The sequence below is a fragment of the Inquilinus sp. 2KB_23 genome (genome assembly GCF_052115705.1).
In the GTDB taxonomy this organism is placed as follows: domain Bacteria; phylum Pseudomonadota; class Alphaproteobacteria; order DSM-16000; family Inquilinaceae; genus Inquilinus; species Inquilinus ginsengisoli_A.
The window spans coordinates 1-56029 of sequence record NZ_JBFRHF010000024.1 but is presented as its reverse complement, the minus strand read 5'-3'; the positions used below and the strand labels follow the sequence as shown (position 1 = coordinate 56029).

Below are 56029 nucleotides of genomic sequence, written 5' to 3'. Positions count from 1 at the left end.
TGGCCAAGGGCCTGACCAACGCCGCGGTCCCGGCCGGCGCGGTCGGCGTGCGCAAGCACATCTACGACGCGTTCATGACCGGCCCGGAGCACATGATCGAGCTGTTCCACGGCTACACCTACTCGGCGCATCCGCTGGCCATGGCCGCGGGCCTGGCGACCCTCGACGTCTACCGCGAGGAGGGGCTGTTCCAGCGCGTGGCCGACCTGGCGCCGTACTGGGAGCAGGCGCTGCACAGCCTGAAGGGCGCGCGCCACGTCATCGACATCCGCAACCTCGGCCTGATCGGCGCGGTTGAGCTGGAGCCGATCGCGGGCAAGCCGACGGCGCGGGCCTACGACCTGTTCATCAAGTGCTTCGAGAAGGGGGTGGGCATCCGCACCACCGGCGACATCGTCGCCCTGTCGCCGCCCTTCATCATCGAGAAGGGCGAGATCGACCGCATCGTCGAGACCCTGCGGGAGTGCCTGCAGACGCTGGACTGAGGAGGGCAGGGGCGGCCGCACCCGATGAACACCCAGCCAGGCTTCCAGCTGCCGCCGCTCGCCGCGGTGCGGGTGTTCGAGGCCGCGGCCCGCCACCTCAGCTTCACCCGCGCGGCGGCGGAGCTGGGCATGACCCAGGCGGCGGTCAGCTACCAGATCCGCCTGCTGGAGGACCGGGTCGGCACGCCGCTGTTCCTCCGCCTCACCCGCAAGGTGGCGCTGACCGAGGCCGGGGCGCGGCTGGCGCCGGCGCTGACCGATGCGCTGTCGCGCATGGCCGGGGCCTTCGCCGCACTGCGCGACGATGCCGCCGGGGGCATGCTCTCGGTCACCACCGTGATGACCCTGGCCTCGAACTGGCTGGTGCCGCGGCTCGGCCGGTTCCAGTCGGCCCATCCCCGCACCATGGTGCGGGTCGACACCGGCCAGGGCAATGTCGACTTCACCCGCGGCGACTACGACCTCGGCATCCGCTACGGCCGCGGCGTGTGGCCGGGGCTGGCGGCGCACTGGCTGCTGCCGGTCGAATACACGCCGATGTGCAGCCCGGCGCTGCGCGACCGCGCCGGCGGCTTCGCCCAGCCGCGCGACCTGCTGGGCCAGCCGCTGCTGTGGGACGATGCCGATGCCTGGCAGCGCTGGTTCGCCGCGGCCGGCGTGGCGGTGCCGGCCTCGGTCGCCGATGACGGGCTCAGGCTCGACACCCAGCAGATGATGGGCCAGGTGGTCAAGGCGGGGCAGGGCGTGGCGCTGCTCAACCCGCTGTTCTTCGCCGAGGAGCTGGCCTCGGGCCAGCTGGTGCAGCCCTTCCCGACGCTGCTGCGCGAGGAGGGCGGCTTCTACATCGTCCATCTCGAGGCCCGCCGCGAGGTCCCGAAGATCGCGCTGTTCCGCGACTGGCTGCTGGCCGAGGCGGCGGCAGCGATGGCGATGCGGGCCGGCTAGCTGCGGTCGAACCCCATGTCCCGGCGCAGCTGGTCGGACAGGGCGTTCGGGTCGAGCACCCGGCCGGCGGCCGGGCGCAGCATCCGCTGCGCGGCGGCGCGGAGGAGGGAGAGCAGGCCGCGCCGAGGGCGAAGCCGGGGGATCGGGCGCACGGGCGCCCGCTGGACGATGCTGGTCATGTCGGTCTCCTGGCGGCCCCGAACGCATCAGCTCTGTTGATGGGTTCACCGGGCCGTGCGTTGCGATGGGCTCCGTACGAGAGGAATATCGGCGTTCGTCGGGCGTTCGACCAACGCGTTCTCGATAAGCAACGGATAAGCTGTCTTAATGGATGAAGCATCAGCCTCGCGCCTGCCGCCGCTGCCGGCCATCCGCGTGTTCGAAGCGGCGGCGCGGCATCTCAGCTTCACCAAGGCGGCGGCCGAGCTGGGCATGACCCAGGCGGCGGTGAGCTACCAGATCCGCATGCTGGAGGACCGGGTCGGCGCGCCGCTGTTCCTCCGCCTCACCCGGAAGGTGGCGCTGACCGAAACCGGGGAGAGGCTGGCGCCGGCGGTGACCGAGGCCCTGGCCCGGCTGGCCGGCGCCTTCGCCGCGGCGCGCGACGACACCGGCGGGCTGCTCTCGATCACCTCGATCCACACCTTCGCCACCAACTGGCTGGTGCCGCGGCTCGGCCGGTTTCAGCTGGCCCATCCCGACATCGCCGTGCGGCTCGACACCAAGACGAATCTGATCGACTTCACCCGTGGCGACCACGACATCGGTATCCGCCACGGCATGGGCGTCTGGCCCGGCCTGACCGCCCATCCGCTGATGCCGATCGAGTACACCGCCCTATGCAGCCCGGCGCTGCGCGACCGGGCCGGCGGCATCGAGGACCCGCGCGACCTGCTGCGCCTGCCGCTGTTCTGGGACAGCGGCGACGGCTACTGGCAGCGCTGGTTCGCCGTCGCTGGCGTGGTCGTGCCGTACGGCGTGTCCGACGGCGGCATGCGGCTCGAGAACCAGCAGATGCTGGGGCGCGCGGCGCAGGCCGGGCAGGGTGTGGCGCTGGTCAACCCGACCTTCTTCCTCGACGAGCTCGCCTCGGGGGAGCTGATCCGGCCCTTCCCGTTCAGCATCCGCGAGGAAGGCTCGTACTACCTCGTCTATCTCGAGAGCCGCCGCGACGTGCCGAAGATCGCCGCCTTCCGCGACTGGCTGCTGGCCGAGATCGCCACCGACGGAAGGCCGAGTCCGGCCGCAGCCGAGTGAGCGAGGCGGCGCGGTTCTGATTGACTCGCATGTTCCTGTTATGTTCTCATGGCGACATGACGATGCCGCCGAACATCATTGTAGGTTCGGTTCGCGGCACGCGAACCCAACAGCGCCCGCCAGACAAAGGGGTTGGGCTCGCCCGAAGCGAACCCGACCCACTCGGTTCGGACAGTTCAGGAAGGGCGCGTGACCCCGTCATAGGTCAGGACCGCGCCATACAGCTCCGGCCGGCGGTCGCGGAACAGGCCCCAGCTGGCGCGCTGCGCCCGGATGGCGTCGAGGTCGAAGCGCGCCACCAGAACCTCCTCGGCGTCGCGCCCGGCCTGGGCCACCAGCGCGCCGGTCTGGTCGGCGATGAAGGACGAGCCGTAGAAGGTCTGGGCGAAGCGCTCGCCCTGCTCGGTGCCGATGCGGTTCGACGCCACCAACGGGATCAGGTTGGCCCCGGCATGGCCCTGCATCACCCGGGTCCAGTGCGGCTGGCTGTCCAGCGCGCCGTCCTGCGGCTCGCTGCCGATCGCGGTCGGGTACAGCAGCACGTCGGCGCCCATCAGCGCCATGCAGCGCGCGGCCTCCGGATACCACTGGTCCCAGCAGATGCCGCAGCCGACCGCGCCGTAGCGGGTCTTCCACACCCGGAAGCCGGTGTCACCGGGGTTGAAGTAGAACTTCTCCTCGTATCCCGGCCCGTCCGGGATGTGCGACTTGCGATAGACGCCCAGCACGCTGCCATCGGCGTCGACCATGGCGATCGAGTTGTAATAGGCGTTGTGGGCGCGCTCGAACACGCTCACCGGCATCGCCACCTGCAGCTCCGCCGCCAGCGCGCGGAAGCGCTCGACCACCGGGTGGCCGTCGATCGGCTTGGCCAGGGCGAAGTGCGACTGCAGCTCGTCGCGGCAGAAGTACGGGGCGGCGAACAGCTCCTGCGGCAGCACGATCTGGGCGCCGCGGCCGGCGGCCTGGCGCACCAGGGCCTCGACCCGGTCCAGGGTCTCGGCCTCGTTCCAGGTGCAGAAGGTCTGGGTGGCGGCGACGGTGAGGGTGGTCATGGGCGGCTACCAGCGGTGGTGGACATGCGGCGCGATCAGGCGGTCGTAGAGGTCGCGGATCGCCTCCATCTGCGCCGGGCTGAACGCCGGCAGGTCGGCGGCGGCGGCGTTGCCGCGCGCCTGCTCCGGGTTGCGGGCGCCTGGGATGGCGGCGGAGACGGCGTCGTGCATCAGGATCCAGCGCAGCGCCGCCTGGGCCATCGGCACGCCCTGCGGCAGGATGCGGCGCAGCTCCTCCACCGCCTGCAGCCCGACCTCGAGCGGCACGCCGGAGAAGGTCTCGCCGACGTCGAAGGCCTCGCCGTGCCGGTTGAACTGGCGGTGGTCGTTTGCGGCGAAATGGGTGTCGCGGCTGATCTTGCCGGTCAGCAGGCCGCTGGCCAGCGGCACCCGGGCCAGGATGGCGATGTCAGCCGCCTTGGCCAGGCCGAAGAACAGCTCCGCCGGGCGCTGCCGCAGGATGTTGAAGATGATCTGGACCGACGCGACACCGGGATAGCCGATCGCCTTGATCCCCTCCTCGACCTTCTGCACCGACACGCCGTAATGGCGGATCTTGCCGGCGCGGACCAGCCCGTCCAGCCCTTCGAACAGGGCGGGGGTGTAGTAGACCTCGGGCGGCGGGCAGTGCAGCTGCACCAGGTCCAGCGTCTCCATCTCCAGGTTGGCGCGGGACCGGTCGATGAAGGCCTCGATCGCCTCGATGGTGTAGCCCTCGGTGACATGCGGGTTGAGGCGACGGCCGGCCTTGGTCAGCACCTTGACTCGGTCCTTGATCTCCGGCCGCTCGCGTCGCAGCCGGGCGATGATCTTCTCGCTGCGGCCGTCGCCATAGACGTCGGCGGTGTCGATCAGGGTGACGCCGGCATCGATCGCGGCGTTCAGCGCGGCCAGGGCGTCGGTCTCGCCGACGTCGCCCCAGGATCCGCCGATCTGCCAAGCGCCGAAGCCGATGGCGGAAACGGTCCAGCCGGTCTTGCCGAAACGGCGGGTCTGCATGGGGTTCTCCCTAGACGGATTGGGGCTGTCGGCGCCGTGGCCGGCTGTCCGCTGCGCTAGTGCGGCCGCGGGCGCGGCGACGTTCCTTCAGGCGCTGCAGGATGGCCAGGCGCTGGGTGTTGTCGGTGTCGCGCCACATCGCGATCTCCTCCGCCGTGCGCAGGCAGCCGGCGCACAGGCCGGTCTCGGCCTCGAGCGTGCAGACGCCGGTGCAGGGCGAGACGATGGGGGGCAGGTCGAAGGTCATGGCCCCTTCCAGGTAGCCTGGCCGACGCCCGGGTTCAAGGCGATGCGTGTGACATGCGATGGTGTCGCGTGCAGTGTCGTGGGCGGGCGAAGGCTGGTCGCAGGCACGATGGCCGGCACGGCCTCGCGGCGTAGCATCGGAAGCCTGGGAGAAGGATAACGCCATGACCGATTCTGCCGTGACTCCGCCGGATGATGCCGCAGCCGGAGACGCCCCGGAGGGTGGCCGGTCCGGGCGCCGCGGCCGGGGCGGGGCCGAGGCCCGGCGTGCCCTGCGCCGCGGCGGCGGCCTGCAGCAGCTGAAATACATCTCGCGCAAGATCCCGCTCTACGAGGTGCTGAAGACCGACGGGCTCGAGATCATCGAGCACAACGCCGACACGGTGCTGGAGGAGATCGGCCTCGAGTTCCGCGACGATGAGGAGACGCTGGAGCTGTGGAAGGCGGCCGGGGCCGACGTCAAGGGCACTCGCATCCGCTTCCCGCGCGGACTGTGCCGGCAACTGATCCAGGCCACCGCGCCGCGCGAATTCACTCAATACGCGCGCAACCCGGAGAGGACGGTCCAGATCGGCGGCAACAACACCGTCTTCGCCCCGGTCTACGGCCCGCCCTTCATCCGCACCCTCGACGAAGGCCGCCGCTACGCCCGGATCGAGGATTTCCGCAACTTCGTGAAGCTCGCCTACATGACGCCGGTGATGCACCACTCCGGCGGCACCGTGTGCGAGCCGGTTGACCTGCCGGTGAACAAGCGGCATCTCGACATGGTCTATTCCCACATCAAATACTCCGACAAACCCTTCATGGGGTCGGTGACGGCGCCGGAGCGGGCGGAGGACACGGTCGCCATGGCGCGGCTGGTGTTCGGTGAGGAGTTCGTCGACAAGAACTGCGTGCTGATCAGCCTGATCAACGCCAATTCGCCGATGGTGTGGGACGGCACCATGCTCGGTGCCCTCAAGACCTATGCCCGCGCCAACCAGGCGGTGATCGTCACCCCGTTCATCCTGGCCGGCGCCATGGCGCCGGTGACCAGTGCCGGCGTGCTGACCCAGACCCTGGCCGAAAGCCTGGCCGGCATGGCCACGGCGCAGCTGTGCCGACCCGGTGCGCCGGTGGTGTTCGGCTCCTTCGCCAGCTCGATCTCGATGCAGTCGGGCGCGCCGACCTTCGGCACGCCGGAGCCGGCTTTGGTGCTGTATGGCGCCGCCGCCCTGGCACGCCGCCTCGGCGTGCCGTTCCGCTCCGGCGGGTCGCTGTGCGGCTCGAAGGCGCCGGACGCGCAGGCCGCGTTCGAAAGCGCCCAGACCCTGCTGCCGACCATGCTGGGCGGCGTCAACTTCGTGCTGCACGCCGCCGGCTGGCTCGAGGGCGGGCTGGTCAGCTCCTACGAGAAGTTCATCCTCGACACCGACCAGCTCGGCATGATGCAGGTGATGGCCGAGGGCATCGACCTCAGCGAGAACGGCCAGGCGATGGACGCGATCCGCCAGGTCGGCCCGGGCAGCCACTATCTCGGCTGCGACCACACCCAGCGCAATTTCGAGAACGCCTTCTACCGTTCGACCATTGCCGACAACAATTCCTACGAGCAGTGGGAAGCCGAGGGCCGGCAGGACGCCTCCCAGCGCGCCAACACCATCTGGAAGCGCATGCTGGAGGAGTACGAGGCGCCGGCGATCGACCCCGCGATCGACGAGGCGCTGCAGGATTTCATGCGCCGCAAGAAGGACAGCATGCCCGACGCCTTCACCTGAGACCGGTCTCTCGGGCCCGCCGGGTCCGAGATGGCGGTTGCAAACCGGGCCGCCCGGGTGGATGATCCTCTTTTGTTCTCGCGTGTGGGCGTGGCCTCGACCCGGAACGGAATCGCTTTGCAATTCCAATTCGGGTCATCCGGCTCTAGGGTCCGCCCCTGATTGAGTCTTACGAGGTCTGGGTCATGGCTGGCAGCGTCAACAAGGTCATTCTGGTCGGCAATCTCGGCCGCGATCCGGAGATCCGGTCCTTCCAGAACGGCGGGCGGGTCGCGAATCTCTCGGTTGCGACGTCGGAGAACTGGAAGGACCGCACCACCGGTGAGCGCAAGGAGCGCACCGAGTGGCACCGCGTCGTGGTGTTCAACGACGCGCTGGTCGGGGTGGTCGAGCGGTTCCTGAAGAAGGGATCGAAGATCTATATCGAGGGGCAGCTGGAGACCCGCAAATACGCCGACCAGAGCGGCGCCGAGCGCTACACCACCGAGGTGGTGCTGCGTCCGTTCCGGGGCGAGCTGACCATGCTCGACGGCCGCGGCGAAGGCGGCGGTGGGGGCGGCGGCTTCGAGGATGAAGGCGGCGCGAGCGGTGGCGGCGGGGGCTTCGGCGGCGGCGCTTCCGGCGGCGGCCGATCCTCGGGCGGCGGCTTCGGCGGCCCGTCCGGCGGCGGTTCGTCGGGTGGCGGCGGTGGCCGTGCCCCGATGGCGGACGATCTCGACGACGAGATCCCGTTCTGATCCTGGTTTCAGCTGAAAATGCCAGCGGGCGGGCCGATCGGTCCGCCCGCTTCATTTCAGGGTTTGGGCTCCGGGCCGAGGAGGAAGAGTGGCGGACCTACCCCATCTTCTCCAGCGGCTCCCGCCGAGCATTGTCCGGCGGGGTGCGGCGGACGCCGGGCTGGGCGGCCCAGGCGGCGGCGTTGGCGATGACCTTCTGGACCTCGGCGTGGTGGTAGCTGGGGAAGGTCTCGTGGCCCGGCCGGAAGTAGAACACCCGACCGTAGCCGCGGCGGTAGGTCAGGCCGCTGCGGAACACCTCGCCGCCCTTGAACCAGCTGACGAAGATCAGCTCGTCCGGCTCCGGCACGTCGAAGAACTCCCCATACATCTCCTCCTGCGGGATCTCGATGCAGCGGTCGAGGCCGGCGGCGATCGGATGCGCCGGGGCGGTGACCCAGATCCGCTCGTTCTCGCCCTGGGTGCCGTGGACCCGCCAGTTGACGCTGCAGCTGGTGCCCATCAGCCGGCGGAAGATCTTCGAGTAGTGGGCGGAATGCAGCACGATCAGGCCGAGGCCGCCCATGACGTGGCGGCGCACCCGCTCGACCACCGCGTCCGACACATCCTCATGCGCCTTGTGGCCCCACCACAGCAGCACGTCGGCGCCGTTCAGCACCTCGTCGGTCAGCCCGTGCTCGGGCTGGTCCAAGGTCGCGGTCGACACCGGGAAGCCGCGCTGGCGCAGGGGGGCGGCGATCGCCTCATGGATGCCGTCGGGATAGACGGCGGAGACGTCGGGGTTCTGCAACTCGTGCCGGTATTCGTTCCAGACCAGCAGGCGGGGAAGGGCCATGTCAGATGTCTCCGGAGTTGGGCGGTCAGCGGCCGGCCTCTCAGGGCAGGATGTCGGACAGCTGCACCCACGTGCCGTCCTGAGCGCCCGACCGCATGCTGGCGAAGCTGGTGGCGAGGGACTGGATGTTGTCCTCGCCCGAGGTGAAGTAGCGCGGCGGCTTGCCGCGCACAGCCTGGGCGAAGGCGTTCAGCGTGCCGGCCCGGTCGATCAGCTCGACGGGGGTCATCGGCAGGTCCTCGGTGGTGCCGTCGGGCCGGCGCAGCACCACCTTGTCGGCGATCGCGCCGCCGACGCCGCGCGCCTGCCACAGCAGTTCGGCCTCCTCGCATTCGATCGCCCATTCGCCGGTCCAGGTGGTCGGCGTGCCGCGGGAGACCCAGGAGCCGTTGTAGGACACCATCATGCCGCTCTCGAGCGCCAGCAGCGCATGGGCGGCGGCATGGTCCTTGAACGGGCTGTCCGGCGTGTTCCAGCTGCGGCAGGCGACGCGCTGCACATTCTCGCCGAAGATCATCCGCATCAGGTCGAAATGGTGGATCGCCATGTCCAGCAGCAGCGGGCCGGGGATGTCGTGGTAGCGGTGCCCGGTCACCTTCCAGTTCTGGCGGAAGTCGATCAGCGCCGAGAGTGCCCTGCCATAGGTGCGCTTCCGCACCAGGTCGGCCACCGTCCGCACCGCCGCCTGGTAGCGGTAGTTCTGGCTGACCATCAGCACCCGGCCGGCCTGCTTCGCCAGCGCGATCAGCGCCTGGGCCTCTTCCAGCGTCGAGGTGAAGGGCTTCTCGACCAGCACGTGCTTGCCGGCCTTCAGCGCCATCTCGCTGACGCTCTTGTGGCCGGCGGTCGGCAGCACTGCCAGCACGCCCTCGGCCTCGACCGCGGCGATCGCCGTGTCGAGGCTGGGGAAGCACTTGGCCTCCGAGAGGCCGAGCGTCTCCTGCGCCCGCTTCAGCACCTCCGGACTGGCGTCGACGAAGCCGACGACGTCGACCGCCTTCACCTGCGGCAGGATGGTGTGGGCCCAGTTGGTGCCCCAGCCGCCGAGGCCGACCTGGATGACCTTGACCGACATTCCGTCTTCCTTTGCCCGTCTGCTATTGCGTGATGCTCACCAGCGGCCGCCGCGGCTCAGCCGGTTCAGGTCCTTCTCCAGCTGCGCCAGGTTGGTCGCAGCGTCGCCGTTCTTGGACAGGGTGGCGTGCACCGCATTCCAGAACAGGGTCGAGACCTCGCTGTAGCGTTCCCCGGTCACCGCCGAGGGGCGGGCGGCGGTGCCGTCGAGGATTTGGCGCGTGATCTTGAAGAAAGGCCGCTTCGCCAGGAGTTCCTGGTCTTCGTAGAGTGCCGGGATGGTCGGCTGATAGCCGCCCTCCATGGCGCGGCGCTTCTGTTCCTCTCGGCTGGTCAGATACATCGCGAATTCCGCCGCTTCCTTGGGGTGGGCGGAATATTTCGACACCGCGATCTGCCAGCCGCCCAGCGTCGCCGCGTGCCGGGCGCCGTCGCCATCGCCCTTGGGCAGCGGGGCATATCCCACCTTGCCTTTGACCGGGCTGTCGGTCGCCTCGGCGAGACTGGCGGCATAGGGCCAGTTGCGCATGAAGGCGGCGTTGCCGGACTGGAACACGCCGCGCGCATCCTCCTCCGTGTAGTTCAGCACGCCGTCGGGCGCGATGGTGCCGATCCAGGAGGCGGCGAGGTCCAGCGCCTTGGCCGCCTGCGGGTTGTTGACGGTGATCTTGCCGTCCGCATCGACGATGGTGCCGCCGCCGAAGCTGACGATCCATTCCAGCGCGTCGCAGGTCAGCCCCTCATAGGCCCGCCCCTGGAACACGAAGCCGAAGAAGCGGTCGTTGCCCGCCTTGCGCTCGCCCTCCTGGATGGTCTTGGCGGCCGCGGTCATCTCCTCCCATGTCGCGGGCACCTTGATCTGGTATTTGTCGAACAGGTCCTGGCGGTAATAGAGCAACCCGGCATCGGTGTACCACGGCAGGGCCAGGAGGTGGCCGTCGCGGGTCAGCCCCTGGACGATGCCTGGAAAGTACTGGTCGATGGTGGCCTGGTCGACATACTGCTTCAGGTCGACGAAATGGCTGCCCAGGATGCCGGGCCAGATGACGTCGACCTGGAACACGTCGATGTCGCCGGACTTCCCGGTCAGGAACTGCTGGTAGAGCGCCAGCTGTTCCGAGGTCGATTGCGGAGCCGCGACGATCTTGACGGTGTTGCCGGTCTTCGCCGACCAGGCCTTAGCTGCCTCGTCGCACAATCTGGACTGGATGCCGGTCGATCCGCAGGCGAAGGTGACGTCGACGCCCGCTGTGGCCGGCGTGGCCGCCAGCCCGAGGACGAACAGGGCGGCGAGCGAGGTCAGGTGTCTCCCGGACATGGTTCCCTCCTGTGGTCGTGTGCCCGGGTTCTGGTGCCCGATGCAACCGTTTTCAGGTTAGTGGCGCGGGGTGATTTGGCAACGACAATCGAACCCTGCGGCCGCCGGCTGGAGACCTTCCAGGAGTGGGCCGGACAACGGGATCGTCAGGGCGCCGATGATCGGAATGTTGGCAGACCCAAGGAGGCGCAGGGAAGGCCGCATCGCGAATCCAAGGATTCGTCAATGCTCCATGTGTGTCAGCTTTACAACCTTTGGTCGTGCCTACGGCGCCTTGGCCCAAACTTTCGTGTTGACGCGGTCATCAGAAAAATGGACATAAATAAATATTAGGTATATTTCGATGTAATCTGCAACCCCAGGTCAGTGTCTAGGAATTAACTCCACAAAGGTCAAAATCTTCTAACTGTGCATATCATTTTATGCAGGTTTCTTTGCTTGGGACGTCTAGTAAGAACACGATCGGGTTCTTGTGTTACATAATAAACACTTGTGGAATTGGCATGCTTGTGCTACATAAAGGGGTATTAATGTTAGTTTATCTGACCTTTTAAGGAGTGCGGCCCATGCATGAATATTCGAGCGAAGCGAAACGCTAGCCGTCCGGTTCAAAAATTGCTTGCCTCGCCCGTCGAGGCTGATTGGTTTCGACATGCCCATTGAAGCCCCCGACCGATGAATGCGAATGTCCTGACGCGAGCCTATCTGGTCCTTGGGGGTCTGGGGGCGATCTCGCTGATCGCTTATGGCGTCTACAAGAACTACGCGCCGGTGGAGTCGACCCAGGCGTCGACGCCGGCACCGGTCGTTCAGCCCGCTCCGGCCGACATCAAAGTGTTCGGGGTGATGACCGCGGCGCGCTTCATCGCCCGGGGGCAGGTGATCGCCCGCGAGGATGTGAGCTCCATCTCGATCGCAGGGGGGGTGCCGGCGGGTGCCAGGACGGCGATCGGCGACGTGGTCGGCAAGATCGCGACGGTGGACATTCCGGCCCAGCAGCTGCTGCTCGATTCCGTGGTTTCTGCCGATCCGGCCAGGGCCGGGCTTGCCGCGCTGGTCCCGCCGGGGCTTCGCGCGATCAGCATTCTGACCAATGACGAGATCGCGGTCAGCGAATTCGTCCGGCCGGGCGACAAGGTCGACATCCAGCTGGTGCTGCCCGACACCGCCCTGAACAAGCAGGGCGGGCTGCAGCGCCAGGGCGGCGGGGATCTGAGCGAAGCGCGCACCGTGCTGCAGGATGTGCTGGTCCTCACCGTCGGCACCACCCTCGGCGATCCGGCGATGGCCCCGGCCGACCAGAATGGCGGCGGCCGTCGGCCCGACCCGTCGCGGACAATCAGCCTGGCGATGACGCCCGACCAGATCGCCCAGTTCGCCCTGGCCCGCAGCCTCGGCTCCTTCTATCTGGCTCTGCGCCGGCCGGACGATCTGCAGCTGATCACCGACAACACCGCGAAGCTGTCGGACATCCGTGGCCCGGCCCCGCCGCCAGCCGCGGTCGAGCCGCCGCAGCGGAAGGCGATCGAGCTGATCGTCGGCGACCGCAGCCAGATGATCTACCCCCGGTCCGGAGAGCCGCGATGAGATTTGTGGTCCGCATGCTCTGCATCGCGGTGTTCGTCCTCGTCTCCGGCGCGGCGGGGGCGGAGGAACTGCGGCTCGGCGTCGGCGCCCAGCGGGTGATCGACCTTCCCGCGCCGATCACCCGCATCGTCGTCGGCCAGGGCGGCATCATCGATGCGACCGCGCTGAACCAGGACCAGTTGCAGATCACGGGCCTGCAGTCGGGCCAGACCACGCTCGCCATCTTCACCAGCCGGTCGGACCAGGGCATTTCCTACGACGTCACCGTCGGCGGCGCTCCGGCGGTCGCGCTGCCGACCATCCCCAACCGCGGCGACCCGGCGCGGCAGATCCGCGGACAGCCCGGGCTGCAGGGCGTGCGGGTGAATCGCGACGGCGACACCGTGGTGCTGTCCGGTTCGGTGCCGGACCTCGATGCCCATGCGCGGGCGACGAGCATCGCCAACGCCTATGGCGACGGCAAGGTGGTCGACCTGATGAAGGTCACCGGCAACCAGATGGTCGCGGTCGACATCCAGTTCGCGGCGGTGTCGGCGACCACATTGCGGGCCCTCGGCTTCAGCTTCTCGGCACTCGGCGGCACCGATTTCCAAGGCGCGCTGGTCGGGCCGAACACCCTGCAGAGCTACGAGTTCAGCAACACCGTTTCCAAAGTCACCTCGACGGTTCCGCTGGCGAACGCCTTCAATCTGTTCCTTGGCGATCGCCGCAATGGTATTCTCGGCATCCTCAGCGCGCTGTCCCAGGCCGGGCTAACCCAGTTGCTGGCCCAGCCGACGCTGCTGGTCCGCTCCGGCGAGCACGCCGAGTTCCTGGCGGGTGGCGAGGTGCCGATCCCGGTGCCGCAGGGCGGCAACGACAACGGCACCATCACCATCGAGTACCACCAGTACGGCGTCAAACTGGACATCGCGCCGGTGGTGCTGTCGGACAAGCGCATCGTACTCAAGGTCTCGCCCGAGGTCAGCGAGCTCGACTACGCCAATGCACTTCAGATCCAGGGGTTCAACGTGCCGGCCTTCCGCCGCCGCTCGACCTCGACCACGGTCGAACTCGGCAGCGGTCAGAGCTTCGTCCTCGCCGGCCTCATTTACAGCAACAGCGCGGTCAACGAGAGCAAGTTCCCCTGGCTGGGCGACATCCCGATCATCGGCGCGCTGTTCAAGTCAACCAACAACCAGCAGGAGCGGCAGGAACTGATCATCGTCGCCACGCCGCGGCTGGTCACCCCGCTGGCGCCGAACCAGGTCCCGCCGCTGCCGGGGGTGGATACGCGCAAGCTCAACCCGACCATCGGCGACATGATCCTGAATGTCGACCAGGTGCAGGACCATCTCGCACCCTATGGGCTCATGCGGTAGGCAGCAATGTTCCGGATCACCGTCGCCACCTCGGACACCAATCTCGCCGCCGGACTGATCGCCGCGCTGGAAGGCGTCGCAGCGGTGATCCGCTCGACCCCGGACACGGGACCGCTGCTCGAACTGTGCGGCAAGGTGAAGCTGGATCTGGTCCTGCTCGACGCCGACCCGGTCGATGGGTTCGGCACCGGGCTGGCCGAGGCGATGCGGGCGCTGACCGCCGCCGATCCGGATGCGCCGATCATCGTCCTCGGCGACGAGGGCGATGCCCGGTCGGTGCTGCGGGCGATCCGCGCCGGGGCGGCCGACGTGATCGACCGCAGGGCCCAGGGCGAAGCGCTCAGCGAGCAGCTCGGCCGGCATCTCACCGGCGCGCCGCGCGGCGACGCGATCGGCAGCGGCGCCCTCACTCTGGTGATGAGCGGCCAGCCCGGCGGCGAAGGCCTGTTCGCGGTCAACCTCGCGGTGCTGCGCGCGAAGGCGGCAGGGGGCGGGCTGCTGATCGATGGGGCGTTGCCGTCGAGCGAGGCCGGCGCCGCGCTCAACGTGCCGCTCAACTACACCATCCGTGATGCGGTCCAGGACCTGCCGCGGCTGGACCGCACGCTCCTGTCCTCGGCACTCGGCCGGCATGCGCCGTCGGGACTGCACATCCTGCCTTTGGCGGTGGCCGGCGAGGAGGTGCACGACATCGCCCCCGACGCGATCGCCTCGATGCTGCTGGTGCTGCGGGCGTTGTTCGGCGAGGTGATCCTGAATGTCGGCGGCATCCGCCATCCCGGCCTGCTGACCGAATTCGTCCGCGCCGCCGGCCGGATCTACCTGGTGGCGCCGCAGCGGTTCACCGCGGTCAAGGCCTGCCGCGACCTGCTGGTGCAGATCGGCCCGAGCGCCCAGGTGCTCGACCGCATCACCCTGGTGGTCGAGGACCACGCGCCGGGGATCACGCTGACCGAGGAGCAGATGCGAGAGGCGCTCGGGCTACGCCGCTCGGTGCGCCTGCCGGCTGCACGGGTCGAGCTGATCAACGCGCTCAACGCCGGGCGCCCGCTGGTGTTGGAGCAACCGCGCGCCGCCTACTCCCGAGCGCTGGAGAAGCTGGCGGCCGAGGGGGCCCCGACACTAGCCCCGGTGGCCCGGCCGACGCCACGCGGCAGCGGCCTGTTCGGCCGGCTGCGGACGTCGTGAGGGAGGCGCGACGATGGCAGGGCTGATCAACGGCGTCGGTGTGAGGGGCGGGGCGGACCCCGAACAGGCGGCGGCGGAGCTGCGCACCACCGACGGCTATCAGCGCACCAAATTCGCCATCTTCAACCTGGTGCTGGAGCAGCTCGAGGCGCTCGGCATCACCTCCGAGGCGGCCAGCCGGCCGATGATCCGCGACGGCATCGAGCAGGCGATCACCCGCTTCGCCGCCAAGGAGGGGCTGGCGCTGAACGCCGCCGAGCGCGCGCTGCTTGCCGCCGAGGTGCAGAACGAGGTCATCGGGCTCGGCCCGCTCGAGCCGCTGCTCAAGGACCCGACGATCGATGACGTGATCGTCAACGGGCCGTTCAGGATCTATGTCGAGCGTGCCGGCCAGATGTCGCCGGTGCCGGCCCGGTTCCGCGACACCGCGCATCTGATGAACATCATCCAGCGCATCGTCAGTCCGATCGGTCGCCGAGTCGACGAGGCGACGCCCTATGTCGACGCCCGGCTGCCGGACGGATCGCGCGTCAACATCGTCATCCCACCGATCGCGCTGGATGGGCCGATGGTGTCGATCCGGAAGTTCCGGATCCAGGGCCTGACGGCGCAGGACTATGTCCGGCTCGGTTCGATGAGCCCGGAGATGATGAGCTTCCTTGCCGCCGCGGTGCGCTCGCGCCTCAACATCCTGATCTGCGGCGGCACGGGCTCGGGCAAGACCACGCTGTTGAACATGCTGAGCGCCAATATCGATGAGAGGGAACGGCTGATCACCATCGAGGATGCGGCGGAACTGCAGCTGCGGCAGAGCCATGTGGTGCGGCTTGAGACGCGGCCGCCCAATCTCGACGGCAGCCGCGAGGTGACCGCCCGCGACCTGGTGCGCAACGCGCTGCGGATGCGGCCCGACCGCATCATCCTGGGCGAGGTGCGCGGCGCCGAGGCGGTCGAGATGCTGCAGGCGATGAGCACCGGCCATGACGGGTCGATGGCGACGATGCATGCCAATTCCAGCCGCGACGCCTTCGGACGGCTGGAAATGCTGCTCGGCTTCGGCGGGCTGACCGGCGATCCGAAGACGATCCGGCGCTACATCGCCAACAGCATTCACATCATGGTCCAGGTCAATCGCATGGCCAGCGGCAAGCGGCGGGTTACGACGGTGTCGGAGCTGACCGGCCTCGAAGGCGAACAATATAGTCTGAACCAGCTTTTTTCCTTTGAAGAGCAGCCGCCGATGAGCGGCCTGGGTGAATTCAGAACCCTGTCCGCACGCCCCCATTTCGCGCACCGGCTGGTTGGCATGTCGGAGTTGCGGACTGCGTCGAGGCCAGCGCCATGAACGGGTCGGGATTTCTTCTTCTCGGGGTTGCTTCGCTGTTCTTTCTGGCCGGCATCGGATTTCTGGCGAGCGGCGGGCAACGGCGTCGAAATCAGCAGATGCAGGATCGGCTGGAAGAATTGCAGGGGCTGAGCACCCCCTCGCCCGTCAGTCTTTCACGTAACCGCTTCGTGGCGAGCGAGCGGGGTGGCCCCCAGTTCCTTGAGCTTTGGCTGGCCAGGGCCGACATTGCGTTGCGCCCGCAGATAGTGCTTGCTGCCGGCTGCGCGCTTCTGGCTGTCGCCTCCATATTGACCCTGCTGGCTGGCCCGATCGTAGGCTGCGTGATCGCGGCGATCGTGCTGGGTGGCGGGATCTTCGGTTTGCGGTTGCTGGCGGCGCGGCGCCTCGCCGCCTTTATCAACGGGCTGCCGTTCTTTCTGGATGCGTTGCGCCAACTGCTGACCATCGGCAACTCCATGCAGCAGGCTTTGCTGACAACCGCAGAGAATTCCGGGCCGGAAATGCAGCGCTATTTGAATCCGCTCATTCGGCGCATCAACAATGGCGCGCCGATCCCGGAAAGTATTCGTTGGTTGGCCGATCGCCTGAAGGTGCCGGAACTCTATATGCTGGCCGCGGCTGTCGAGACCAATTTCCGGTTTGGCGGCCGGATGTCAACGGTCCTTGCCAACCTTGTTCAGATCCTGCGCGATGGCGCCAGGGTCGGGCGTGAACTCAGGTCGGCGACGGCCGAGATTCGGTTCAGCGCAATTGTGCTTGGGCTCATGCCCTTTGCCGCGGCCGTCATGATCGGCATCACCAAGCCCAGCTATATCATGTTCTTCATCGAGACCGCGCAAGGGCATCGGCTGGCGCTTATTGCACTCGGTCTGCAGGCGGCCGGCCTCCTGGTGATGAGCCGTATCATGCGGTTGGAGTTCTAGGTCATGCCGCTGCCGCCCTTCGAATTCGTGGTCTTCGTTTTTATCGCGGCGTCCAGCGTCATCTTCATTGGCCTGGGGTTGCGCGGCATTCGGCACGAGACACGGCTCAACCGGCGCCTGACCGGCCTGGGCGAACGTGCGCGCGACAACGGTACAGGAGGCGTGAGTACAGGAGGTGTATCGCTCGGCTGGCTTCGCCCGTTCGAACGCATCTTTGTCGCTGGCAGCAAGGATCGTGAAGAGATCGCGCGGTATCTGCGGGCGGCCGGCTACTATGATCCCCAGGCGGTCCTGATCTTCGCTGCTCTCCGCTTGGCGGCGGTGATCGCTGTCGCGGCCGGAACTGGCCTCGTGCTGTGGTTGACCGGCCGATGGGCAGGGCTGGCGCGGTTCTATCCGCTGGTGGGGGGGGCCGTCGTCTATCTGCTGGCCAAGTTCGTTTTGCAATGGCGCGCTTCGGTACGCCAGCGACGGGTGGGCGCGGAACTGCCTTTTCTACTCGATCTCCTGCTCTTGATGCTCGAAAGCGGCATCAGCCTCGACCAGTGTTTTCGGTCCATGGCTCAATCCTTGGACGAGGCGGCACCGATATCGAGACAGGCTGTTGCGGTGATGGTCGAAGATATCCAACGCGGCATGCCCTACGATCAGGCGCTGGATCGGTGGGCGGAGCGGCTGGGTGTCGCCGGGATCCGTGAACTCGCTGCTATGTTCAAGCAGACGCTGACGCACGGAACGGAATTGGGCGCCGCTCTACGAGAGTTTGTGAAGGAATTTTCTGAAAAGCGGGTTTCGAGGGCACGCGAAAGCATTGGCCGGAAAACAGCCAAGATGACTGTCGTGATGATTGTTTTTTTGATGCCCGCTTTGTTCATCGTGCTTTGCGGGCCAGCCGTGGTGTCGCTGATGGCCAATCTGACAAGGACGGGATGAGCCATGCCAATCCGCATGCGTTTTTTCGCCCTGATCCTTTTGCCCTGGCTGTCTGCCTGCTCCGGCCTGTTCGGCGGCGACGGGGCGCCGCGGCACGATCCGTCCCCGGCCGATCAGATGCCGCAGGCGGCAGCGCTTGATGCCGACAATTCCCGCGATCTCTATCTCGGCATCGTCGACAAACTGCGCCAGGGCGGCAAGTCGCGGGCTGCACTCGCCTACCTCGACGACTACGACAACCGACATCCAGGCGACGTCCGGTCCCAGACCCTGCGCGCCGATTCTTTCCTCGACATCCAGGACTATGCCCGGGCCGAGGCGATCTACCGGCAACTGGTGGACGGCGACCAAGCGGCGGCGGCCTATGACGGTCTCGGCCGCGTCGCTGCGGGGCGTGGCGATTGGGCCAAGGCCCGGGCGCAGTTCCACGAGGCGGTCCGGCGCGAGCCGATCAACGTCAAGTACCTGAACGATCTCGGCTTCGCCGAAATGCGCATCGCCTCTTATGACGAGGCGCTGTTCACCTTGCGCCAGGCCACCGAACTGGCGCCCGACAACGCCATGGTCCGCAACAACCTGATCCTGTGCCTCGATGTCGCCGGCCAGGGCGATGCGGCAAAGGCCATGCTCGGCCGGATCGCCACCGTCCAGGAGCGCCGGGCGGTGGAGCAGATGGTGAAGACCGCCCGCAGCCAGATGCGGGGGCCGGCCACCGCCGGCACCGCTGCCACGACCCCACCCCGGCGTTTGGCCCAAGCTTCGGAGACCCAGCCATGATGCGCATCTGCCTGCCGCTGCTGTGTACCGCTCTTCTGGCTCTGTCGCCCGCTGCTGCCGCGGCGCAGCAGGTGCTGGTGCCGGCGCGCCCGCTTCTGACGCCCCAGACATCAGCGGCCGAGTGGCCGGGCAACAGCCGGGCGGCAGAGGTTATCCGGCAGCAGGAGCAACGGCGCCCGCGGACGGCCGGGCAGGGCGGTCTCGACGGCCTCGAGGCGGGCGCCATCTACCAGAATTACATTCGGCAGATCGGCAAGTCACCGGCCAACGGCCCCAACGGCTCGGGCTTTGGCGAGCCCAGCCAGTTCGGCAGCGGCAATTCTTCGGGTTACGGGCAATCACGATGAAACCTCGCCGCAACCGGGCGGGTCTGTCCCACGAAAGGGGCGCTCTCTCGGTTTATACCGCGCTGATCATGACGCTTCTGTTGGGCACGGCGGCGATGGCGACCGATGTCGGCCTCTGGTACTCCAAGAGACGGGACCTGCAATCGGCCACGGATGCGGCGGCTCTCGCTGCCGCCTATAAGCCATCGCAGGCTCAGGTGATTGCTGCGGATCTTCTGTCGCGCAATGGGTTCGGCGCAGACACGCCGCCGACCGTCTCGACAGGCACCTATTGCGACAACGCCAGTCTGGCGCCGGATGCGCGCTATTTCACGGGTGTCGTCACGTGCCCCAACGCCGGCTATGTCGCGACGGCCCCGAATGCCGTCCGGATCTCGACCCAGACAGAAGCACCGCTTGGCCTTTCCCGCGCCCTTCTGCCCGATGGCGGGCCGTACCGGACGAGCGTTTCTGCCACGGCCGCACGGATCGACGAGGCCGCTTTCCAGGCGGGGACGGGCCTCGTCAACCTCAATGGTGGTATTGCCAATGCGCTGCTCGGCAGTCTGCTCGGCACCACTATCAACCTTTCGGCCGTGCAATATGACGGGCTGGTCAACACGGACATCGATGCACTGAGCTTCCTCGATGCCCTGGCGACCCATGTCAATCTCTCGGCGCTCACCTACGACCAGGTGTTGCAGAGCCGGGCGCAGATCGGCGACGTTCTGGACGCGACGATCGACGTGCTGGATCGACAGCCCAACCTCACGGCCATTGCGGCACAGGCGCTCGGCGGGCTGCTCTCGCTGAAAGCGGCGATCGTCGGAAATCCGGATATCCATCTGGGCAACCTGCTCGATCTCGGCGTCTGGAAGAACCAGCCGGTCGGCGGCACGACATCGCCGACGGCTTTGCAGGCGGACTTGAATCTATTCCAGCTCGTCAGCTTTGCGGCCCAACTCGCCAACGGACGCAACGCGGTCGCCATACCGCAGCTGGGTCTGAATCTGGGGCCGGTGGCCAGCATCTCCCTCGTCGCGACAGCGATCGAACCGCCGCAGAAACCCTTCTTCAGCTTCGGGCCGGTCGGCGTCCAGGTGCACACGGCGCAGATACGGATCCAATTGCTGCTCAAGCTGCTCGACACGGGACTTCTGGGCAATGGCGTCCGGCTTCCGCTCTATATCGAGGTCGCCCCCGGCGAGGCGACATTGGCCCGGATCGATTGTGGCTTGGAGCCTGCGAAGGACGCGACCGTGACGGTGAATGCCATCCCCGGGGTGGCTGCCATTTATATCGGCGAGGTCAACAGCAATGCGATGACGAACTTCTCGCAGGCACCGACCGTCTCCGACGCCAATATCATCGATCTGAGCGTGCTGGGGCTCCTGCAACTCGTTTCGCTGACCGGAAAGGCCAAGATTCAAATCCCTTCCCAAGGGCAGCCCGCCGCTCAGCCGCTGACCTTCTATCAGCCGCTCTCCGGAGAGGTCACCAAGCATGAGCCCCCGACGAACGAGGGCATCATCGGTCCGACCTCGGGTGAAGGGCAACGGGCTCGCGCGGTCAGCACAGGGTTGCTCGGCGGCCTCGGGCAGAGCCTCTACAACGGGCTCGATCTGCATGCCAAACTCTTGCTGAACCTCATCGTGATCGACCTCAAGCAGGGGAATTGCGGCGGGCTTCTCGGTCTCGTCTGCTGGGGCAACGGACAGCAGCGGACCAGTCTTCTCGGCATTCTCGCGAGCGTGCTCGGCGCGCTGGACCCATTGGTTGACGGGGTACTCAAGGCTCTCGGCCTCCAATTGGGGACGATGGATGTCTGGGTCACCGGTGTTCGCTGCGGGGTGCCAGTGCTCGTGCAGTAACAGGATACCGCCGGCGGTTCCGGGACGTCGGCGGGGATATTTCAACCCCGGCATGGTCTAGGAGGAATAAATGTTGCGGACGTTGGTTACGAAGACTCTGAAGCGTATCGGTCGCGACGATGCGGGCATCACGGCGGTGGAATATGCGGTTCTCGGCGGTCTCATTGCCGCGGCACTCGTTGTCGTGTTCGCCGCCTTTGAACCGGCACTGAAGACGGCGTTCACCAATATCCTGGCTCCCTGATCGAGGTGCAGGAGATGGCAGTGGCGATGCGTCCGGAATGCGATGCTTTGGCTGAGGTCGTGGCCGGACGCGACACGCCACGCGTCCCGGAATCGAATGCACCGGCGGGCGGCCGATCGCCCGCCGGTGCATCCGGCGACGGCGGGATGGTGGCGGTGGAATTCGCGCTGTTGGCGCCGCTTTTTCTCATCGTCTCGCTCGGCGTCATCGTCTATGGGCTTTATTTCGGCGCCTGGCTGGCGATCAACCAAGCGGCGGCGGAGGCGGCTCGGGCCTCTATCGCCGGCATGTCCTTCACCGAAAGAAGCACGCTGGCCCGGACAACGGCACAGACGATCATCGACGGCTACGCGACCTTGCTGGACATCAGCAAGGTCACGATCACCCCGGCGCAGGGGCCGGCGGCAAATCTGTTCCAGGTGAGCGTGACCTATGATCTGTCGAGCCACGACTTCTCGGTCATCGGCGGCCTGATTCCCGTGCCGACCCAAACTCCGACGGTAACCGCTATCGTCTCCAACGGTGGCTATTGATGGCAGGACTTGACTTCATCGCGCTGGGCCTTCTGGTCCTGCTCTTGCTGCCGGTCGTCGTGATCGACCTGCGAGAGAGCAGGATTCCGAATCTCTGCAACCTGGCGCTGGGTGTTGTCGGCTTGGCACAGGCGTTGGTTCGGAGTCCGACGCTCCAGACACTGGGTTTCACAGTGGGAGCCGGCGTGGTCACCTTCCTGCTCCTGGCCGGCACCGCCTGGCTGATGCAGAAGATCGACCGCCACGCCCGGATCGGCTGGGGCGACCTCAAATTCCTGACCGCTGCCAGCCTGTGGGTCGGGGTCCAGGGCAGCCTGATCGTGCTGGTCCTGGCCAGCGTGGCGGCGCTGGCCGCGACCCTGGCGCTGGCGCCGTGGCGCGGCGTGAAGTGGCGCGAGATGCGGCCGTTCGGCCCGGCCCTGGCGTTCGGCCTCCTGGTCGTCACCGTCACCGTCTTCATCCGCGGCGCGCCTGGGGTGTAGACCGTAGCTGGTGTTCAACGGGTTCAGCTGGTTGTTTCCGTGGAAAGCCCTTCAGTCGGCGCGTGAATGGTGCTTAGCTCCGCGCAACCGTTGTTGAGGGATGCTGAGATGAGCACCGATGTGAATCGCCGGATCCTGTTGGCCGCGCGGCCGGTGGGAGAGCCGCAGGAGGCCGATTTCCGGCTGGTGGAGGAGGCGGTGCCGACGGCCGGCCCCGGCCATCTGCTGCTGCGCACGCTGTGGCTGTCGCTCGACCCCTATATGCGCGGCCGGATGAGCGACGCGAAATCCTACGCCACCCCGGTGGAGATCGGCCAGGTCATGGTCGGCGGCGCGGTCAGCCGCGTGCTGGCCTCGAACCATCCCGGCTTCGCCGTGGGCGACATCGTCGAGGGCCGCACCGGCTGGCAGGATTATGCGGTGTCGGATGGCACCGGCCTGCGCAAGGTCGACCCGTCGCTGGCCCCGATCTCGACCGCGGTCGGCGTGCTCGGCATGCCCGGGATGACCGCCTATACGGGCCTGCTCACCATCGGCCAGCCCAAGCCGGGCGAGACCGTGGTGGTCTCGGCTGCCTCCGGCGCGGTCGGATCCGTAGTCGGCCAGATCGCCCGGATCAAGGGCGCCCGGGTGGTCGGCATCGCCGGCGGCGACCGCAAATGCGCCTATCTGACCGGGGAGCTGGGCTTCGACGCCGCCGTCGACCACCAGGCGTCGGACTTCGCCGCACGCCTGGCCGCGGCCGTGCCCGACGGCATCGACGTCTATTTCGAGAATGTCGGCGGCGCCGTGTTCGAGGCGGTGCGGCCGCTGTTCAACCCCTTCGCCCGCATCCCGGTCTGCGGGCTGATCGCCCAGTACAACGCCACCGGCCTGCCGCCGGGGCCCAACCTGGTGCCGTCGCTGATGCGCGAGGTGCTTTCGAAGCGCCTGACCCTGCGCGGCTTCATCGTCAGCGACTTCGCCGACCAGCAGGCCGCCTTCCTGCGCGACGTCTCCGGCTGGATCCGCGATGGGCAACTGCGCTACCGCGAGGATGTCGCCGAGGGGCTGGAGACCGCGCCGAAGACCTTCCTGCGCCTGTTCCGCGGCGAGAATTTCGGCAAGCTCCTGGTCAGGGTGGCGGAGTAGGGCGGGCTCAACGCAGGGGCGGCAGGCCGAGGTCGCGAAGGGCGTCGTCGCTCAGCGCCTCCAGCCGCAGCCGCGCGGGCCGTCCGGTCGCCCGCCGCTTGGGAAGGCCCGGGCCGCCCGCCAGCCGGCGCCACAGCCGTTCCAGAAGTCCGGCGGGGCGGGGGCGCAGCGGTGCGCGCAGAGTAACCGTGGTCATCACGCTCTCCTTGAAGCTGTCAGTGTCGGGCATGAGGCCGCCGGAACCATCTTCCGCACCGACACGATATCGATGTCGGCATCCCGTCCGGCGATGGCCGAAACCGGGCCATCGGTCAGCGCCGTCACCGTCTCGACGGCACGGCCGAGCTTGGCCCGGAAAATCACCACTTCGGTGAGGAATGCCATCGGCTTGTCTCCGGTGCGAACCCTCGGGGGCGGGGCTTCGATGCTGGTAGATTACGCGCCCTCTCCTGACAGCCTGGTGTCAGGAGACTTGCCGCGGCGTCCCGCTTTTTCCTGGCCTCGCAGCTATGGCCCGATCCCTCTCGCTGTGGTCTCGACAGGGAAGATGGGGCCGAACGCTGACGTACGTCATTCGATAAATCTGGAGAGTATCTGTACGTTTTTGTTCAGTCCGGCCGGTGCCGCCGCATGGCAGGCACGGCATTCGCAATGGCTGAATTCCGCCCGCCGCTGCTGCTAGGGTGCCGGCCCTGGGGAGGAAGGGGTCCGGCGATGTACCAAGTTCCGATTCGACCGGGCGAGAGCTGGCTGCGCGCCCGGGTCCGGCGTCATGTCCTCGAACTGCTGCGCCTGGCGTTGCCGGTGATCGTCGCCCGCGCCGGGCTGCTGTTCATGGCCCTGGTCGACACCATCTTCGTCGGCCGCTACGGCAGCGACGACCTGGCCCATCTCTCCATCGCCAACGCCGCGATCGGCCTGATGATGGCCACCGGCACCGGGCTGGTGTTGGGCACTCTGGTGATGACCGCCAACGCGCTCGGCCGCAACCGGCCGGAGGAGTGCGGCGCCGTCTGGCACCGCTCCCTGATCTATGGCGGCGCCTTCAGCCTGGTGATGGCGGTGGCATGCCATTTCATGGAGCCGGTGCTGATCCTGACCGGGCAGACGCCGGAGCTGTCGAAGGCGGGCGCCGAGATCGCCGTCATCCTCGGCTGGGGCGTACCGGCGGCGGCGGTCTACACCGTCACCGCCTTCTTCCTCGAGGGGCTGAAGCGGCCGCTGCCCGGCATGGTGGCGATGATCGCCGCCAATGTGCTGAACGCCCTGGTCAATTGGCTGCTGGTGTTCGGCAATCTCGGCTTTCCCGCGCTGGGCGCGGACGGCGCCGCCTGGGCCAGCACGGCGTCGCGCATCTTCCTGGCCCTCTGCCTGGTGGGCTACGTCTGGATCATGCCCGGTCATGCGGGCTTCGGCGTGCGGCACTGGCAGGGCTGGCGTTGGCGCGAATGGGCGCAGCAGCGCCGGCTCGGCTATGGCGGCGGCGCCAGCATCTTCCTCGAGGCGGGGGCCTTCACCGCGCTGACCTTCTTCGCCGGGCTGCTCGGCACCCTGCCGCTGGCCGCCTATTCGATCGGCCTCAACCTGATCTCGCTGATCTTCATGGTGGCGCTCGGCCTCGGCGCCGCCACCGCGGTGCGGGTCGGCGTCGCCCATGGACGGCGCGACCTCAAGGACATGGTGCTGGCCGGCTGGGTCGGGCTCGGTGTCAACTCGGTCGCCATGGCGCTGTTCGGGGCGGTGCTGTGGTTCGGGGCGAGGCCGATCGCCGAAGCCTACACCAACGACCCGGCGCTGATCCCGCTGCTGGTGCCGGTGATCCTGGTCGCGACCTTTATCCTGGTGGTCGATGGCGGCCAGGTGGTGGTGGCCAACGCCCTGCGCGGCCGCGGCGACGTGCTGACGCCGACGCTGCTGCACACCGTCTCCTACATCGTGGTGATGACGCCGCTGGGCTGGCTGCTCGGCGTCCATCTCGGCCGCGGCGCCCATGGGCTGTTCGAGGCGATCCTGATCGCCAGCGTGGTCTCGGTCTCGCTGCTGGCCTCGCGCTTCCACCTCCTGGCCCGGCGGGACGCGCGGGCGGTGGCCGCGGCGGGGTAGGGGCCTCGCTTCTGCTTGGGAATCCTGAGGATTCCCAAGCCGCTGGGGAGCCCTCCCGCGACCCCGGTCCGCCGCCTCGTTCCGGGTGGCGATCTGATTGTTCGCATCTGCGGAAACGTGCTAGCTTCGCCGCGCCCGGCAGGCTGCCCGGGCGCGTCCTTTCGCCAGTCCGGACAGTGCTTTGACCGATCGTCCTGTTACGCCGCCCCACTTCGACATCACCCCGGTGACGATCGAGGAGGAGATGAAACGCTCCTACCTCGACTACGCGATGAGCGTGATCGTCTCCCGTGCCTTGCCGGATGTCCGCGACGGCTTGAAGCCCGTCCATCGCCGCATCCTGTTCGCGATGAAGGAGGGCGGCTACGATTCGACCAAGCCGTTCAAGAAGTCGGCCCGCGTGGTCGGCGACGTCATGGGTAAGTATCACCCGCATGGCGACTCGTCGATCTACGAAGCCATGGTCCGCATGGCGCAGGATTTCTCGATGCGGCTGCCCCTGATCCAGGGGCAGGGCAATTTCGGGTCGATGGACGGCGATCCGGCGGCGGCGATGCGCTACACCGAGGCGCGCCTGGCCAAGGCCGCCGAGGCGATGCTGGACGACATCGACAAGGAAACCGTCGATTTCCAGCCGAACTACGACGAGACCCAGTCCGAACCGACGGTGCTGCCGTCGCGCTTCCCGAACCTGCTGGTCAACGGCGCCGGCGGCATCGCCGTCGGCATGGCCACCAACATCCCGCCGCACAATCTGGGCGAGGTGATCGACGCCTGCCTGGCGGTGATCGCCGATGCCGGCCTGAGTTCCGAGGACCTGAACCTGATCGTCCAGGGCCCGGACTTCCCGACCGGCGCCAGCATCCTGGGCCGGTCCGGCATCCGCTCGGCCTTCACCACCGGCCGCGGCAGCGTGGTGATGCGGGCGAAGTCCTCGATCGAGGAGATCCGCAAGGACCGTGAAGGGATCATCTTCACCGAGATCCCGTTCCAGGTGAACAAGTCGCGGCTGATGGAGCGCATCGCCGAGGTCGTCAACGACAAGATCGTCGAGGGCATCTCCGAACTGCGCGACGAAAGCGATCGCGATGGCGTGCGCATCGTGGTCGAGCTGAAGCGCGACGCCAATGCCGATGTCGTGCTGAACCAGCTGTACCGCTACACGCCGCTGCAGACCTCGTTCGGCGTCAACATGCTGGCGCTGAACGGCGGCCGGCCGGAACTGCTGAACCTCAGGCAGATCATCGATGCCTTCATCGCCTTCCGTGAGGAGGTGATCACCCGGCGCACCCGCTTCCTGCTGACCCGCGCCCGCGACCGCGCCCATGTCCTGGTCGGTCTTGCCACCGCCGTGGTCAACATCGACCGGGTGATCGAGCTGATCCGCCGCGCCGCCGACCCGCAGGCCGCGCGCGAGGAGCTGATGGCCACGGCGTGGCCGGCCGGCGAGATCGCGCCGCTGATCGCGCTGGTCGACGAACCCGGCCGCCCGCTGGCCGAGGACGGCACCTACCGGCTGTCCGAGCTGCAGGCCCGTGCCATCCTCGACCTGCGCCTGCACCGCCTGACCGGGCTGGAGCGCGACAAGATCGGCGACGACCTGCGCGCCATCGTCGCCGAGATCCAGGAATACCTCGCCATCCTGGCCAGCCGCGAGAAGCTGCTGCAGATCCTGCGCGACGAGCTGGCCGAGATCAAAGAGCAGTTCGCCACGCCGCGGAAGACCGAGATCCTCGATCTCGAATTCGAGGCCGACATCGAGGACCTGATCCAGCGCGAGGACATGGTCGTCACCGTCTCGAACGGCGGCTACATCAAGCGCGTGCCGCTGTCGACCTACCGGGCGCAGCGCCGCGGCGGCAAGGGCCGTTCCGGCATGGCGACGAAGGAGGAGGATTTCGTCTCCGACCTGTTCGTCGCCAACACCCACACGCCGATGCTGTTCTTCTCCAGCCGCGGCATCGTCTACAAGATGAAGGTCTACCGCCTGCCGATCGGCACGCCGCAGGCGCGCGGCAAGGCGCTGGTCAACATGCTGCCGCTGGAGCAGGGCGAGACCATCTCGACGGTCATGCCGTTGCCGGAGGACGAGAGCACCTGGGACCAGTTGTACGTCATGTTCGCGACCGCCAGCGGCGGCGTGCGCCGCAACAGCCTGGCCGACTTCACCAGCATCAATCGCAACGGCAAGATCGCGATGAAGCTGGACGAGGGCGACAGCCTGATCGGCGTCAAGGTCTGCAGCGACGACCAGGATGTGCTGCTGGCCACCCATGTCGGCATGTGCATCCGCTTCCCGGTCACCGACGTCCGCGTCTTCAAGGGCCGCGATTCGACCGGGGTGCGCGGCATCCGCCTGGGCGATGACGACCGCGTCATCTCGATCTCGATCCTGCACCATCTCAACGCCACGCCGGACGAGCGCGCGAACTACCTGCGCATGGCCAATGCCGCGCGCCGCGCCGAAGGCGAAGAGACCGACGGCGAGGACAGCCAGGCGGTGGAGGAGCACGACCTCGATCCCGCACGCTTCGCCGCTCTGGAAGGGGTGGAGGAGTTCATCCTGACCGTCAGCGAGCAAGGCTTCGGCAAGCTCAGCTCGGCCTATGGCTACCGCATCACCGGCCGCGGCGGCAAAGGCATCTGGACCATGGCGATGGGCGAGAAGAACACCGCCGTGACCGCCTGCTTCCCGATCTCGCAGAACCAGGAGATCATCCTGGTGACCGATGGCGGCCAGCTGATCCGCTGCCCGGTCGCCGATGTCCGGATCGCGGCGCGCAAGACCATGGGCGTGCGGCTGTTCAACGTGGCCGACGGCGAACATGTCGTCTCGGTCGCTGCGGTGCCGGAAGAGAACGACGAGGACGGAGTCGAAACCGACGCGACCGGGGAAGACGGCGCCGCGGGGGATGAACAGGGTGACGCCGCGTCGGGCGGCGACGGCGCATAAGGAAAGACGGACCTATGGCCAAGTCTCGCACCGGGGTCTATCCCGGCACGTTCGACCCGATCACCAAGGGCCATATGGACATCATCCAGCGGGCGACCAGGATCGTCGATCACCTGGTCGTAGCCGTCGCCCGCAACGACGGCAAAGGCCCGTTGTTCTCGACCGACGAGCGGGTCGAGCTGGTGCGGGCCGACGTGGCGCCGCTGGTGGCGCAGGGCATCTCGATCGAGGTCCGCTCCTTCGACGTCCTGCTGATGCACTTCGCCGCCTCGGTCGGGGCCACCACGGTGGTCCGCGGCCTGCGCGCCGTGTCGGATTTCGAGTACGAATTCCAGATGGCCGGGATGAACGCCAAGATCAATCCGGTGATCGAGACGGTGTTCCTGATGGCGTCGGACCGCTACCAGTTCATCTCCTCGCGCTTCGTCAAGGAGATCGGGCGGCTGGGCGGTGACATCGCCCCCTTCGTCAGCCCGCTGGTGGCCAAGCGCCTGAACGAGCAGTTCTCGCGCGGGCTGCCGAAGGAGTAGGGCGGAATTCATGCCGACCAAGGCCTTGCCGGGTGTTGACCGTCGGGCGGGGCCTCCCTAATGTGCGCCGCGCCTGCCCGGGACCAGCCCGGGCGGGCCGTGTGAGCCGGTAGCTCAGTCGGTAGAGCAGAGGCCTTTTAAGCCCCTGGTCGTGGGTTCGAGTCCCACCCGGCTCACCATTCCCCATGCTAAGCAGTTGACTTAAAGGAGGGTTTGTAGATTTGGCTGGTAAGGTTTGTAACTCCTTGCCCGCCAGATGCTCGGTCATCTTGCTCACGGCGGCCTTCGCGAGGAGCTTCTGCCGGGCTGCGGCCACGTAGCGCTCGACCTCCTTGATCGACTTATGTCCGGTGATCGACATGATCTCCATCGTGCTGCATCCGGCTTCGGCGAGCCGGCGCGCGGCCGCCTTCCGGAGGCCGTGTAGGACGCAGCGATCCGGCACGCCGGAGGCGCCGATCTTGTCGGCCATCCAGTTGCCGAACCCGTTCGACGTGAACGGCTGTCCGTACTGCGTCGTGAGAATCACTGTGTGGCAGCGCGGTGTGGACCGAAGCGCTTCGCGGAGATGGGGATGGACCGGGATGACGATGCTCTCGTCCTTGGCCTCCTGGTCCGTCTTCTTCTGTGCAAGGGTTATCGTGCCGGCCGTTTCGTTGTAGTCGCTCCAGCGCATCTTCACGATGTCGCTCTTGCGTTGGCCAGTGTAGAGCGCGAGGGCGAAGGCGGTCCGCTCCATCGTCCCGACCGGCCACCGCCGTTCGTAGGCCGCCAGCTCCTCCTCGGTCCAGGTGTGGAAGGTGCCGGACGGGAAGAACGCGATCTCCCGCGTCGGATCGTCCGTCCGCCACTTCAATCGGATCGCTAACTTCATCAGAGCGCGGAGACGCTTCAGCAGATTGTTCGCGGCGGCCGGCGTTTCGGATTTCCCCGAGATGATCTTCTCGGCGTCTTCGTAGCGCATTTGCGCCACGAGCCGGTGGCCGTGCTCTTTGACGAAAGCGTCGATGATCCCGCGAACGGCGCGCCGGGTGTCGGGCTTCTGCATCTTGAACGCGGTCGTGTTGTAGTATTCGAATGCCAGCCGGTCGAACGTGCCCGGCTTACCCCGCATATTTTTGCCTGGCTCCTTGGGGGCTAAGTGCTTGGCCGCCTCGTAGTAGGCGGCGATGTACTCCGGCGAGCCGGGCCTCCCCGGCAGCGGAACTGCGACGCCGCCGGGCGGCCGGAAGTAGTGCCGCTCTTTGCCGTGCCGGTCCTTAAACCGGTTGATGTAGCGCAACCGCACAGTGGTCATCGGAAGTCGGCCCAGGTGTCCTCTTCATCGCCGCCGCCTTCATGCGGCAGGGCTTTGAACGCGTCGCGCAGTTCGTCGACATCCCAGACGAGCCTGCCGTCAATCCTGCGCGGGCGCGGCATGCGCTTGTCGACGACCATCTCCTTGAACTTCGATGCGCTGATGCCGACCGCGGCCGCCGCCTCCGGACCCGGCAACCCGAATACCAGGGGCAACCTTGCTGCTATCTCAACGCGACGTTCACTCATGCGGTCCTCGCGACGGTCCGCGGCGGTCAGCGACCGTCACAACATCATCTCGACAGCGATTCATCACCTCCGGCATCGCTCTACCCGTGCCAATGAGTCCTCGGCAACAGAGCTGCGCCCGGGAGGCGGGCGAATCAATCCACCGAGACCGTCCGGGGCGGGAAGGGCGGGCCCTCGGCGGCAGAAGCGCCTCTAGGCGCTGGAGCTCGACTTCTTCAACCGCACCCCGGATCCGCCGCCATTCTCCGGGATGAACTCGATCCCAGCTGCCTCCAGTGCAGCTCGGATAGCGGCCTTGTTATTGGGAAACGGCGTACGTGCACCCCGCTCGAAGTCCACGATCGTCTGGCGAGCAACGCGTGCTTCTTCAGCGAGTTTGGTCTGGCTCCATCCAAGCATGGCGCGAGCGCCCCGGCATTGCTCAACAGATATCTCGTTGCTGGGCACCATAACACGTCTTTTTGATTGATGTTAGGCATTATGATCAGTTAAGATCGTCGATACTGTAGCATCACTGACCGCAGAGCGGCCGGACGAGGTGGTGGCACACCTCGTCCGGCCTGACCCCGCCGCCAAGGCGAGCTCCCGAAAAGCGGACCCGAGGGCAGGAGGCGGGTCGATCCCCTCTTCATACGTTTAGGGACCTCGCGAACTTCTTCGATCCGGAGGCGCCGCCCGGCGAAATGGGTACCCTGATATAGTCCGGCCAGGATCATCAATTGCGCAATGTCCATTGCCCGGCTAGGAACGAATAGGTGTCGAGGAGGTGGGCCGGACGGGCCACTTTGCATCCGGCCCATCTGCCATTCAGGCCACCGCCTTCTTGGTCTGGAGCGGTGGGAAGACAGAGTCGATGTCGGTCTTGAAGGTGTTGTTGAAAATGTTGGTGATGAAGCTGAACGCGGTCTCGGCGACGATATCGACGATCTGCGCGTCGGTGAAACCGGCGGCGCGCACAGCCTGCACATCGGCGTCCTCGATGTGACCGCGGTTTTTGGCGACCTTGTAGGCGAACTGCAGCGCGGCGTCCGCTTGCGGGTCCGTCGAGTGGCCCTCGCGGTTGAGCTCCATGTCTTCTGCGGTTAAGCCCTGCAGCTTGCCACCGAGGAAGGTGTGGGCCGACAGGCAGTAATTGCAACCGTTGACTTCGGCCGTCATCACGTGGATGCGTTCGCGGGTCTTGTGGCCGAGGCTCTTGCCCAGGGCGGCGTGCATGTCGGCGATCGCCTTCAAGGCGTCCGGCGACTGCGAGATCATCGCGAAGAAGTTGGGGACCAGGCCGAGGACCTTCACATAGTTCTGGAGGATCGGCTGGGACTTGGCGGGAGCTTCTTCGATGGTAGGGACGGCGATGCGGGTCATGGTCTTTCTCCTTAGAACCGGGCCACAACGGCTTCGGTGAGGAGGAAGATGCGGGGTTTTGCGAGGAATAATAATGCGCTGTTATTGAGAGTGTTACTTCCGTGGTGTGGAAGAAGCGAGCTCGTTGGTGGTGGAAGCACCGAGGTGCCGGAGCAAACTGCCTAACGGTTGAGAAGCCGTCCCAGGGCGAGGCGTCGCGAAATAGTCCGGTTCAGATCGCCGGACCGTCGCCCAGCGTCGACAGGGCGGCCCGCAATTGGCTGGCGGCGAAATCCAGAAAGACCCGCATTTTTTGGGGCAGCAAACCGCGTGCGGCATGCACGAGATGAACGGGGATCGGCTCAACGTCGAAATCCTGCAGGACATGGACAAGCGTTCCCGCGCGGAGAGCATCGGCGCAGTGATAGCGATAGACTCTAGTCAGACCCGTGCGGCGGAGCGCTGCTTGAACTGCGGCTTCTGCCGTCGTCACCGACAGCCGGGGGATGATGTTGACGCCGAACTCGCGCTCGCTGGCCGGATCTCGGAAAGACCAGCTCGTGGTGGCCGGCCCGGCGAAAATCACGCAGGGGAACTTCTCCAGCTCCCTCGGGTGCTTCGGCACGCCATGAACTGCAAGCAGCTCTGGCGAGGCACATACCAGGGTGTCCATGGAGCCAACGCGGGTCGCGATCATAGTGCTGTCCGGCAGCGCGCCAAGGCGAACCGCCATGTCGACGTGCTCGTCGTACAGATGAAGATTTTGATCCGACAGAAGAAGCCGGACATTGATTTCGGGGTAGGCGGCGAGAAAGTCAGTGACTATCGGGAGAATATACATCTGGCCGAACAGCACGGGCGCTGTCAGCACAAGCTCACCCCGCGGCGTAGTGTACTCACCGGATGCCGTCCTTTCAACTTCCTCAATTTCCTCCATGATCCGTTTGACGCCCTCGACGTAGTTCTGGCCTGCGTCGGTTAGCGTGAGCTTTCGGGTCGAACGCTGCAGCAGCTTCGTCCCGAGATGGGCTTCGAGCTGACTCACCTTTCGGCTGATTGTCGGCAGCGGCATGTTCAGTGCTTTCGCAGCGGCCGTCAGGCTCCCCTTTTCGACCGTAAGCAGCACGATCGACATCGCTTCTAATCGGTCCACCGCTTCTTCCGCTCTATGGAAGCTATCCCACTAACGGCCCCACATTATTCGTCTGCACGGAACATCACAACCTCCGCAACACGGCTTCGTCGGACCCGGGCACGGGCTGTCTGACGCTTCTTCATGTCTTGACAGTTAGATTGCTGAAATCAGCACATTATTTCGTAGAAAAAATTGAGGACACCGTTTCGCACAAGCCAATTAGGCTCAATTTGAAAGCGATAGATCAATCGCGCAGATCTGACCGGCATGGGGCCAGTGCGATCAGCTCCGCTTCCTGAGGGGCGAACATGACGGCGGGTTTCGGGCCGCCCGCCGTTCGGTTAGCCGACCGGAACCGGCGGAAAGCGGAAGTGCGACATTTGGATCACAGGCGCGTGCTCTCGCTGCTCGACCGCACGCTCTGGCGGCACGATGGCTTGCCCAGCGCGTTGTTACTCGGGCCACTCAGGAGGGGCTCCCGGATGACAACGACATTGATTGCAGAGGATGAACCTACAATCCTGGTGTTAGCGGAAGGTTTTGTCGCCGCGCTCGGACACTCAACCTTGACCGCACACAATGGCGTCGAGGCTCTTGCGCTTATCGAGAGCGAAGCGTCGATCGATCTTCTTTTCACTGATATCAATTTCGGAATGGAGCCGGACGGATTTGTTCTCGCCAAAACGGCTCGCGAACGGCGACCGGAGTTGAAGGTCCTGTACACCTCCGGGCAGGCAATGACAGATGGAATGCAGGCGTTGATGGTTGAGGGCGCCGTGTTCCTTCCCAAACCATACACTCCGGAGGACCTTATGGCCTCCGTCACCTCCTTGTTGCCGCAGCCGAACTAGGGCCATTGGTTCGATTGGTCGTCGTATCGCACCGTTTCTCCCGGCAATCACTGTGATCGCCGGCCGCCTTGTGGCGGCTTAGGGTCCAGGCCGTGTGAAAAGACTGCGGTCTGATACGCTGCCCAAGGGCTGAGCGGGGGGGGGGTAGGCGTGAAGCGTTTCGTCGAGGGTCAGGACCGTCGTCAGATCACGCTACTGCCGGACTGCGTGGACGACTACCTCGGCGAGGGCAATCCGGTCCGCGCCGTCGAGGCCTTCGTCGACGAGCTGGATCTGGCGGGACTGGGCTTTGCCGGCGTGGTGCCGGAGGCGACCGGCCGTCCCTCATACCACCCGGCCACGCTGCTCAAAATCTATCTCTACGGCTGTCTGAACCGGATCGCGTCGAGCCGGCGGCTGGAGCGGGAGACCCAGCGCAACCTGGAGTTGATGTGGCTGACCGGCCGGCTGATGCCGGACTTCAAGACCATCGCCGACTTCCGCCGCGACAACGGACCGGCAATCCAGGCGACCTGTCGGCAGTTCGTGCTGCTGTGCCGGAAGCTGAAGCTGTTCTCCGAGGCCGTGGTCGCGATCGACGGCAGCAAGTTCAAGGCGGTCAACAACCGCGACAAGAACTATACCCCGGCCAAGCTGCAGAGCCGGATCGGGCAGATCGAGGCCAACATCGCGCGCTACCTGTCGGCGATGGATGCCGCCGACCGGCAGGAGGGTGGGGTGGCACAGGCGAAGTCGGTGCGGCTGAAGGAGAAGATCGCGGTGCTGCGGGAGCAGGTGCAGCGGTTCCGGGCGATGGAGGACACGATCCGGGCGGCTCCCGACCAGCAGGTCTCGCTGACCGACCCGGATGCGCGCTCGATGGCGACCAGCGGCAAGGGCACCGACATCGTCGGCTACAACGTGCAGGCCGCGGTCGATGCCAAGCACCACCTGATCGTGGCTCATGAGGTGACCAATGTCGGCAACGATCGCGCCCAGCTCTCGAAGATGGCGCAGCAGGCGCGGGACGCCGGGGGCTATGAGGCACTGACCGTCATCGCCGACCGCGGCTACTTCAAGGGCGAGGAGATCCTGGCCTGCGACCAGGCCGGCATGACGCCGCTCGTGCCCAAGCCGCTGACCTCCGGCTCCAAGGCCGAAGGACGGTTCGGCAAGCAGGACTTCGTCTACATCCCCGAGGACAACGAATACCGCTGCCCGGCCGGGGAGCGGCTGATCTGGCGGTTCGACAATGTCGAGAGAGGGCTGACCCTGCACACCTACTGGGCCAACACCTGCTCCACCTGTCCGATCAAGCCGCAATGCACGACCGGCCAGGAGCGCCGTATCAAGCGCTGGGAACACGAGGCCGTCATCGATGCCATGCAGGAGCGATTGGACCGGACGCCGGATGCCATGCGCATCCGCCGGCAGACCGTCGAACACCCGTTCGGCACCCTTAAGGCCTGGATGGGATCGACTCACTTCCTGACCAGAGGCCTGAAGCGGGTCAGCACCGAGATGAGCCTCCAGGTCCTCGCCTACAACTTCAAGCGCGTGATCTCGATCCTAGGTGTGGTGGGCTTGCTGCAGGCCATCCGGGCCTGACATCTGTGCTGCCGAACCTGCTTCGACACCTGCACGCCGACGAAACCCGGCTCGCGCTCACCAAACACACGTTTCCACACGGCCTCGGCGACCCCTCCGGTCGACCGGATCGGGAGCGGGGCGGCGATGATCATCCATCGCAATGGCTGGCCGGGCGTCGGCAAGCGGACGGTGGCCACCATCCTCGCCACTCGGCTCGGCGCCCGCCTGATCGACAACCATCTGCTGCACGACGTCGCCATCCGCTGCGCCGGCGTCGATGACCCGGCGCGCTGGCCGCTCTGCGAGACCGTGCGCGCCGCGGCCTACCAGGTCCTGGTGGAGCGGCCGCGCGCGGAGCGCTTCGTCATGACCAACGCCTTGTGCGCCGGTGCTGCCCGGGAACGCGAAGCCTGGAGCCGCGTCGTCGCCCTCGCTTTGGCCCGCGGCGCCCCGCTCGTGCCGGTGGTGCTCGAGGCCGACGAAGCGGTCCTCCTGGCCCGGGTCCAGAGCCCCGAGCGCCACGGGCGCAAGCTCTCCGATCCGGAGGCGCTGGCGGCCATGTTACGCGCCGACCGGCTGCTGAAGCCCGATGTGCCCTGGCGCCTCGATCTCGACACCACGGCCCTCTCGCCGGCGGCCGCGGCCGCGGCGATCGAGGCGCATGTGTCGGCGCTGGCCGCCGGTGGCCTGCTGGTTCCGGCGGACGGCCGCCACCTGCTGCTGGTGGACGAGCCATGATGGACGAGATGGGATCCGGCGGCAGGGCAGAGGAGGTGGCCCATCCGGCCACGGTGCTGCCTGGCGCCGCGCTGACCGAGGCCCAGCGAGCCGAGATCCGGGCGCTGGCGGAAAAGGCCGACCAGCTGGTCAAAGCCTCCCTCGCCGAGAACACCCGCATCGCCTATGGCAAGGCCTGGCGGGCGTGGAGCGACTGGTGCCTCGGCTTCGGCCTCGATCCCACCGGAGGCGGGGCCTCTGCCGGCGCCGACCCGTCGGCCGCGGCCGACGAGCGCTGGCTGGTCATGCATCTGACCGCGCTTTCGGAAACGCGATCGCTTTCGACCATCCTGCTGCGCCGGGCCGCAGTGGTGTCGATCCGCAAGCGGCTGAAGCGGCCGCTGCAACTCGACGACACCGGGTTCGAAGCCTTCCTCAAAGGCCTGCGCCGGACCAAGGGCGCCCGGCCGGTGCGCAAGGCGGCGCTGCTCGAGCCGAACCTCCGCGCCGCCTCCCTGGTGTTGACCCCGGCCGTCCATCCGCAGCTGGGAGACATCGGACACGGGGAGGGGGAGGGGCGCCGGGACCTGCGCGACATGGCCCTGCTGCTGATCGGCTTCGCCGGCGGCTTCCGCCGCTCCGAGCTGGCCGGCTTCGATCTCCGCGACGCGACCTTCTCGGCCGAGGGCCTGGTGCTGTTCGTCGGCCGCTCCAAGGCCGACCAGGAGCGGCACGGCGCCGAGATCGGCATCGAGGCGGTGCCGGGTTCGCCGCTCTGCGCCGTCACCATGCTGCGCCGCTGGCTGGAGGCCCGCGGCGACGGGCCCGGCGCCCTGTTCTGCCGCCTCGACCGCGGCGGCAACCCGGTGGCCGATGCCGGCGGCCGTCTGCTGCCGATCGACCCCGCCACGATCGCCCGGGTGGTCAAGCGGGCGATCGCCCGCACCGGAGAAGAGGCTGGGGAGTTTTCAGCGCACAGCCTGCGCGCCGGCATGATGACCGCGGCCGACCAGCTCGGGGTCCCGTTCGAGAAGGCGATGGAGCACGGGCGGTGGAAGAACTATGCCTCCGCCCGGATCTATCGGCGGCACTCCAGCCTATGGACGGGGAATTTCACGGGGAAGCTGCTGGCCGGAAAATAAGCGCGCTGCCGTGCCCAGTTGGGCCGCTTCGTCCCCTATGCGGACCTCTAGAAGCCTCCCGTGCGACTCCGGAGCGGACATCCACATGGACCCTGATCGATCCCGAAACCGGACCACTAGCGTAAGGCAGGTCAGGCCCGAGAACTGACATACTCGCCGATGTCAGATATACCTTGGACGGGCTGATCCTGGCATTCTCCGGCCAGTGCTGCTGTAGCGCCCCCTGCGGCAGCCGGCAGCAGCGCAGAATGCCTCCAACCCGTTGATCACGCGCCTACGATCATCGAGGCCCGCCATAGCATCAACTCGGCAACTATTGTGCAATATTGATATTGCCCGATATAATTGAGTGGATGACGGATACAAATGGCGGCAAGATCGTAGTTCGCTGGTTTGTGCTGCCGCGTTGTTGCCGTTGGGCCGCTGAAGCCTATTTGGCTTCGACCGCGCAACGATCCACCTTGCGTCGGCGTTCGGAATATGTCGGCATCGTGTCCTTTCGGAAGCGACCTGGCGACACACCGATCGCCCGGCTGAACGCGTTGCTAAACGCACTCTCGGACCCATATCCGAGCGACCAGGCGATATGGGCAACGGAGTGATCTGTCTCGCTCAGCTCTCTTTCAGCCAGGCGCATCCGCCAGTTGAGCACGTAGGTCAAAGGCGGGATGCCAACGACATCGCGAAACCGTACCGCAAAGGATGTCCGCGACATTCCGGATAGCTTCGCCAGTTCCTCCAATTTCCATGCGTGAGACGGTTGAGCGTGTATTTCTCGGAGCGCGATAGAGATGCGCCTGTCGTCAAGCGCGGTGAGCCACCCAGATTTGTCTGATTTCGTGGATTCGATGTGCAGCCGTAATGCCTCCACGAACAGCAGCTTTGCCAAGTGCGTGATCGCGGTCGTCGAGCCGGCGCGCTTTCGCTGCGTCTCTTCGGCCAACTCTGTAAGGAGCCAGCGGAGCTTGGCGGCTTCACCTCTCTGACCGTTGACATGTATCAATGGTGGGAGACTTTCCCGCAAAATGCCGCATCGCTGCTCGTCGACCTCCAGCAGCCCTCCGATCATCATGAAATTGGAGCCGTCCCCGACGCGCAGGTTGCCGTCTGCATCCCGTTCAAGCGGCGTGGAAGGAGCATTCGCCAGCCATTCCGAAGCGCTGGCCAGGATAACACCTGGGGCTCCATTCGTTATCACGACGTCGCCAGTCTCGAAGCGAGCCGGAACCGCCGAGCTGCCTTCGGTCGACAGCGTGCACGTCCCTCGGACAACGGCAAGAAACTTGATCGCGTCCGAGCGCTTGAATTTCCGTGCCCATCCACCTCCGGCAATGAGTGTGCCGGTCAGCACGCAGCGAGCATCGGCAAGATCGAGGACATCTGAGAGCGGATCGGTGTGCATAATCGTACTATCTCGCATGAACCTCGCACGATCAAGCATTCATCATTCAAAATGGACGTCCTACCAAAGCGTAATCCTCGCCAATCTAGGGAGTCCTACATGCCTCTTAACCACTTCATCACGCTGGGCCGGTCGGGCTTGCGCGTAAGTCCACTGTGCCTCGGCGCCATGACATTCGGCGAAGACGCCGGCTGGGGTGCGAGCGAAGAAGTCTCGCATGAGATGATGTCTGCCTATCTCGATCGCGGTGGCAACTTCATCGATACGGCGAATATCTATACCGGCGGGCATTCGGAGACGATCGTCGGCGACTACCTCCGGCAGCGGGATGTTCGCCGCGACGGGATCGTGCTGAGCACGAAGTTCTACTGCAATCTATTCCCCGGAGACCCCAACGGCGGCGGCGCGGGACGCAAGGCGCTCATCCAGCAATGCGAGGCCTCGCTGAAGCGTCTGCGGACCGACTACATCGACATTTACTGGCTCCACAACTGGGATCAGACCGCGCCCGTCGAGGAGACGCTTCGCGCTCTCGATGATCTCGTGACGGCCGGAAAGATTCGCTACGTGGGATTTTCTGACATTCCCGCCTGGAAGACGGCCGAAGCTCAGACGATAGCCCATTTCCGCGGTTGGGCCCCGATCATCGCGTTGCAACTCGAATACTCGTTGCTCGAGCGGACAAGCGAGGGGGAGCTCTTCCCGATGGCTCAGGCGCTGGGAATGGGCATCATGCCCTGGTCGCCTTTGAAGAGCGGGTTCCTGAGCGGCAAGTTCAAACGCGGGAATAGCGGCGATGTCGATACCAAGCGGACGGGCTTGGTGGGCGTGCCTAGCGAAGCCGACTACGACGTCATCGAGGCGGTCGCGGCCGTCGCTTCGGACGTGGGCGTAAGCTCGGCATCGGTCGCGCTGGCCTGGGTCCGGTCGCGGACGGGCGTGAGTTCGACGCTCGTGGGCGCGAGGCGTGTCGATCAACTCCTCGCCAACCTGGATTCCATCGACCTCACGCTGTCGGTGGAGCAGATCAAGACGCTCGACGACGTTTCAAAGCCGAAGCTGAACTTTCCCGCCGAGAATAACGCGACGCTCGCCCCGATGCTCGGCTTTCCCGGCATGACCGTGGATGGGCGAACCGTGCCGGCACCGTCGGGGTCTCCGGCTTAGTCGCAACCTGCTGGCCACGGCTCATGACACCCCGGCGAAGTTTGACACCGATGGCCGGCTTACTCGTCGCCATACGGATCGGAGTTTGAACGATCCCTCATGATTCTCGTACGATAGAGCATTAATCGTTCGACATCGCTGGCTTATGCTTATCTCCAGAACCAGCGGATGTATCGCAAATGAGCACAGCACAGGCATCGATCAACAGCGAGTTTGACCGGGCTTCGACGACCGTGGACGTTATCAGGGGCATCAACCTTGTAGGTCGTGTGGCGATCGTGACGGGCGGCTATTCGGGCGTTGGGCTCGAAACTGCGCGCACACTTGCTTCCGCCGGCGGGCGGGTGATCGTGCCGGCGCGTGATGTCGAGCGGGCGCGCAAGGCCATCGCGAAAATAGGTGGCGGGATGGAGGTTCAGCCGATGGACCTCACCGATCCGCAATCAATCGATGACTTCGCACGCGATTTTGTCGAATCGGGTCTGCCGCTTCACCTGCTCATCAACAACGCCGGCATCATGGCGCTGCCCGAGCTCAAGCGCGATGCGCAAGGCAATGAGCTGCAGTTTGCTACCAACCACCTTGGCCATTTTCGACTGACCCTGCGGCTCTGGCCGGCGCTTCGGCGGGCCGGTGGCGCGCGCGTCGTCTCAGTCTCGTCCGCGGGGCATCGCTTCTCGCCGGTGGTTTTCGACGACATCAATTTCGAGCGCCGCGCCTATGACCCTTTCGAGGCCTATGGTCAGTCGAAGACCGCCAACATCCTCTTCACGGTCGGCCTCGACCGGCGAGGCAAGGACGAGGGCATTCGCGCGTTCGCGCTCCATCCCGGCGGGATCGCAGGAACGAATCTCGGCACGCATGTCGGGGTGGAAATGCTGAAAAAGACCGGGTTCGTCGACGAGAATGATCGGCCGGTCATCGATCTGAGCCGCGACCTGAAATCGGTGCCGCAGGGAGCGGCCACCCACGTCTGGTGCGCGGTTAGCCCGCAACTCGACGGCAAAGGCGGTGTGTACTGCGCCGATTCCGACATCACGCCCGTGCTCCCGGAGGGCGGCTCCTTCGCTCTGACTGAAGATCGTGCCAATCGCGGCGCCGGCGTCCAAGCCTATGCGGTCGACCCGAAAGCTGCCGAAGAGCTTTGGCGCAGAAGCGAGGAGATTACCGGTATCTCAGTCCAAAGCTGAGGTAGCACGGCTCGCGACCATGAACTCACTTTTGCATGGTATGGGTGGCCGTGCGGACTCGGAATCACGGCATCGGCCTATTGGTAGCGGGCTCATTGCAGTGACCTCGCAAGGATTGCGAAGCGAGCCCGCCCAGCTGATCGGACATGCGATGGGAGCTGGCATACCAAAGTATAGGGCGGAGCATTCGGCCTTATTGCCGGCTCCCCCTGCACTCCGCCGATCATTGTCCCGGATCTTCCCGAGCCGACAGCAAGCGCGGTCAAGAGCTTAGCAGGCCGGGGAAAGACGCAGATCGGGATCGCTGCCTAGCTTCGGCCCTTCAGAGTCCATCGCGCGCCGATGACGGCAGCGCTACCGCGCCCACCTCAGACGAGCAATCGGACAGAATCCCATGCCGCCCATGCCGAAACTCGCAGCCCTCATCATCGGAGCAAGCCTCATGAGCCAGACCGCCGCAGCCGCCCCGGATGCCGCCACCGATCCGCGCATCGATCCCCAGGTCCGATCATTCCTGGCCGAGATCAACAAGGACAGCAGCCCGTTCTGGGAACTGCCGCAGCCGAAGCCGCAGGAGATCCTGACGGCGCTGCAGAGCCAGACGCCGGTAGACGTGTCGGGCGTCACCACCACCGAGCGGACGATCACGCAGGACGGCCGCAGCGTGAAGATCTACGTCATGAAGCCCGAGCACGTCTCCGGTAAGCCGGGCGTGCTGCTGTTCATCCATGGCGGCGTGTGGATCGTCGGCAACTTCGCCAACCATCAGCGCCTGCTCCGCGATCTCGTTGTCGGCAGCGGACAGGTGGGCGTGTTCGTCGAGTACACCCCGCTGCCGGAAGCCAGGTTCCCGACCCAACTCGAGGAATCCTACGCGGCTCTGACGTGGGTGGCCGCGCATGCGGGCGAATTTGGCGCCGACGGCAGCCGGATCGCAGTGGCCGGCAACTCGGTCGGCGGCAACATGGCCGCCGCCATCGCCATGATGGCCAAGGACCGCAACGGCCCGAAGATCAATTACCAGGCACTGCTGATCCCGGCCACCGATGCCAGCGTCGATACCGAGTCCTATCACAGCTACGGGACCGACCGGTTCCTGGCGCGGGCCTTCATGGAATACGGCTGGAGCCTCTATGCGCCCGACGCCAAGACGCGCGACAACCCGTATGTCTCGCCGCTGCGCGCCGCGGCGGAGGAGCTCAAGGGCCTGCCCCCGGCCCTGGTGATCACCGCCGAGAACGATCCGCTCCGCGATGAGGGCGAGGCCTACGCCCGCAAGCTGAAGGAGGCGGGCGTCAGCGTCGCGGCGGTGCGGTACAACGGCACGATCCACGACTTCGTGCTGCTGAACGCGCTCCGCCACGTTCCGTCGACCGAAGCGGCCCTCCAGCAGATCTGCGACGGGATCCGCGATCACCTCAAGTGATCGCCGCGGCTGCGGCCCCGTGCAGGCCGCAGCCGCCACGCCGCCCGCCGGACGGGATCGCACCACACGGAATTCCACTCCTATTTGGAAAGAGCGCCGCCATGACGGCTTCAACCTCGAAGGTCGCAATCGTCGCCGGTTCGTCGCGCGGGATCGGAGCCAAGTTCGCGCAGCGCCTTGCTCATGACGGGTTCAAGGTCGTCGTCAACTATGTCGGCAATCCCGGCCCGGCAGAGGACTCGTCGCTCGCATCAAGAGCGTCGGCGGCGGAGCGATCGCCGTCCAGGCCGACGTTGCGGACGCCGCGGCCGTTGCCGCTATATTCGATGCCGCCGAGAACGCCTTCGGCAGGTCCGGTGTCGGCGAGGTCCATATCGCGTCGTCTTCACGATGCACTCAGGATATCGCCATGAGCTTTCCAGCTTTCTCGTTCCCACGGTTGCTCATTGCGGCCGCCATCGCTCTCGTCTGCGTCACCGCTCCCGCCCTTGCGATCGGGCCACGGGTGGTATCGGACGACATCGACCCGATTTCACTCATCCCGTTCGCCCCCACTTCGGGCGCGGCGACCATACCCGTCTTGGTGCAGGGCAATCCGTTTGGAACGCTGGAATTCGCTGGCACCGTGACACAGATCATAACGGCGATGTTTGTCGGCGGCCGGACCCGCTACGTGTCGGTCCCGACGCCGGCGGTCGGACCTGCCGCAAAGCGTGGCTCTTATCTCGCGCTGGCCTTCAATCCGACACCCGATTTGCTGCCTGGGTCTTTATGCAGCGGCCGCGCGGTCAGCACCGACGTGGCGAAAAGGCCGATCGTGGTGCGCGCTGCCGCCTGTCTCGACGGGCAGGCGCAATCTGCCGCCACCGGCTATCTCGACCAGGCGTCCGGGCCGGACGATCAGGGCTTCACCGCCCTGATCCGGGAGCTGACGCAACGGTTGCTGAATTTGTGAGCGCCGGACATCAGGTGGCTCAAATCATGAGATCCGACCATGACGTTGGTGAGGCTGGGCAGACGACTTCGCGCCGAGTCTTCCAGGGACTTCCCTCGGGTCGGCAGGGCAGTCTCTGCGTGTGAATTGCGCAAGCCCGACCGCTCATCTCGATCACCTCTTTCGATCAAAATGATCAAACCGATCCGTTGGATTGATCGGACTGCCGGCGAGATGATCGGCGGACCATTGATGGCAGCCGGGGTGAACGATACCCAAGCCGTCTCGCAGCTCGGCCTCCAGCGATCGCGCAAAGGAACTCAAGGATGTCTTCAGTGCTGGGTGATCAGGCCCGAACCGGGCTGAGCCGTCGCCAATTGCTCGGTGCAGCCGGCCTCGGTGGGTTGGCCCTGTTGTCTGCCCCTTCCAGGGCGCAGACGGCGATCAAGCTTCTGCTCCCCGGCGGCCCCGATGAGCGGCCGATCACGACCGCCTTTCCCGAGAAGGGATCGATGATCCTGCAGCGGACCCGGCCGCCACTTCTCGAGACACCCTGGGAGGTTTTCGACCAGGGTGTGTTCACTCCGAACGACCGGTTCTATGTCCGCTGGCACTGGGCGGTCATCCCGACGGCGATCGATGTCGGCAGCTTCACCCTTACGGTGCGCGGGCACGTCAACCAAACCCTGTCCCTGTCGCTGAACGACCTTCTGCGCAACTTTCCTCGGGTCGAGCTCGCGGCGGTCAATCAGTGTTCCGGCAACTCCCGCGGATTCTACCAGCCGCGGGTGCCGGGGGCGCAGTGGGCGAACGGCGCCATGGGGAATGCGCTCTGGGCCGGCGTGCGGCTGAAGGATGTGCTCGACCGGGCCGGCGTCAAGCCGGGCGCTGTCCAGGTGCGCCTCCGTGGCCTGGACGAGCCGGTGGTCGATGACGCGCCGCACTTCATGAAATCACTCGCCATCGACCATGCGCGCGACGGTGAGGTGATGATCGCCTACGCCATGAACGGGGAGCAGTTGCCGCTGCTGAACGGCTTCCCGCTGCGCCTGGTCGTGCCGGGCTGGTATGCGACCTACTGGGTCAAGATGCTGAGCGACATCGAGGTGCTCGACCAGCCCGACACCAACTACTGGACCAAGACCGCCTACACCATTCCCGACACGCCGCGCGCTGACATCAAGCCAGGCCAGACCGGCGTGCCGGTGGTGCCGATCAACCGCATGGTGCCCAGGTCTTTCGTCACCAGCATCGCCACCGATGCCATCCTGCCGGCAGGTAAGCCGACAGAGCTACGCGGCATCGCCTTCGGCGGCGATTGCGGCGTCTTGGCCGTGGATGTCTCGATTGACGGCGGCAGGAGCTGGCAGCCGGCACAGCTCGGTGCCGACCAGGGCCAATATGGCTTCCGCGCGTGGAACGCCGAGTTCACGCCGTCGTCCCCTGGCAGGTACGCTGTCGCAGTCCGCTGCACCAATACGAAGGGCGAGGCGCAGCCTGACACCCCCAACTGGAACCCCGCCGGCTTCATGCGCAATGTCATCGAAGCCACCGAGATCACGGCGGTCTGAGGAGGTCCGGACATGCTTCGCACTCTGTCGCTCGCTACTGGTCTCTTGGGGATTGCTTTGGCAGCCTGGACGGTCGAGGCGGCCGACTCGTTCCAACCGAAATCCGTCTCAATCGACCTTCCCGACAGCGACCAGATGTTCCCGGGAGGATCCGAGGCAGATGCGATCAACAACAACTGCCTGGCCTGTCACTCCGCCGACATGGTGCTCAACCAGCCGGCGCTTCCCAAGACGGCCTGGGAGGCCGAGGTGAACAAGATGATCAACGCCTACAAGGCGCCCGTGGCGCCGGAGGATGTCGCTCCGATCGTCGACTATTTAGCCAAGCTTCAGCCCGGCAAGTGACATCGGATCGGTCTCTGTCAGTCAGTCCCAACGGTGTCCGCTTCGGAGATGCCCGGACACAGTCCGCTTCAGGCGCCATCGAAACGGGAAATGCTGCCGGATTGGAGCGCCAAGTGCTGCGTTGAGCGATGTCCGGTTCGGGGTCTTCGCCGCGACGACCGCTATTGGCGGATATCGTTGAAAAAGTCCCGAACGACTACTTGGAGTGCAAAATCGAGCAAGTTTGTTGCAGATCCGGCCGCCATCTAGCATCTTTTTGTGTTCCGGCCGCCTACTTTTAGTCTCTTTGTTGCGCGCGGAAATGGCGCTCCGATTTTTTCAACAGAATCGGCGCTCAAGCCATATCTGGTTCGTCGGGAAGGCGGGGGGCCGACCTTGCAGTGGAACGACGGCGTTCGTTCCGAAACCGAAGGGAGCTCCTCGCAGTCCGGCGTCTGCCTCATCAGCCGGTCGGGCCGAGCGCCAGACTCTCCATACCCTCGCCATTCAGCGAACGCAGCAGCCAGTTCCCGCCCTGAAGGCCGAGGGAGTGGTTCTCGCCGCCCTGGATCAGGCAGACCGTGATGTCCCGCAACAGCCGCTCGACGACATGGTCCCGCGACAATCCGTTAGCGCCGAAGATCTGGATCGCCTCCGTCGCTACTTCGAACGCGGTCTGGGTCGCGGTGGTCTTGGCGGTGATGGAGGCGAGAAGGTGCGGCCCCTCCTGCGAGAGATTGTAGGCCACGCCGCGGCGGACGGAGGCGCGGCAGAGCTCGAGCTTCCGCCACATCTCCCACAGCCGCCATCTGACATGCTGATGCGCGATCAGTGTCGCGCCGCCCTGCTCGCGCGACCGGGCATAGCGCAGGGCGCAATCGAACGCGGCCTTCGCGACGCCGGTGGCGATGGCGGCGACGTTCATGGCCCCGGAGGTGTGCGTGCCGGCGAACGAGGCATAGAACCTGTCCTGGCTTCGGATGACGTAGCGGACCGGGACGCGGACATCGCTGAACCGGACGTTTCCGGTCGGCAGTGTGCGCTGACCGATCTTCTCGACAGGAGGTCCGCGCTCGATCCCCGGCAAATCAAACGGGACCAGCAGGGCGATGCCGGAAACCCCGCCATCGAGCCGGGCGATGCCGCTGCCGTAATCCGCGGGACAATGGATCAGGGCGCATTCGGCGATCGGGGCGCAGGAGATCCAGTCGGAGGACACCCCGTTCAGGATCACCTCCGACCCGCGCATCACGGCGCGCAGGCTGCCCTCCGACTGCCGGCTGCCTTTTGCCAGTTCGAACCCGACATGGTCGATGGCGTCGGATCCTCTATCCGCCAGGATCGCGATCCAGCAGCCACGCAGAGGGGTGAAGCGCTCGATCAACTCCGGGTCGCCTGTGGCCGCGGCTGTCGCTCCGGCCATCTTTGAGGTGAAGGCCGCGACGGCAAGCCCGGCGTCGCCATAGGCGAGCTCCTCGAAGACGAGCGGCAGGATGCGCGTCAGGCGCTGGGTCCCGAGCGTCGCCAGCCAGGCCGGGTTGATGCCGAGATCGTCGAAGCGCGCCAGGCAGTCCCAGAGCGGCGAGTCCTGGCCAATCACATCCGCTGCCGCCATCGGGTCCAGCCTGGCGGCGGTCGGGCGCATCACGCCGATCGCGAATCGCCGGATCTTCCGCTGGAGATCGCGCTCCTCCTCCGTTAGGTCGACATCGAGCCCGCCGAACCCGAGATGGGGCGCCGCCGCATCCTGGAATGTCTGCATTCATCTGTCCTCGCGAATCATTCAGCCACCAGGGGCACGGGCTGCGCCATCAGCCTCGCCGCCGCGCCGAGGAAGCCGGCCACGGCCTCGACAGCCGGGGATCGCATGATCGAGAAATGGTCGCAGTCGAAGCCCAGGATCCGCAGCGGCCCGGCGCAGAGCGTTGCCAGGGATCCGGCGGCCTCCTCGGAGGTCCGGGCGTTCCCGCCGCGGAGGGCGAGCGCGTAGTGGAGAGGCGCGCGAACTGGCCTCGGCCGATGTCCGGCCAGCGCGGCGGCGTTCGCGGCATGGATCCGGAACACGCGCTCCACGGTGGCGGAATCGGCGATGGCGCGGAACCGGCCGAGGCCGTGCTGCTCGTCGAACACCGCCTCGAATTCGGGATCGGCGACCATCCGATCCAGGAGGCCATCATCCTCGCCCCCGCCGGCGCTGTCGACCAAGCGGCGGAGCCGGCGGGCATGGACACCGTCCGGCAGGGGACTGTCGATGGCCAGCAGGGCGGCGACCGGCGTGCCGTCCTCCTCCCACTGGGCCGTCATCTCCTGGGCAACGGCCCCGCCGAAGGACCAGCCGCCGACGACGTCCGGAACCCTGCCGGCGGCGGCGAGGACGGCCCCGCGGTACAGCGTCGCCAGCTCGGCATGGGGGCGATAGCGGACATCGCCCGCCTCGGCCTCCGGGTGCCGGACGCCGATGATCCGGGCGTCACCGGGCCATGCGGCCGCCAGCTCGCCGTAGCACAGCACGTCGCCGCCAACCGGATGGACCAGCGCCACCAGCGGCCCCGGGCCGTCCCGCAGCGTGAGCAGGTGGCCTGACGGGCCTGTCCGCCGGACCGGCGATATCGGCGTGACGGGGGCCTGTGCAGGCGCCGCCTGGGCCGGTGCCGGGACGGCCCCGTCCGAATAATAGGCGGCGAGGCTGCGCAGCGAGGCGCCGGCGGCGAACCAGGCCATCGGCACCACCCGTCCGAAGGCCTGCTGCAGGCGGCCCCGGATCGCGGTCAAGGCCAGCGAGTCGAGGCCGAGGGTCACCAGGGCCGCGTCGGCATCCCCGTCGGCCGCGTCTCCGATGACGGGGCGGGCGATATCGGCGACCGCGGCAAGGATGCCGTCGACCGGCGCAGTCACCGAAGCGGCAGACGCATCCGCGTCCTCGTCGTCAGCCGCGCCGCGCGGCACCGGCTGCAGGCGATCGCCACGTGGCCGCAGTTCCACTGCCGGCAGCTCGATATGCTTCAGGTCGAAGGCGTAGGTCGGCGCCTCGACGGGGGCGGGCGGGGTGCCGTAGAGGCGCGTCCAATCCGGCGAATGGCCGGCGCAGTACAGGCGCGCGCAGGCATGGACCAGACCGTCGGGCTCCGGATTTTCGTCGCCGCCCGGGCCGTCGCAGAGCGAGGAGATCGCCCGAGTCCAGTCGCCGGAGGCCGCCTTCGCCAGGTTGGAAAGGGCCTTGCCCGGTCCAACCTCGAGGAAGGTGACGCCATCCCTGGCGACGGTGTCGAGCGCCGCGCGGAACCGCACCGGCCGCTCGACCATGTCGACCCAGTAATCGGCCGTGGCGATCTCGTCTCCGGCGCGGCGCCCGGTGACCGTCGAGATCATCTCCATCCCGGGCGGCTGGAGCCGGATCGCGGCCAGGGCGTCGCGGAACGGCGCCAGGATCGGCGCCAGCAGCGGCGAATGGCCGGGGGTGTCGTAGGTCGGGACCCGCGACACCCGGATGCTTTGCTCCAGAAGCGCCCGCTCGGCCTCGGCGACGGCGGCGGTCGTGCCGCTCAGCACCGTCTGCTCCGGCCCATTGATCGCGGCGACGAACAGATCGGTGCCGAACGCGAACACCGTCTCCAGCCATTCGGCGCCGGCGGCCACGGCCAGCATGGCGCCGTGCGGCCGCAGGGTCTCGAACAGCCGGCCGCGGGTTTCCACGGCCTTGAGCCCGTGATCGAGCGACATCACGCCGGCGATGACCGCCGCCGCATGCTCGCCCAGCGAGTGGCCGATCACCATGTCGGGGCTGACGCCGAGCCTGATCCAGGTGCGGGCCAGCGAGTGCAGCACGACGAAATGCGCCAGTTGCCCGGGATCATGGTGGGCGCGGCTGAGGTCGCGGTCGAGGATGGCGCGCTGCACCTCAGCTGCCGTGCCCGGCGCGAGGCGCGCCAAGCAGTCGTCGACGGCCGACCGGAAGATCGGATTATCCCGATACAGCCCTCCCCCCACGCCGGGCCGCCACCCGCCCTGGCCGGGAAACAGAAACACTAGACGGCTCCTCGGCGCGGCCGTGCCGGCATGCCAGCGGCCAGAGGGCACGCCGGCCGCATGCTCGCGCCGCGCCGCCGCCATGTCCTCGCGCGAGGCGCCCACCAGGGCCAGCCGCCGGTCCCAGTGCTCACGCCGCACGCTTGCCGTGTAGCAGAGATCCCGCAATCCCGGTCCGGACGGGCCGAGCGGCTCGTCATAAGCCGCCGCGAGCCTGCCCAGGGCTGCCGGCGACCGCGCCGAGAGCGTCAGGACGCGCATCCGGTCCGGCTGCCGGGCCAATTTCGCCCCCGGCGCCGGCGCCAGCACGGCATGGGCGTTGGTGCCGCTGATGCCGAAGGAACTGACCGCCACTAGGCCGCCCTCAGCCGGCAGGTCGCGGCCAGTCCGCGGCACCTCCATCCCGGCCCCGTCCCAGCGGAACCGTGGGTTGGGGGTGTCGAACCCGGCCTGGGCCGGCGCATGGCGATGGCGCAGCACCAGGATCGCCTTGATCAGCCCGGCGATGCCCGCCGCCCCCTCGAGATGGCCGACCTGGGACTTCAACCCGCCCAGCAGCAGCGGCGACCGCCGCGCCACGCCGCTAGTGTAAGCGTTCCGCAGGGCCGAAAGCTCGATCGGGTCGCCCAGCGGCGTGCCGGTGCCGTGGGCCTCGACATAGGCGACATCCTCCGGGCCCGCGCCGGCCTGGGCCAGCGCCTGGCGGATCACGGCCTCCTGGGCCGCGCCGTTCGGGGCCGTCAGCCCGTTGCTGGCGCCATCGTTGTTCACTGCCGATCCGACCAGCAGCGCCTCGATCCGATCCTTGTCGGCCATCGCCTCGCCGGCCCGCTTCAGCACGACCACGGCGCCGCCCTCGCCGCGGATGTAGCCGTCGGCCTTGGCGTCGAAGGTGCGGCAGGTGTCGGTCCGCGACATCGCCTGCAGCCGGGCGAAGCCGATCGTTTCTTCGGGCCCCAGGATCAGGTTGGTGCCGCCGGCGATCGCCAGGTCGCAATCGCCACAGCGCAGGCTCTGCGCCGCCAGATGCACCGCTACGAGCGAGGAGGAGCAGGTCGAATCCAGGAAGATCGCCGGGCCCTGCAGCCCGAGCGTGTAGGCGACCCGGCCGACGCCGACCGCGCGGTTGGCGCCGAGCTTGCCCCAGGCAGTGATGCGGTGCGGGTCGCCCGACGCGACCGTCCGGCGCGCATAGTCGACGTCGCCGGCCGTCAGGAATAGGCCGACGCGCTGCCCGCGCAGGCTCGACGGCACAATCCCGGCATGTTCCAGCGCGCTCCAGCACAGCTGCAGCATCCAGCGCTGCTGCGGGTCCATCTCCAGCGCCTCGGCCTGAGAGATGCGGAAGAACTCCGGATCGAAGCCGTAGGGATCGTCGACATAGCCCGCCCGCCTAGAATAGGTCGTCCCCGACCGGTCGGGGTCCGGCGAATGCCAGGCGTCGATGTCGAAGCGATCGGGCGGCGTGTCGCGGATGGCGACCTGCGCCGACCGGATGAAGTCCCAGAACCCGGATGGCGTGTCGTTGCCGCCCGGCAGCCGGAACGCCATGCCGATGATCGCGATCGGGTCGACCGGACCGCCGCGGGCCGGCTGGGTGTCCATCGGCCTCGCCTCCCGTTCAGCTTGCATTTTCCGGTCCCGTTACCAGTTGGCCGATTCCGCGATCGGCTCCGCCGGTGCGGACACGGCGGCCAGGGCGCCGGGGCCCCGCAGCACCGCCAGATGGCGGGACAGGGCCTCGATCGTGGTGCAGGTCCATAGCAGGGTCTGGTCGAGTTCGAGCCCCAGCTCGGTCTCGAGGAAATGGGTCAGTTCGACGGCGCTGACGGAATCGAAGCCAGCCTCGGCGAAGGTCCGGCCGGCCGGAGGGAGCTGCAGCTCCCGGCCGGCAGCCCATCGTGCGACCAGCGCCACAATGGTCCCGGCCGAGTCCGCCGGTGCGGGAGACGGGGTCGCGGCGTCGTCGTTCGGACGGATCGCGAGCGGCCCGGCTTTGACCGACCGGCCCTGGATCGCTCGCTCCAGCTCGCCGCGCAGGTAGAGATCGCGGCAAAGCACGCGCTGGATCTTGCCGGCCGAGGTCTTCGGCACCGTCTCGGGCTTGGTCAGCACCACCTCGGCCACCGCCACCTCATGCTCCTGGAAGACGGCGTCGCGGATCCGGGCCACCAGCTCGTCGCGGTTTGCCGTCGCCAGCCAGGACCGCTCGATCTCCTGGACCACGACGATCATCTCTCCATCCTCGCGGTCGATCGAGAACACCGCCCCCCCCGCGGGCTTGAAGGCGTCATGCGCGCTCTGCACGGTGGCCTCGATGTCCTGCGGGTAGAGGTTCCGGCCGCGGACGATCATGACCTCCTTGATCCGGCCGGTGATGTAGAGCTCGTCGTCGATGACGATGCCGAGGTCCCCGGTCCGCAGAAACGGTCCCAGCCCATCTGCCAGACGTGCGCCGAATGTCTGGGCCGAGACTTCGGGGCGTCGCCAGTAGCCGCTCGCGACGCAGGGACCCGCCACCCACACCTCGCCGATCGCTCCCCCGGCGCAGAGCCGGTGGCTGTCGGGGTCGACGATCGCGACCTGCTGCGGCGCCCGGACCTTGCCCGAGCTGATGATGAGGCGGGATCCCGCGCCCGAGGCCGGGACGATCCGGCCGGCGTCCACGGCGGAGGCGTTCACCGAGAGCCTCCGGGCTGGCCGGTCGAGGTCCCCGACCGAGACCATCAGCGTCGCCTCCGCCAAGCCGTAGACCGGCCGGAATGTTTCCTCGCGGAAGCCATGGTCCCGATAGGCCTCGACGAAGCCGTCGATGGTCGAGGCCCGGATCGGCTCGGCGGCGTTGACGGCGGATCTCCAGCTCGACAGGTCGAGCCCGTGCCGCTTCTCGGGCAGGATCCGGCGGACGCAGAGCTCATAGGCGAAGTTCGGCGCCATGCTGATCGTGGCCCGGTAGCGGCTGATGGTCTCGAGCCATCGCCGCGGATTCTGGACCAGCGACACCGGCGGCAGAAGCACGCACAGCGCCCCGTCCAGCAGCGATTGCAGGATGTTCCCGATCAGCCCGAGGTCGTGATAGGGCGGCAGCCAGCAGACGACGATCGTGTCGAAATCGAAGCCGCAATGAGGGCCGATCACCGCCGCATTGGCGATCAGGTTGCCGAAGGTCACGACTGTGCCCTTGGGGATGCCGGTCGACCCGGAGGTGTATTGCAGGAAGGCGGGGGTGTCGGCCGACGGCCGCTGCCGGCCGATGCCGGCGGGATCGGCATCGAGATCGCCCGGCGAGAGCATCGGCAGCGACGACAGCTCCGGACTGTCGGCGAACCAGCCGGTAAGCTTCGGTATCGACGCCTCTTCCGTCAGGATGCAGGCGGCGTCGGAATCCTGCACGATGGCGATCAGCCGGTCCCAGGTGGACCGGCCCGGCTTGGCCAGGTGGCAGGGCAGGGCGGTCACGCCCGCCCGCAGGCAGGCCATGAAGGCCACGACGAAGCCGACGCCGGGCTCGAACAGCATCAGCGCCCGCTGCCCCGCCAGGCCTCGTTCGATCAGCCCGGCCGCATATCGGTCGACCTGCGCGCCGAGCTTACCATAGCTCAGCCGCAGCTTCTCGGTGCCATCGGTGCCGACCACGACCAGCGCGTCCTTGGCCGGATGGGCCGCAGCTCTTTGGGCGAGAATGTCCGAGAAACAGCGGTCATCGGCCTTCGCCAGCGGGTCCGTCGCCATCGAGGTCTCCTTGCGCGCCCGAAGGGCGCGGCATCGGGGTGGCCCGCATCCAGATGACGTGCGGGCTCAGGTCCAATCCGTGAGTGCGGGCGAGCTGCCGCCGGGCGGTCTCAGGTCATTCCAGCCGGCATCCCTCGCCCGCGCGGCCCGAATGCACCAGCACCGCCATGTTGCCGGGGGGATGCTGGTTGCGCAGCATCCTGGCATGGGCCTCCGGCAGCTGGTCCCAGGGAAACAGCTCCGATAGGCATGGGTCGATGCGCCCGGCCATGACGAGCCGGTTGGCTTCGGCCGCCTGTTTCAGATTGGCGAAATGGCTGCCTTGGATCCGCTTCTGCCGCATCCACACATAGCGGGCATCGAAGGTCAGGTCATAGCCGCTGGTCGCCGCGCAGAACACCACCATGCCGCCGCGTTTCACCAGGAAGCTGGAGACCGCGAAGGTGTCCCGCCCCGGATGCTCGAAGACGATGTCGACCTCGCCGGTCGGTCCGGCCGCCTGGCGCACCGCCCGCCCGAAGGCCTTCACCTTGTCCAGATACGCCGCGTGGCCGGCCGAGCCGATCGGCGGTGGCGTCCCCCAGCAGTCGAATTGCGACCGGTTGATCGTCGCCGCCGCGCCCAGCCTGCGGGCGTGCGCAGCCTTCGCCTCGTCGGAGACCACGGCGATCGGCCGTGCCCCGACGATCGCCGCCAGCTGGATCGCCATCGAGCCGAGGCCGCCCGCCGCGCCCCAGACCAGCACAGTCCTGCCGGGGCCGAGGACATGGGGCGCATGCCCAAACAGCATTCGGTATGCGGTCGCCAGCACCAGCGTATAGCAGGCGCTGGCTTCCCAGCTCAGATGCCGCGGCTTCGGCAGAAGCTGAACCGCCTGGACGCGGGTGAACTGGGCGAAGGCGCCGTAGGAGGTCTCGTAACCCCAGATGCGCTGACTCGGCGACAGCATTGGGTCGCCGCCGTTGCATTCCTCGTCGTCGCCGGCGACTTGGCAGCAATGGGCTACGACCTCGTCGCCGACGCGCCAGTTGCGGACATTCGACCCGACCGCCCAGACGATCCCGGACGCGTCCGAGCCCGCGATGTGAAAGGGATGGTCGTGGAAGTCCAGCGGCGACACCGGATGGCCGAGCGCCGCCCAGACGCCGTTGTAGTTGACGCCGGCGGCCATCACCAGGACGAGAACCTCATCCGGGCCGATCGTCGGGACATTGACGACTTCCCGCTGGAAGGCGGTCGGGGGCAAGCCATGATTTTCACGGCGAATGGTCCAGGCATGCATCCGTTCGGGGACGGCCCCCCAGGGGATGGGCTGACCCAGATCAAACAGCGTCCCAGCTGCAAACGATGGGCCGGGAACGTTCCCTTTAAATTGCGTTAACACAATACCCCTCCCGATCCTCAATGCCAGAGGGCCACTCTTGACGATAAAGTAGAATTCGCCTTGTCAGCGACTTATGTGGAAGCTCTGAGTTTCGACAGCGTTCACTTCATGTGACGCCGGCGTCTGTCTGAGAAGATGTGCCATTTCGACCGACATATGACAAGGGAAAATATTCGTCTATTAGGATGAATTGTTGGTGGTCGATGTTTATTAAATTAAATCAACAAATATTCTCAAATACTACATTGAATCATGTAGTAATTTATTTAATCTAGTAATATTTCTGAAATCTAGTTTCAGAGCTTCGGCTGAGTTCCGCCTGACACGAGAATGTCCGCTCCCGGGCGGTGAGCGCTATGTCCGCTTTTGGCGGATATCGTTGAAAAGTCAGAAGGTCATTTCCGCGCGCAACAAAAGACCTGAAAACGAATGGGTAGTGCGCCGAAAAATGCCAAATGACGACCAGATCAGCAACAGGCTTGGCTTGATTTTGCGTCCCAAGCGGTCGTTGGGGACTTTTTCAACGATATCGGCGCCAACGCGACGACGGCAGGCCGGGGGGAAGGGCCGGAGGCGATCCAAGGCGAGATGCTCTGCGCGCGTCTATCGCCACACGATACCATCGCATCGAGGTCTCAGGAGCGGGCATCTTCCGAACCGGCCAACGTTGCCGCTTGGATCACGAGATCAAGCCATCGTCGAGACCGGGCTGACCTGGCCCCAGGTGCTCAAAACCGCGGTCAAGTGGGCGGGCGGAACGTTCGGAGGACAGTCCGCCATCGTCCTCGCGGAGCTGATCCGTGAGGCGGGCAGCCGCGGCGACTTGCCCATCCTCGACGCCTTCGCCGGCCGGTCGGAGGCGGCCGACCAAGCCATCGCTGACGCGAGCTTCGTGGTGCGTCGTCGGGCCTTCGCCTGAGGCTGTATCGGCCGAAGTGGATACCGGGCGAAACGGCTCTTGTCTCCCGCGAACCGCACTGAACCGCTCGCGGTTACGTCCGCTTCGCGGAGCTAAAGTCGATGGCCGGTTTCGGGAGCTCTTCAGGCCGCTGGGCTGGCCAAGCAGGGCCTCTTCCGGCCAGCTTGGGCTGCGTCCGGTTTAGAGAAGTCTCGGCAATGGCCTGAAATGGTGCGCTTCGGACGCGAAGCTGAGCGAGCTGGTAAACTCGGTGGCCGGAAACAAGGCATCTACGACGTTCGCGGGTGCTTGCCGGGCCCCTAGCCTCCAGGCGGCACAGGCCGGACTTTCTCGGCCACTGCAGGAGGAGCATGCCATGACAAAGCTCAGGGAACTCGCGATCGAAGCCCATGGGGGATTGCAGCGTTGGCGGCAGTTTGAACGGCTGTCGGCTGATCTTCAGCAGGGAGGGGTGCTGTGGCCGTTGAAGGGGCAGCCGCAGACCCTCGAACGCACCACGGTCACGGTGGACCTGCGCAGGGAATGGGCCTCCCATGCGCCGTTCGGCGCCGGGCACCGCCATTCCGAATTCGAGCCCGGGCGGGTGGCCCTGGAAGCCGCGGACGGGACAGTGCTGGAGGAGCTCCGGGATCCTCGAAAGAGCTTCGCAGGCC

At 66.6% G+C, this 56029-nt stretch carries 52 protein-coding genes, 1 tRNA gene and 1 pseudogene (1 of these 54 cut by a window edge); 34 read left to right on the top strand and 20 right to left on the bottom strand.

Annotated features, from left to right (window positions below):
* Both AB4112_RS26445 and gcvA (AB4112_RS26440) read left to right on the top strand, forming a co-directional pair.
* Nucleotides 1-485, top strand: partial view of an aspartate aminotransferase family protein gene (locus tag AB4112_RS26445; protein ID WP_441723960.1) — the 3' end only. The gene continues 859 nt to the left of window position 1, outside the view; the window shows 485 of its 1344 coding nt (coding positions 860-1344); its start codon lies beyond the left edge, outside the window; it ends in the stop codon at nucleotides 483-485.
* A gap of 24 nt (nucleotides 486-509) precedes the next feature.
* Nucleotides 510-1430 carry a transcriptional regulator GcvA gene (gene gcvA, locus AB4112_RS26440; RefSeq protein WP_441723958.1) on the top strand — a complete coding sequence of 307 codons (921 nt, stop codon included), beginning with the start codon at nucleotides 510-512 and terminating at the stop codon, nucleotides 1428-1430.
* Here gcvA (AB4112_RS26440) and AB4112_RS26435 read toward each other — a convergent pair.
* The gene (locus tag AB4112_RS26435; protein WP_309802203.1) at nucleotides 1427-1609 is read right to left on the bottom strand and encodes a hypothetical protein; all 183 of its coding nucleotides are present in this window, start codon (nucleotides 1607-1609) and stop codon (nucleotides 1427-1429) included. The two genes, gcvA (AB4112_RS26440) and AB4112_RS26435, sit on opposite strands and share 4 nt — an antisense overlap.
* 148 nt (nucleotides 1610-1757) lie before the next feature.
* Between AB4112_RS26435 and gcvA (AB4112_RS26430) the strand changes: the two genes are divergently transcribed.
* Nucleotides 1758-2687 (top strand): transcriptional regulator GcvA, encoded by a 930-nt coding sequence (gene gcvA / locus AB4112_RS26430; protein WP_441723956.1) that lies wholly within the window; start codon nucleotides 1758-1760, stop codon nucleotides 2685-2687.
* Nucleotides 2688-2863: 176 nt separating this feature from the next.
* Here gcvA (AB4112_RS26430) and aguB read toward each other — a convergent pair whose 3' ends face one another.
* The 3 genes from aguB to AB4112_RS26415 are packed head-to-tail and all read right to left on the bottom strand — an operon-like array spanning nucleotide 2864 to nucleotide 4988.
* Nucleotides 2864-3742, bottom strand: coding sequence for an N-carbamoylputrescine amidase (gene aguB / locus AB4112_RS26425; protein WP_441723954.1), 879 nt, complete (start codon nucleotides 3740-3742; stop codon nucleotides 2864-2866).
* Nucleotides 3743-3748: 6 nt separating this feature from the next.
* Entirely contained in the window at nucleotides 3749-4741 is a 993-nt protein-coding gene (locus AB4112_RS26420) for an aldo/keto reductase (protein WP_441723952.1), read from the bottom strand.
* Nucleotides 4742-4751: 10 nt separating this feature from the next.
* Nucleotides 4752-4988: a DUF1289 domain-containing protein gene (locus AB4112_RS26415; protein ID WP_441723950.1), complete on the bottom strand. Its 237-nt coding sequence runs from the start codon at nucleotides 4986-4988 to the stop codon at nucleotides 4752-4754.
* A gap of 163 nt (nucleotides 4989-5151) precedes the next feature.
* Between AB4112_RS26415 and AB4112_RS26410 the strand changes: the two genes are divergently transcribed.
* Nucleotides 5152-6747: a trimethylamine methyltransferase family protein gene (locus AB4112_RS26410; RefSeq protein ID WP_441723948.1), complete on the top strand. Its 1596-nt coding sequence runs from the start codon at nucleotides 5152-5154 to the stop codon at nucleotides 6745-6747.
* Between the two features lie 185 nt (nucleotides 6748-6932).
* Nucleotides 6933-7484, top strand: a complete 552-nt coding sequence (ssb, locus tag AB4112_RS26405; RefSeq protein WP_309802193.1) for a single-stranded DNA-binding protein — start codon at nucleotides 6933-6935, stop codon at nucleotides 7482-7484.
* A 97-nt stretch (nucleotides 7485-7581) separates the two neighbouring features.
* Here ssb and AB4112_RS26400 read toward each other — a convergent pair whose 3' ends face one another.
* From AB4112_RS26400 to AB4112_RS26390, 3 genes are read right to left on the bottom strand one after another with little or no spacing between them, the layout of a single operon-like run.
* Complete coding sequence (locus AB4112_RS26400; RefSeq protein WP_309802191.1) at nucleotides 7582-8319, bottom strand: ThuA domain-containing protein; 738 nt, start codon at nucleotides 8317-8319, stop codon at nucleotides 7582-7584.
* Nucleotides 8320-8359: 40 nt separating this feature from the next.
* Nucleotides 8360-9394: a Gfo/Idh/MocA family protein gene (locus tag AB4112_RS26395; protein ID WP_441723946.1), complete on the bottom strand. Its 1035-nt coding sequence runs from the start codon at nucleotides 9392-9394 to the stop codon at nucleotides 8360-8362.
* A 36-nt stretch (nucleotides 9395-9430) separates the two neighbouring features.
* Complete coding sequence (locus tag AB4112_RS26390; protein ID WP_441723944.1) at nucleotides 9431-10711, bottom strand: ABC transporter substrate-binding protein; 1281 nt, start codon at nucleotides 10709-10711, stop codon at nucleotides 9431-9433.
* 675 nt (nucleotides 10712-11386) lie between these two features.
* Here AB4112_RS26390 and cpaB point away from each other — a divergent pair.
* The 13 genes from cpaB (at nucleotide 11387) to AB4112_RS26325 (ending at nucleotide 23415) form a co-directional block, all read left to right on the top strand.
* The gene (gene cpaB, locus AB4112_RS26385; RefSeq protein ID WP_309802188.1) at nucleotides 11387-12298 is read left to right on the top strand and encodes a Flp pilus assembly protein CpaB; all 912 of its coding nucleotides are present in this window, start codon (nucleotides 11387-11389) and stop codon (nucleotides 12296-12298) included.
* Nucleotides 12295-13659 carry a type II and III secretion system protein family protein gene (locus tag AB4112_RS26380; protein WP_309802187.1) on the top strand — a complete coding sequence of 455 codons (1365 nt, stop codon included), beginning with the start codon at nucleotides 12295-12297 and terminating at the stop codon, nucleotides 13657-13659. The genes cpaB and AB4112_RS26380 overlap by 4 nt, the downstream gene beginning before the upstream one ends.
* Before the next feature lie 6 nt (nucleotides 13660-13665).
* A complete protein-coding gene (locus tag AB4112_RS26375; RefSeq protein ID WP_309802186.1) occupies nucleotides 13666-14847 on the top strand; it encodes an AAA family ATPase in 1182 nt (393 codons plus the stop codon).
* Between the two features lie 13 nt (nucleotides 14848-14860).
* A complete protein-coding gene (locus AB4112_RS26370; protein WP_309802185.1) occupies nucleotides 14861-16192 on the top strand; it encodes a CpaF family protein in 1332 nt (443 codons plus the stop codon).
* Complete coding sequence (locus tag AB4112_RS26365; protein ID WP_309802184.1) at nucleotides 16189-17118, top strand: type II secretion system F family protein; 930 nt, start codon at nucleotides 16189-16191, stop codon at nucleotides 17116-17118. The genes AB4112_RS26370 and AB4112_RS26365 overlap by 4 nt, the downstream gene beginning before the upstream one ends.
* A gap of 3 nt (nucleotides 17119-17121) precedes the next feature.
* Nucleotides 17122-18051: a type II secretion system F family protein gene (locus AB4112_RS26360; RefSeq protein WP_309802183.1), complete on the top strand. Its 930-nt coding sequence runs from the start codon at nucleotides 17122-17124 to the stop codon at nucleotides 18049-18051.
* 15 nt (nucleotides 18052-18066) lie between these two features.
* On the top strand, nucleotides 18067-18828 hold the full coding sequence (locus AB4112_RS26355; RefSeq protein ID WP_309802182.1) for a tetratricopeptide repeat protein: 762 nt from the start codon (nucleotides 18067-18069) through the stop codon (nucleotides 18826-18828).
* Nucleotides 18825-19175, top strand: coding sequence for a hypothetical protein (locus AB4112_RS26350; protein WP_309802181.1), 351 nt, complete (start codon nucleotides 18825-18827; stop codon nucleotides 19173-19175). The genes AB4112_RS26355 and AB4112_RS26350 overlap by 4 nt, the downstream gene beginning before the upstream one ends.
* Entirely contained in the window at nucleotides 19172-21025 is a 1854-nt protein-coding gene (locus AB4112_RS26345; RefSeq protein ID WP_309802180.1) for a pilus assembly protein TadG-related protein, read from the top strand. Before AB4112_RS26350 ends, AB4112_RS26345 begins: the two co-directional genes overlap by 4 nt.
* A gap of 70 nt (nucleotides 21026-21095) precedes the next feature.
* Nucleotides 21096-21269, top strand: a complete 174-nt coding sequence (locus AB4112_RS26340) for a Flp family type IVb pilin (protein ID WP_309802179.1) — start codon at nucleotides 21096-21098, stop codon at nucleotides 21267-21269.
* A 26-nt stretch (nucleotides 21270-21295) separates the two neighbouring features.
* The gene (locus AB4112_RS26335) at nucleotides 21296-21802 is read left to right on the top strand and encodes a TadE family protein (RefSeq protein WP_309802224.1); all 507 of its coding nucleotides are present in this window, start codon (nucleotides 21296-21298) and stop codon (nucleotides 21800-21802) included.
* Nucleotides 21802-22284, top strand: coding sequence for an A24 family peptidase (locus tag AB4112_RS26330; protein ID WP_309802178.1), 483 nt, complete (start codon nucleotides 21802-21804; stop codon nucleotides 22282-22284). The genes AB4112_RS26335 and AB4112_RS26330 overlap by 1 nt, the downstream gene beginning before the upstream one ends.
* 108 nt (nucleotides 22285-22392) lie before the next feature.
* Nucleotides 22393-23415: an NADP-dependent oxidoreductase gene (locus AB4112_RS26325; protein WP_309802176.1), complete on the top strand. Its 1023-nt coding sequence runs from the start codon at nucleotides 22393-22395 to the stop codon at nucleotides 23413-23415.
* A 7-nt stretch (nucleotides 23416-23422) separates the two neighbouring features.
* Here AB4112_RS26325 and AB4112_RS26320 read toward each other — a convergent pair whose 3' ends face one another.
* A complete protein-coding gene (locus AB4112_RS26320; protein ID WP_309802175.1) occupies nucleotides 23423-23611 on the bottom strand; it encodes a hypothetical protein in 189 nt (62 codons plus the stop codon).
* Nucleotides 23611-23799, bottom strand: a complete 189-nt coding sequence (locus AB4112_RS26315) for a hypothetical protein (RefSeq protein ID WP_309802174.1) — start codon at nucleotides 23797-23799, stop codon at nucleotides 23611-23613. The genes AB4112_RS26320 and AB4112_RS26315 overlap by 1 nt, the downstream gene beginning before the upstream one ends.
* Nucleotides 23800-24129: 330 nt before the next feature.
* Between AB4112_RS26315 and AB4112_RS26310 the strand changes: the two genes are divergently transcribed.
* The 4 genes from AB4112_RS26310 (at nucleotide 24130) to AB4112_RS26295 (ending at nucleotide 29180) form a co-directional block, all read left to right on the top strand.
* Nucleotides 24130-25518 (top strand): MATE family efflux transporter, encoded by a 1389-nt coding sequence (locus AB4112_RS26310; RefSeq protein ID WP_309802173.1) that lies wholly within the window; start codon nucleotides 24130-24132, stop codon nucleotides 25516-25518.
* A 181-nt stretch (nucleotides 25519-25699) separates the two neighbouring features.
* A complete protein-coding gene (gene gyrA / locus AB4112_RS26305; RefSeq protein ID WP_309802172.1) occupies nucleotides 25700-28471 on the top strand; it encodes a DNA gyrase subunit A in 2772 nt (923 codons plus the stop codon).
* A 14-nt stretch (nucleotides 28472-28485) separates the two neighbouring features.
* Nucleotides 28486-29001 carry a pantetheine-phosphate adenylyltransferase gene (gene coaD, locus AB4112_RS26300; RefSeq protein ID WP_309802171.1) on the top strand — a complete coding sequence of 172 codons (516 nt, stop codon included), beginning with the start codon at nucleotides 28486-28488 and terminating at the stop codon, nucleotides 28999-29001.
* Between the two features lie 103 nt (nucleotides 29002-29104).
* A tRNA-Lys gene (locus AB4112_RS26295) sits at nucleotides 29105-29180 on the top strand.
* 134 nt (nucleotides 29181-29314) lie between these two features.
* On the opposite strand, the pseudogene AB4112_RS26290 reads toward AB4112_RS26295, so the two are convergent.
* From AB4112_RS26290 to AB4112_RS26270, 5 genes and pseudogenes are all read right to left on the bottom strand, one after another.
* Nucleotides 29315-29875, bottom strand: a pseudogene (locus tag AB4112_RS26290) (tyrosine-type recombinase/integrase); the annotation flags it as partial.
* A gap of 419 nt (nucleotides 29876-30294) precedes the next feature.
* A complete protein-coding gene (locus AB4112_RS26285) occupies nucleotides 30295-30546 on the bottom strand; it encodes a hypothetical protein (RefSeq protein ID WP_309802169.1) in 252 nt (83 codons plus the stop codon).
* A gap of 192 nt (nucleotides 30547-30738) precedes the next feature.
* The gene (locus AB4112_RS26280) at nucleotides 30739-30945 is read right to left on the bottom strand and encodes a helix-turn-helix transcriptional regulator (RefSeq protein WP_309802223.1); all 207 of its coding nucleotides are present in this window, start codon (nucleotides 30943-30945) and stop codon (nucleotides 30739-30741) included.
* A 408-nt stretch (nucleotides 30946-31353) separates the two neighbouring features.
* On the bottom strand, nucleotides 31354-31908 hold the full coding sequence (locus tag AB4112_RS26275; RefSeq protein WP_309802167.1) for a carboxymuconolactone decarboxylase family protein: 555 nt from the start codon (nucleotides 31906-31908) through the stop codon (nucleotides 31354-31356).
* Between the two features lie 211 nt (nucleotides 31909-32119).
* Nucleotides 32120-33022, bottom strand: a complete 903-nt coding sequence (locus AB4112_RS26270; protein WP_309802165.1) for a LysR family transcriptional regulator — start codon at nucleotides 33020-33022, stop codon at nucleotides 32120-32122.
* A gap of 482 nt (nucleotides 33023-33504) precedes the next feature.
* Here AB4112_RS26270 and AB4112_RS26265 point away from each other — a divergent pair, with 482 nt between their 5' ends.
* The 4 genes from AB4112_RS26265 (at nucleotide 33505) to AB4112_RS26250 (ending at nucleotide 37301) form a co-directional block, all read left to right on the top strand.
* Entirely contained in the window at nucleotides 33505-33873 is a 369-nt protein-coding gene (locus AB4112_RS26265; protein ID WP_309802163.1) for a response regulator, read from the top strand.
* 150 nt (nucleotides 33874-34023) lie between these two features.
* Nucleotides 34024-35460, top strand: coding sequence for an IS1182 family transposase (locus AB4112_RS26260; protein ID WP_441723935.1), 1437 nt, complete (start codon nucleotides 34024-34026; stop codon nucleotides 35458-35460).
* 126 nt (nucleotides 35461-35586) lie between these two features.
* On the top strand, nucleotides 35587-36180 hold the full coding sequence (locus AB4112_RS26255) for an AAA family ATPase (protein WP_309793144.1): 594 nt from the start codon (nucleotides 35587-35589) through the stop codon (nucleotides 36178-36180).
* Complete coding sequence (locus AB4112_RS26250) at nucleotides 36177-37301, top strand: site-specific integrase (protein ID WP_441723933.1); 1125 nt, start codon at nucleotides 36177-36179, stop codon at nucleotides 37299-37301. Before AB4112_RS26255 ends, AB4112_RS26250 begins: the two co-directional genes overlap by 4 nt.
* A gap of 430 nt (nucleotides 37302-37731) precedes the next feature.
* Here the strand turns inward: AB4112_RS26250 and AB4112_RS26245 are convergent, their stop codons facing one another.
* Nucleotides 37732-38703 (bottom strand): AraC family transcriptional regulator, encoded by a 972-nt coding sequence (locus AB4112_RS26245; protein ID WP_309793142.1) that lies wholly within the window; start codon nucleotides 38701-38703, stop codon nucleotides 37732-37734.
* A gap of 99 nt (nucleotides 38704-38802) precedes the next feature.
* On the opposite strand from AB4112_RS26245, the gene AB4112_RS26240 reads away from it, so the two are divergent.
* From AB4112_RS26240 to AB4112_RS26230, 3 genes are all read left to right on the top strand, one after another.
* Nucleotides 38803-39870, top strand: coding sequence for an aldo/keto reductase (locus AB4112_RS26240; RefSeq protein WP_309793140.1), 1068 nt, complete (start codon nucleotides 38803-38805; stop codon nucleotides 39868-39870).
* A 179-nt stretch (nucleotides 39871-40049) separates the two neighbouring features.
* A complete protein-coding gene (locus tag AB4112_RS26235) occupies nucleotides 40050-41060 on the top strand; it encodes an SDR family NAD(P)-dependent oxidoreductase (RefSeq protein WP_309793139.1) in 1011 nt (336 codons plus the stop codon).
* A gap of 442 nt (nucleotides 41061-41502) precedes the next feature.
* Nucleotides 41503-42486 carry an alpha/beta hydrolase gene (locus AB4112_RS26230; protein WP_441723930.1) on the top strand — a complete coding sequence of 328 codons (984 nt, stop codon included), beginning with the start codon at nucleotides 41503-41505 and terminating at the stop codon, nucleotides 42484-42486.
* A gap of 208 nt (nucleotides 42487-42694) precedes the next feature.
* On the opposite strand, the gene AB4112_RS26225 is transcribed toward AB4112_RS26230, so the two are convergent.
* Complete coding sequence (locus AB4112_RS26225) at nucleotides 42695-42859, bottom strand: hypothetical protein (protein ID WP_309793136.1); 165 nt, start codon at nucleotides 42857-42859, stop codon at nucleotides 42695-42697.
* Nucleotides 42860-42895: 36 nt separating this feature from the next.
* On the opposite strand from AB4112_RS26225, the gene AB4112_RS26220 reads away from it, so the two are divergent.
* From AB4112_RS26220 to AB4112_RS26210, 3 genes are all read left to right on the top strand, one after another.
* A complete protein-coding gene (locus AB4112_RS26220) occupies nucleotides 42896-43441 on the top strand; it encodes a hypothetical protein (RefSeq protein WP_309793135.1) in 546 nt (181 codons plus the stop codon).
* A 305-nt stretch (nucleotides 43442-43746) separates the two neighbouring features.
* Entirely contained in the window at nucleotides 43747-44991 is a 1245-nt protein-coding gene (locus tag AB4112_RS26215; RefSeq protein ID WP_309793134.1) for a molybdopterin-dependent oxidoreductase, read from the top strand.
* A gap of 12 nt (nucleotides 44992-45003) precedes the next feature.
* A complete protein-coding gene (locus AB4112_RS26210; RefSeq protein WP_309793133.1) occupies nucleotides 45004-45336 on the top strand; it encodes a cytochrome c in 333 nt (110 codons plus the stop codon).
* A 442-nt stretch (nucleotides 45337-45778) separates the two neighbouring features.
* Here AB4112_RS26210 and AB4112_RS26205 read toward each other — a convergent pair whose 3' ends face one another.
* From AB4112_RS26205 to ccrA, 4 genes are all read right to left on the bottom strand, one after another.
* Nucleotides 45779-47077 (bottom strand): acyl-CoA dehydrogenase family protein, encoded by a 1299-nt coding sequence (locus AB4112_RS26205; RefSeq protein ID WP_441723927.1) that lies wholly within the window; start codon nucleotides 47075-47077, stop codon nucleotides 45779-45781.
* A gap of 17 nt (nucleotides 47078-47094) precedes the next feature.
* The gene (locus AB4112_RS26200) at nucleotides 47095-50946 is read right to left on the bottom strand and encodes a type I polyketide synthase (protein ID WP_441723925.1); all 3852 of its coding nucleotides are present in this window, start codon (nucleotides 50944-50946) and stop codon (nucleotides 47095-47097) included.
* 39 nt (nucleotides 50947-50985) lie between these two features.
* Nucleotides 50986-53073: an AMP-binding protein gene (locus AB4112_RS26195; protein WP_441723923.1), complete on the bottom strand. Its 2088-nt coding sequence runs from the start codon at nucleotides 53071-53073 to the stop codon at nucleotides 50986-50988.
* A 115-nt stretch (nucleotides 53074-53188) separates the two neighbouring features.
* Complete coding sequence (gene ccrA / locus AB4112_RS26190; protein ID WP_309793127.1) at nucleotides 53189-54457, bottom strand: crotonyl-CoA carboxylase/reductase; 1269 nt, start codon at nucleotides 54455-54457, stop codon at nucleotides 53189-53191.
* Nucleotides 54458-55124: 667 nt separating this feature from the next.
* Here ccrA and AB4112_RS26185 point away from each other — a divergent pair.
* Both AB4112_RS26185 and AB4112_RS26180 read left to right on the top strand, forming a co-directional pair.
* Nucleotides 55125-55376: a hypothetical protein gene (locus AB4112_RS26185; RefSeq protein ID WP_309793126.1), complete on the top strand. Its 252-nt coding sequence runs from the start codon at nucleotides 55125-55127 to the stop codon at nucleotides 55374-55376.
* 355 nt (nucleotides 55377-55731) lie between these two features.
* On the top strand, nucleotides 55732-56029 hold a 298-nt coding region (locus AB4112_RS26180; protein ID WP_441723921.1), incomplete at its 3' end, for a hypothetical protein.

Bases quoted from the DNA above. Each gene is read 5' to 3' on its own strand.
- AB4112_RS26400 (WP_309802191.1), bottom strand. From the start codon at position 8,319: ATGGCCCTTCCCCGCCTGCTGGTCTGGAACGAATACCGGCACGAGTTG.
- AB4112_RS26320 (WP_309802175.1), bottom strand. From the start codon at position 23,611: ATGACCACGGTTACTCTGCGCGCACCGCTGCGCCCCCGCCCCGCCGGA.
- AB4112_RS26375 (WP_309802186.1), top strand. From the start codon at position 13,666: ATGTTCCGGATCACCGTCGCCACCTCGGACACCAATCTCGCCGCCGGA.
- AB4112_RS26225 (WP_309793136.1), bottom strand. From the start codon at position 42,859: ATGGACCTCGCCGACACCGGACCTGCCGAAGGCGTTCTCGGCGGCATC.
- AB4112_RS26330 (WP_309802178.1), top strand. From the start codon at position 21,802: ATGGCAGGACTTGACTTCATCGCGCTGGGCCTTCTGGTCCTGCTCTTG.
- AB4112_RS26230 (WP_441723930.1), top strand. From the start codon at position 41,503: ATGAGCCAGACCGCCGCAGCCGCCCCGGATGCCGCCACCGATCCGCGC.
- AB4112_RS26195 (WP_441723923.1), bottom strand. From the start codon at position 53,073: ATGGCGACGGACCCGCTGGCGAAGGCCGATGACCGCTGTTTCTCGGAC.
- AB4112_RS26395 (WP_441723946.1), bottom strand. From the start codon at position 9,394: ATGTCGGTCAAGGTCATCCAGGTCGGCCTCGGCGGCTGGGGCACCAAC.
- AB4112_RS26350 (WP_309802181.1), top strand. From the start codon at position 18,825: ATGATGCGCATCTGCCTGCCGCTGCTGTGTACCGCTCTTCTGGCTCTG.
- AB4112_RS26390 (WP_441723944.1), bottom strand. From the start codon at position 10,711: ATGTCCGGGAGACACCTGACCTCGCTCGCCGCCCTGTTCGTCCTCGGG.
- AB4112_RS26270 (WP_309802165.1), bottom strand. From the start codon at position 33,022: ATGTCGATCGTGCTGCTTACGGTCGAAAAGGGGAGCCTGACGGCCGCT.
- AB4112_RS26285 (WP_309802169.1), bottom strand. From the start codon at position 30,546: ATGAGTGAACGTCGCGTTGAGATAGCAGCAAGGTTGCCCCTGGTATTC.
- AB4112_RS26365 (WP_309802184.1), top strand. From the start codon at position 16,189: ATGAACGGGTCGGGATTTCTTCTTCTCGGGGTTGCTTCGCTGTTCTTT.
- gcvA (WP_441723958.1), top strand. From the start codon at position 510: ATGAACACCCAGCCAGGCTTCCAGCTGCCGCCGCTCGCCGCGGTGCGG.
- coaD (WP_309802171.1), top strand. From the start codon at position 28,486: ATGGCCAAGTCTCGCACCGGGGTCTATCCCGGCACGTTCGACCCGATC.
- AB4112_RS26310 (WP_309802173.1), top strand. From the start codon at position 24,130: ATGTACCAAGTTCCGATTCGACCGGGCGAGAGCTGGCTGCGCGCCCGG.
- AB4112_RS26415 (WP_441723950.1), bottom strand. From the start codon at position 4,988: ATGACCTTCGACCTGCCCCCCATCGTCTCGCCCTGCACCGGCGTCTGC.
- AB4112_RS26250 (WP_441723933.1), top strand. From the start codon at position 36,177: ATGATGGACGAGATGGGATCCGGCGGCAGGGCAGAGGAGGTGGCCCAT.
- AB4112_RS26245 (WP_309793142.1), bottom strand. From the start codon at position 38,703: ATGCACACCGATCCGCTCTCAGATGTCCTCGATCTTGCCGATGCTCGC.
- AB4112_RS26435 (WP_309802203.1), bottom strand. From the start codon at position 1,609: ATGACCAGCATCGTCCAGCGGGCGCCCGTGCGCCCGATCCCCCGGCTT.
- AB4112_RS26240 (WP_309793140.1), top strand. From the start codon at position 38,803: ATGCCTCTTAACCACTTCATCACGCTGGGCCGGTCGGGCTTGCGCGTA.
- gcvA (WP_441723956.1), top strand. From the start codon at position 1,758: ATGGATGAAGCATCAGCCTCGCGCCTGCCGCCGCTGCCGGCCATCCGC.
- AB4112_RS26370 (WP_309802185.1), top strand. From the start codon at position 14,861: ATGGCAGGGCTGATCAACGGCGTCGGTGTGAGGGGCGGGGCGGACCCC.
- AB4112_RS26355 (WP_309802182.1), top strand. From the start codon at position 18,067: ATGCGTTTTTTCGCCCTGATCCTTTTGCCCTGGCTGTCTGCCTGCTCC.
- AB4112_RS26210 (WP_309793133.1), top strand. From the start codon at position 45,004: ATGCTTCGCACTCTGTCGCTCGCTACTGGTCTCTTGGGGATTGCTTTG.
- AB4112_RS26380 (WP_309802187.1), top strand. From the start codon at position 12,295: ATGAGATTTGTGGTCCGCATGCTCTGCATCGCGGTGTTCGTCCTCGTC.
- AB4112_RS26215 (WP_309793134.1), top strand. From the start codon at position 43,747: ATGTCTTCAGTGCTGGGTGATCAGGCCCGAACCGGGCTGAGCCGTCGC.
- AB4112_RS26235 (WP_309793139.1), top strand. From the start codon at position 40,050: ATGAGCACAGCACAGGCATCGATCAACAGCGAGTTTGACCGGGCTTCG.
- AB4112_RS26420 (WP_441723952.1), bottom strand. From the start codon at position 4,741: ATGCAGACCCGCCGTTTCGGCAAGACCGGCTGGACCGTTTCCGCCATC.
- aguB (WP_441723954.1), bottom strand. From the start codon at position 3,742: ATGACCACCCTCACCGTCGCCGCCACCCAGACCTTCTGCACCTGGAAC.
- AB4112_RS26265 (WP_309802163.1), top strand. From the start codon at position 33,505: ATGACAACGACATTGATTGCAGAGGATGAACCTACAATCCTGGTGTTA.
- AB4112_RS26410 (WP_441723948.1), top strand. From the start codon at position 5,152: ATGACCGATTCTGCCGTGACTCCGCCGGATGATGCCGCAGCCGGAGAC.
- AB4112_RS26345 (WP_309802180.1), top strand. From the start codon at position 19,172: ATGAAACCTCGCCGCAACCGGGCGGGTCTGTCCCACGAAAGGGGCGCT.
- AB4112_RS26280 (WP_309802223.1), bottom strand. From the start codon at position 30,945: ATGCTTGGATGGAGCCAGACCAAACTCGCTGAAGAAGCACGCGTTGCT.
- ssb (WP_309802193.1), top strand. From the start codon at position 6,933: ATGGCTGGCAGCGTCAACAAGGTCATTCTGGTCGGCAATCTCGGCCGC.
- AB4112_RS26205 (WP_441723927.1), bottom strand. From the start codon at position 47,077: ATGCAGACATTCCAGGATGCGGCGGCGCCCCATCTCGGGTTCGGCGGG.
- AB4112_RS26315 (WP_309802174.1), bottom strand. From the start codon at position 23,799: ATGGCATTCCTCACCGAAGTGGTGATTTTCCGGGCCAAGCTCGGCCGT.
- AB4112_RS26220 (WP_309793135.1), top strand. From the start codon at position 42,896: ATGAGCTTTCCAGCTTTCTCGTTCCCACGGTTGCTCATTGCGGCCGCC.
- AB4112_RS26200 (WP_441723925.1), bottom strand. From the start codon at position 50,946: ATGGACACCCAGCCGGCCCGCGGCGGTCCGGTCGACCCGATCGCGATC.
- cpaB (WP_309802188.1), top strand. From the start codon at position 11,387: ATGAATGCGAATGTCCTGACGCGAGCCTATCTGGTCCTTGGGGGTCTG.
- AB4112_RS26340 (WP_309802179.1), top strand. From the start codon at position 21,096: ATGTTGCGGACGTTGGTTACGAAGACTCTGAAGCGTATCGGTCGCGAC.
- AB4112_RS26325 (WP_309802176.1), top strand. From the start codon at position 22,393: ATGAGCACCGATGTGAATCGCCGGATCCTGTTGGCCGCGCGGCCGGTG.
- AB4112_RS26275 (WP_309802167.1), bottom strand. From the start codon at position 31,908: ATGACCCGCATCGCCGTCCCTACCATCGAAGAAGCTCCCGCCAAGTCC.
- AB4112_RS26255 (WP_309793144.1), top strand. From the start codon at position 35,587: ATGATCATCCATCGCAATGGCTGGCCGGGCGTCGGCAAGCGGACGGTG.
- AB4112_RS26360 (WP_309802183.1), top strand. From the start codon at position 17,122: ATGCCGCTGCCGCCCTTCGAATTCGTGGTCTTCGTTTTTATCGCGGCG.
- AB4112_RS26335 (WP_309802224.1), top strand. From the start codon at position 21,296: ATGCGTCCGGAATGCGATGCTTTGGCTGAGGTCGTGGCCGGACGCGAC.